The following is a 57,671-nucleotide window of genomic DNA, read 5'->3' on the forward strand; positions in this document are numbered from 1 at the left end:
CCGGCCAGCTGGCTACCTGGCTGATGGGCATGCTCATCTTTTTCGACGACTATTCCAACACCCTGCTGGTTGGCAACACCATGCGGCCCTTCACTGACAAGCTGAAAATCAGCCGGGAAAAGTTGGCCTACCTGGTGGATTCGACTGCCGCGCCCATCGCCAGCATCGCCCTGGCGTCCACGTGGATCGGCTTTGAGCTGGGCCTCCTCACCAGCAGCTTTGACGCTCTGGGTATCAGCGACAACCCCTACATGACGTTTATCGCCGCAATACCCTACAGTTTCTATTCGTTGATGGCGCTGCTCATGGTGGCGATGCTAGCCTTTTCGGGTCGCGATTTCGGACCCATGTATGAGGCGGAGCGTCGCAGCCTTGTCGAAGGTAAAGTGCTCCGCGATGGGGCCACCCCCTTACTGGACCGCGAACTGGCAAATCAGTTGCCGCCAGAGGGAACCCAAGGGCGCTGGCACACGGCCCTCATGCCCATTGCGACCATGATCCTCATACTGCTGGTAGGGCTCTATATCAGCGGTAAGGCGAACCTCGGTGAGGGTGATTACCGGGTGCGTGAAATCATCGGTGCGGCAGACTCTTTTGTGGTCCTGATCTGGGCGGCCTTCGGCGGGACTGTCGTAGCCGGGCTGCTTGCAATTGGCCACAGAATACTTTCAGTCGGTGCGACGATTGACGCCTTTCTGGTAGGCTTTAAGGCGATGGTCGTTGGGATTATTATTCTCACGCTCGCCCGTGGCCTGCAATACGTTACGGTCGATCTCCACACTGCCGATTACATTTTCTACGCTACCGAGGATATTCTCAACCCGCGCCTGTTGCCTGCGATTACGTTCGTGATCGCCGCCTTGACCAGTTTTTCCACCGGCACTTCGTGGGGCACCATGGCGATCCTGGTACCGCTGGTCGTTCCTCTGGCCTATACGATTCCCATGCAGTTGGAACTGCCGGAGGCCGTTGCGCAATCCATATTTTTAGGCAGTATCGGTGCGATCTTATCCGGTGCCATATTTGGCGACCACTGCTCGCCCATTTCCGATACGACCGTCATGTCGTCCATTGCTTCGGGGGCCGATCATATCGATCACGTGCGCACCCAGCTGCCCTACGGACTCGTGGTGGCAGGGGTGACCATTGCCGTGGGCTATATTCCTGCCGGCTTCGGCTTCAGCCCTTACCTGAGCAATCTGCTGGCACTTGGAATTTTGATGCTAGTGGTCTGGAAATTGGCGCGAAATCCTGAAGATCAGCTAACCGCCGCGAGCTGAGCCCTTGGTAATCAGGGGGTGGATGGCTACCTGTTCAATCTGGCTGGGGGACGAGCGTGTAATTGTCACTCGGCCGAAAGGTAGGTTGGTCCTTTCGCCTCTGTGTGGTATGCGGTCCAGAACGGTGGTAAGATAGCCCGCGATCGTTTCATAGTCCCCCTCGGGGATATTCAGCTGAAACTGGGCATTCAAGTCCCGGACCTTGCTCCTGCCGTCGGCAAGAACCGACCCATCCGGACGCCGCCTGGCCGCGCTGATCTGGGCATCAAATTCGTCCTCGAATTCGCCGAATAACTCCTCAAATAGGTCTTCAGGAGTCACCAGGCCAGCCGTGCCGCCGTACTCATCAAGCACAATGGCAATCGGGCGGTGGGTGCGCTGGAGGAGTTTCAGTACATCCATGGTTGTGTTGGAATCGGGCACCATCGTCATGGGATGTACAATGCTCGCCAGGTCCGGTGGATCCTTGAACAGGTCGTAGAGATAAACCACCCCAATCACCTGGTCCAGCGAGTCACGGTAAACGGGCAGTTTGGAGTATCCCGAATCGATGAACGCATGTACCACTGTTTCCATGCTCGATGATTCCGGGACGGCGCGCACCTCGGTGCGGGGTGTCATGGCGTGGGAGACGGATGTCTCGCCTAGATCAAAGACCTGGGTGATCAGTTCTTGTTCACTTTTCTGCAGTACCTGGGAGTCCCCCTGCCGGGTAAACAATAGTTTCAGATCATTCCGCTCCAGGTTCGATTGGCTTGTTGACCCCGACGCAGCCTGAGCATTTGATGCTCCTCTATCGCTGATCTTTCGTAGCGGCGATGCCAGTGGCGCAAACAGCAGCTGCCAGAGGCGGTGCAGGGGGGCCAGCAGCCGCAGCAGTTGGTTGGGGCGTTCGCCCGCGATGGTCTTCGGCAGCACCTCACCAAAAAGCAAGATGGTGGCCGTGATGCTGCTGAGGACCAAAAGCGGGTGCCAGCCGAAACGCATGAGATAGATGGTGGCAAAGCTGGTGGCCAGCACATTGGATAGCGTGGTTCCCACCAGCACGCTGACCATAAACTTGCTGGGGTTACTCAGCAGCTCGTTAGCACGTTGGGCCCCTCGGCGCCGCTTCTTGGCCCAGACCTCCATCTGGAGGGGGTTGGCCGTCAAAAAAGCTAGCTCCGAGCCTGAAAAAAAGGCTGAGAGTCCCAACCCTACGAGCGCCAAACTCAGCTCAAGCATTGCATCCCTGTTCCCAATCCAATTGGCAGGTTATTGTTTGCATCGGGGGGGGCTGCGCTGAGGGCAACAGGTCTCTGCTTGGGTTTCAACGTGGTTTGGGTCGCGACATATTGCTCAACGTGATCAGACTTGCATGATTAAATTGATATCCTGAATGACCGTCGGTCTACACGAAGTATAGCTTAACGGGGATGAAAAAGCAAGTGGAAGCGTCCAGTGTGCCCTTGGACGAATTGAGTCGCCGGGGCGATCTTATCACCGAGCACCGTAACGCGGCCTCAGAGAACCTGGACCTGATGCCGGTGGAGGAGGTGCTGCGCCTCATCAACTCCGAGGATGCAACCGTGCCGGAGGCGGTGGCCAGAGCTATTCCGCGCATCGCCGAGTTTGTCGATCGAGTGGTAGGGAGTTTCCGCTCAGGGGGTCGGCTGATTTATGCCGGCGCTGGAACCAGCGGTCGGCTGGGTGTGCTGGATGCCGCCGAGTGTCCCCCCACTTTTTCCGTGCCACCCGACATGGTGGCGGGAATCATCGCCGGAGGACCGCCTGCGCTGACCCGCCCTGTGGAAGGGGTAGAGGATTCGCCCGCGGCAGGGGCCGACGCTCTGAAGGAGCTAACTCCCACGGCCGCCGACTGTGTGCTGGGCATCGCCACCGGGGCCACCACACCTTTTGTTCATGGCGTACTGGACTACGCCCGCCAGGTGGGAGCCCATACCGGCTTCCTGGTGTGTACATCCGAGGATAATGTACACGGCCACGCCGACACCATTATTCCGGTCGTGGTGGGGCCGGAGGTGCTGACCGGGTCCACCCGCATGAAGGCTGGCACCGCCACTAAACTGGTGCTCAACATGATTACCACCACAGCCATGGTGCAGCTCCATAAGACCTACGGCAATCTGATGGTCGATTTGAAGGCGCTCAACGCCAAGTTGTGGGATCGGGGTACACGCATCATCGTGGCGGTTACCGGAAGGGAGTACGAGGCCGCATATGAGTTGCTCAGGCGGGCCGATGGCGAGGTCAAGACCGCCCTCGTCATGGGAACTCAGGATTGGTCGGCGACGAAGTCCCGGCGGCGCCTGGCAGAAAGCGGCGGCGCCCTGCGCCAGGTGCTGGAAAGCGAGGACTAATCTGTGGGGGTCGCGGCCCGGGAATGGACCGTTCTGGGCTTGATGTCGGGTACCTCCATGGATGGGGTGGACGCCTGCCTCGCCCGCATCGACCTGGCCGACGACGGGCTGGCTTTTGAGTGCCTGGATGCCGTTGCGATCGCCTTTGAATCGGATGACCAGGCCGCCATCAGGCGTTCCCTCACAGGCAATGCGGACGAGCTGGCGGGCCTGCACGCCCGGCTGGGAACCGTATATGCAGAGGTGGCAGAGCGCTTCCTGCGCGGGCGTAAACCGGACCTGGTGGGCTGCCACGGCCAGACCGTGGCCCACCGGGACGGGCAGTATACACTGCAGCTGGGTTCGACCGCGCTGTTGAGCCAAACGCTACAGGTTCCCGTGGTCTCCAACTTTCGGGACGCTGACTTGGCGGCAGGGGGCAACGGAGCGCCCCTGATGCCCTTTCTGGACTGGCTGTTGGCCAAGTCCCGCCCGACGCCCACGGTGCTGGTGAACATCGGTGGGGTGGCGAACATTTCCGCCATTTTTCCGGGCGCTGACCGGGACGCGGTGACAGGGTTCGACACAGGGCCGGGGATGGGTCTGATCGATGAGGCGGCCCAGTCGATATTCGGCGAGCCTTACGATCAGGACGGCCGCCTCAGCAGCCCCGGTGAAGCCCACGACGGGCTTCTCGCCCAGCTGATGGCGCACCCCTTTGTCATCCGCCAGCCGCCCAAGTCCACTGGGCGGGATGAGTTCGGCGGCCAGCTGGTGGCTCGCTTGAACGGCCAGTTTCAACTGCCGCCTGCGGACACGCTACGCACGCTGGTGAGGTTCACGGCCCGTTCGGTGGCAGCCAATATCCGGCAATTTGTGCCGGGGTACAAGCAGTTCGATACGCTGATTGTAAGCGGTGGGGGGGTGCACCACCCGCTGGTGATGGCCGACCTCCGGGCGGAATTTCCCACCACGAAAGTGGTGACTTCAAAAGCGTTAGGCATTGACCCCGACTACAAGGAAGCGCTGCTGGTAGCCGTGCTGGCGGTAGCGCACGCGCAGGGAATGGCTGGCAACATGCCGGGAGTTACCGGCGCTGGTAGGCAGGTAATTTTGGGACAAGTTACGTCGGTTCAGGAGATCTGAATGAACGAAAGCATCTTTCGCATGTACGATATCCGGGGCGTCGTGGAGCGCGACTTTTCCGAAGAGGTGGTCACCGATCTAGGTCGGGCGTTCGGCACTTTTGTACAGCGGCAGGGTGGCCGCAGTGTCGCCCTCAGCGGGGATATCCGGCTGAGTACGCCGGCCCTGAAGGGTTGGTTCGGTGAAGGGCTGCTGGAGACCGGGACTGAGATCATCGACATCGGCACCGTGCCGACCCCGGCCAACTACTTCAGCATGTACCATCTTGACGTGGATGGCGCCGTTCAGATTACGGGCAGCCACAACCCGCCCGAGTTCAACGGTTTCAAGTTGTCGTACCGACGGGCGGCCGTCTATGGGGAGCAGATTCAGGATTTGCTCGCCCTCATTCAAAAGGGCGATTTTGAACGCGGGGTTGGCAGCCGCCGCGAAGAGGATATCCTCACCCCTTATCTTGACATGCTGGCAGACAAGATCGAGCTGGAACGCCCTCTGAAAGTGGCCATGGACTGCGGCAACGCGGCGGGCGCCCTGACGGCTCCCGCCATTTTCAAGCGGTTAGGCGTGCAACTCACGGAGCTTTTCTGTGAGGTGGATGGCCGGTTCCCAAACCATCATCCGGATCCCACCGAAATCAAGAATCTGGCGCAACTGATTGCGGAGGTAAAGTCAGGGCAGTACGACTTCGGGGTGGCCTACGACGGTGACGCGGACCGGGTGGGGATCGTGGATGATCAGGGGGAGGTGGTCTGGGCCGACACGCTCATGGCCCTCTTCCTGGATGAAGTGGCCAAGCCGGGGGAAGCCATAATCTTCGATGTGAAGTGCTCACAGGCGCTGGAAGAGGAGATCGTCCGTCACGGCGCCAAGCCGGTGATGTGGAAGACCGGCCACAGCCTGATCAAGGAGAAGATGCGGGAGTTGCAGGTGGGTTTTGCGGGCGAGATGAGCGGCCACCTCTTTTTCGGTGACGAGTTTTACGGCTTCGATGATGCCGTCTACGTATCCCTGAGGCTGGCCCGGTTTCTATCCCGCCGCAAAGAGCGGCTGTCGGATCTGATTGCCAGGATCCCCAGCTATTACAGCACTCCTGAGATGCGCTTGGCGTGTCCAACCGACGAGGAAAAATTCCGTATCGCCCAGGCTGCGGAGACCTACTTCAAGGAACGCTACGAATGCATTGATATCGATGGCGTGCGCATACAGTTTGGCGATGGATGGGGTCTGGTGCGGGCCTCCAATACCCAGCCGGTCATCGTCTGCCGTTTCGAAGCGCGTACACCCCAGCGTCGCGATGAAATTCAGGCCGAGGTCCTGGGCAAGCTGGGCGACTTCGGCGAGATTGAGATGGTGGGTTGAACCTCGCTCCGGCAGAGCTGGACCGACTGCGGGGGCAGATCAATGACCGGCTGGGAGAGGTTTATCCCCAGGGGCCAGGTCTACTCAAGGAACCGGTGCACTACGCGCTGGCCGGCAAGGGCAAGCGGCTGCGTCCTATTCTCACATTGCTTGCCAACCAGTGCCTGGGGGGCACCGTGGAGGGCGCCCTGCATGCTGCCGTGGCGGTGGAAATGCTCCACAACTTCACCCTGGTTCACGACGATATCATGGACCGGGATGGGATGCGGCACGGTCAGGCCAGTGTGCATGCGCGTTGGGATGACGGCGTGGCCCTGCTCGCCGGGGATGCCATGCTGGTACTGGCCATTGCGGAGCTGCGCCTGTCACCCGCCCATGGGGATGCGCTGATGAGCAGCTTCACGCGGGGGGCGCTGGCGGTTTGCGAGGGGCAGGCACTGGACAAGGAGTACGAGGACCGGCCGATGGTATCGCTGGATGATTATCTGCGCATGATCGACCTGAAGACTGGCCATATGCTGGGGATGGCATCCGAGTTGGGCGCCATCGCTGCCGGTGCCAACGAAGAGCACATCAACAATTTGAGGCGCTTCGGACAACTCTTGGGGCGGGCCTTTCAGGTTCAGGATGATCTGCTGGAAATATTCTCTGACTCCCATACGATGGGTAAGAGTCTGGGCAGCGATATCCTGTCGGAGAAAAAGACTTACCTGATGGTCATGGCTTTGGAAGCATTCCCCGACCGGGTGCATCAGGCCACCGAAGCAGCCAGGACCGATATGGCGGCTGGCATGGAGGCTCTTCGCCGCCTCATTGACCACGAGGGCATTCGTAGTCAGGCCGAGGAGAGCATCGTCAGCACGGTCGCCCAGGCCAAGCGTCACCTCGAATCGGTGGGCCCTGGCAAACTGGTTCTGGCAGACTTTGCCGATATGGTCTTGGAACGCGACCGCTAGTAGCGACCTGTGCCTCTGATGTCAGACCGTCTCGACATCCTTAAGCGGATCAAGAAACTGGACCACCAGGACATGGGCGCTGCCATCCAGGACTGCCCCCAACAGATTGTCCGCCTGCTGGACGCCACCGGCGCCTGGAAGCCCCGCGCTACGGAGCAGGCACCCAAGCAGGTGCTGTACATGGGGATGGGAGGCTCGGCCATCGGTGGTGACATGGCGCGGGTCTGGGTGGAGCGCCAGTCGAAGGTGCCCATGTGGGTGCAGCGCGGCTACGATGTCCCGGAATGGGTGGGGCCAGGTACTCTGGCGGTGGCTTCGTCCTACTCGGGCAACACCGAAGAAACGCTGTCCGCCGTTGAGCAGGCTGCTGAGCGGGGCGCCAGTGTGATAGCGGTGGCCAGTGGAGGTGAGCTGCTTGAGCAGGCAGAAGGCCAGGGCTGGAAGGTTATCAAGCTGCCGGGCGGCCTGCAGCCCAGGGCCGCCATCGGCTATTCGTTGGCCGCCATTGGGCAAGTGCTCGTGGCCCACGATGTGCTGCCGGAGTCGACTCTGGATGAGCTGCGCGCCGGCGCCAGTCAGATGGCCGCAGAGGGTATGAGGTGGGCCGATCCCGGTGATGCGACGAATCAACCGCTGCAACTGGCCGGTCTAATCGGTGACCGGCTGCCGGTCATCTACGGTTCAAGTGGCAGCACCGAGGCGCTGGCCATCCGGCTGCGGGGTCAGCTGGCCGAAAACAGCAAACTGCTGGCCAGCCATCACCTGTTGCCCGAGCAAAACCATAACGAAATTGTGGGGGTGGCGGCACGCGTGAGGGAGCGGCACGACCTGTTGATCTTCTGGCTCACCGATACCGATGACCACCCCCGCGTGCAACTACGTCGTAGCCTAGCTGGTGGGCTCATGGGGATAGCCCCGTCGGATGCTGCGCAACCGCCCCAGCAAGTCACAATGAGTGGGACTGGGAGCAGCCTCATCCAGCGCAATTTGTCCCTGCTGCACCAGATCGACTGGCTGTCGTATTACGCCGCCCTGATCCGTGGCTGGGACCCGTCGGCTATCGACGTGCTGACAGAACTGAAGATTCAGCTGGGTACCCCCGGCCAAGAGTGACGGCGTCCTTGACATGGTTTCGGGTGGGGAGTATATTGTCCACCGATATGATCCAGCTGCTCGTGGAGAAGATTTCATTTTACCCGCCCAGCAAGGGATATGCCATATTACTGAAAGAAATGGCCGGGGAACGCTTTCTGCCCGTGATAGTGGGCAGTTTCGAGGCCCAGTCTATCGCCCTGGCCCTGGAAGACGTGCAGATGCCCCGTCCCATGACGCACGACCTGTTTTGCAATATTCTGGAGGACCTCAGCGTAGAGGTGAGCGAGGTTTTGATATCGGAGCTGCAGGAGGGTACGTTTTACTCAAAAATCAGTCTGATCAGTCAGGTGGGGACGGCCGATATTGATGCCCGCCCCAGCGATGCGATAGCCTTGGCCCTTAGAGTGGGAGCACCCATCTATGCCTCGGAAGCTGTCATGGATGAGGCTTCGGTGCATGATATTCTTGAGCAGACTGTCCCTCCTCCGTCGATATCACCCGCGGATGAAACAGAGCCGAAGCAACCTGAAGAACGTCTAAAGCGGTTGGAAATCCAACTTGAGCGTGCCGTAACCTCTGAAAACTATGAAAAGGCCGCCGAGCTGCGGGACAAGATTAAGAAGATCCAGACGGAGACAACCAAGCCGTGATTGCGTGGCGGGCAGCCTAGGCCTTTTCTTCCTCCAATACTGACATTGCCAGTTCAGCCGCTTCCTGCTCAGCGGCTTTTTTATTGTTTGCCTGAGCGCTTGCAAAAGTGCGGGTGCCGATGCGGACCTGAACCACAAAGTTCTTGTCGTGCTCCGGTCCTTTGGTGGCCAGCAGGTCAAACCGTGGTTTACCCAGCTGCTGATGATGACAGAGCTCGATCAAGCGGCCCTTGTGGTTAATGTAGGCTGCAGCCTCAGCCTCCCGGTTGAGCACCCTGTGCTTCACGAATTGCTCCGCCGCCGCCATGCCGCCGTCCAGGTAAATGGCTCCTAATAGTGACTCAACCGCATCACCCACCAGATTGCGCCGCACCTTCGCGTTGCTGAGCTTGACGCCACTGTCCACCTGCAGAAAGTGCTGCAAGCCCAAATCCTCACCAACACGCGCGAGGAAGCTCTTGCTGACGAAGGTTGACCGCCGCAGGGTGAGCTCGCCTTCTGAATCGCTGGGATAGCTGGTGTACAGGTGGGCGGAGACAACGTGGCTGATGATGGCATCGCCCAAAAATTCCAGCCGCTCAAAACTTTGGTCGGTGGCATCGCTCGCACTGCGATGGGTCAGGGCCAGGTGGAGCAGGGATATGTCCTTGAAATGGACGCCCAGCCGACGCTGAAGTTCGCCCAGCTTACCGTTCTGCCGCGGCGTCTTCTTCCTGAATAGCCTGCGGATGGAAACCACGAGGGTTGATTAGCCGCTGAACCGCTTCAGTAGCAGCACGGCGTTGTGACCCCCGAACCCGAAGGTGTTGCTGAGACCGTACTCGAACGAGTGTTTGGTGGGTTTGTTCGGCGAATAGTTGAGGTCGCAGTCGGGGTCGGGCGTAGTGTAGTGAATGGTGGGGGGAATTTCCTGCCGCTCCAGGGCGAGCAGACATGCTATGGCCTCCGCTCCGCCAGCCGCACCCAGCATGTGCCCCGTCATGGACTTGGTGGAGCTGACCAGCAGCCCGTTGGTGGCATGATCACCAAAGACCGACTTAATGGCGAAGGACTCGTTCTTGTCGTTGCGCGGGGTGGACGTACCGTGGGCATTGATATAGCCCACCTCATCGGGCTCAATACCGGCATTTCCGATGGCCAGTGCCATGGCCCTGGCGGCACCTTCACCTCCTTCAGCAGGGGCGGTCACATGGAAGGCATCGGCGGTAGCGCCGTAACCGACCAGTTCACCATGGATCGTGGCGCCCCGTCGCTCTGCGTGGCCCAGCTCTTCCAATATCACGAGGCCGGCCCCCTCGCTCATCACGAATCCGTCACGCTGGGCATCAAAGGGGCGGCAAGCTGTGGCCGGGTCGCTATTCCTGGACAGGGCCTTCATGTTGGTGAAGCCTGCCATCGATATGGGCGTGATGGGGGCTTCGCAGCCGCCGGCCACCATCACGTCGGCATCGTCATATGTTATCAGACGGAATGCGTCGCCAATCGCATTCGAGCCGGTGGCACACGCGGAAGTGATGCAGTAGTTGGGCCCTTTAAGTCCATACTTGATGGAGATTTGCCCGGCAGCAATGTCCGCGATAAGCCGGATAACCATGAAAGGGCTGATCCTCCGGGGGCCACGCTCCTTGAGGATTCCCGCCGATTCCTCAAGTGTCCAGATGCCACCGATACCCGTCCCCACGATCACACCCACGCGATTGGGGTCCGCGTGGCCCAGGAAGCCGGCCTGGGACACGGCTTGCTCGGCGGCCACCATGGCAAAGACGGTGAAGAGGTCCATCTTGCGGGCCAGGTAAGGATCCAGGTAGGCATCAGTGTCCAGGTTGCGCACCTCGCCAGCTATTTTGACGGCGAAATCTTCCGTGTCGAAACGGGTAATGGAATCAATGCCATTGCGACCTGAGAACAGAGCCGCCTCAAAATCGCTCACGGAATTGCCGAGGGGTGAGGTCACACCCATGCCGGTTATAACGACCCGACGCATGCTTGGCACTTCGACTCCCTACGGCCTAGGAAGCATTCTTTTCGATGTACTCCGCGACGCTCCCCACGGTGGTGAGTTTTTCGGCCTCTTCATCGGGGATTTCAATATTGAATTCATCTTCGAGTTGCATGATGAGTTCCACGGTATCCAGTGAGTCGGCACCCAGGTCCTCAACAAACTTGGCCTCGGGGGTGATCTTGGCTGGCTCGACCCCTAATTTGTCGGCAACAACCTCTGAAATCTTGTCGAATGTACTAGACATGCTGATCCTCCGCTACATTACCATCCCGCCATCAACCAGTAAGGTTTGCCCCGTGATGTAACTAGCTTCGTCGCTGGCCAGAAAGACCACCGCTGGCGCCACATCTTCGGGCTCGCCCAGGCGACCGAGTGGGATGCGCTCGGTCAATTTCTTTTTGACGCCCTTCCGCAAATTTGCCGTCAAGGCCGTGGTGACAAATCCGGGGGCTACGGCATTCACCGTGATTCCCCGGGATGCCAGTTCCCTGGCAGCCGACTTGGTGAGGCCGATAATGCCGGCCTTTGAGGCTGCGTAATTTGTCTGTCCGGCGTTGCCCATCACCCCCACCACAGACGTAATGCTGATGATGCGGCCATAACGCTGTCTGATCATCGGCCTCACAGAGGCCTTGATGCAGTTAAACGCCCCGGTGAGGTTGGTCAACAGTGGGGCCTCCCAATTTGCATCGCTCATGCGTATGATGAGGTTATCCTTGGTGATTCCGGCATTGTTGACCAAGACGTGGACGGTGCCATATTGAGCAATAATGTCCTTGAACGCGGCCGTCACCGCCTCCGACTCTCTGATATCACAGGCGTGGGCGCTGGCCCGCCCACCGCGAGATGCAATTTCTTCGCACACTTCCTTCAGGCTATCTGTTGACCGGCTGATGAGGGCCAGCGTGGCGCCCGATTCAGCCAGCGCCATCCCGATGGCCCGCCCGATCCCCCGGGAAGCTCCGGTAACGACTGCAATTCTATCCTGTAGCCGGAACACCCAGTTGCCTCACATCCTGCACTGTGCTCAGACTCAACGTGAACGCCTCAGGCAAGATTCTGCGATTCAGTCCCAGTAACACCTTGCCAGACCCCACCTCATAAAATTCCCTGAATCCCTCGGTCCACAGTTGGCGCATGGTCTCTTCCCAGCGCACCGGGCTCTCCAGCTGTTTCAAAAGATTGGCTTTGATCTCCTCGGCCGAACGGGACGCACGAGCGGTAACATTCTGGTATACAGGCACTTGTGGGTCGCGCAACGACATCTTGTCCAGGGCGGCCCCCAGGGCGGCTTTCGCCGCTGCCATGAGGGGCGAGTGGAATGCACCTGATACGTTAAGTGGGATGACCCGTCGCAAGCCCATTGTCCGGGCCGCCCGCGCGGCGTTGGCCACCGCCTCAGCGTCACCCGAGAGCACCACCTGCCCCGGCGCGTTAAGATTGGCCGGGACAACCACGCCACCTTCAGGCCCGTTCTGGCAAAGCGCCTGAATCTGCTCCTCCGAGGCCCCCAAAAGCGCTACCATCGCACCCGGGGCCTGCGCAGCGGCCCGGGACATTTCCAAGCCGCGCACCTTTACTACCTCAAGGGCCTCCGCAAAGTCCACCGCGCCCGCCGAAACCACCGCCGAGTACTCCCCCAAGCTATGTCCAGCCGTGGCTTCGGGCAGCATCCCCTGTTCCCTCAGCAGCGTACTCAGCGCCAGACTGTGGACGAACAGTGCTGGTTGGGTGACCTGAGTCTGGCGCAAACGTTCCTCCGGGCCTTCGAATGAGATTGCAGCCAGGTCGTAGCCCAAGGTGGCCTCAGCATGGTCGTAGAGCTCGCGGACTTCAGCATATTGGTCATAGAGGTCACGGCCCATGCCCACCGCCTGGCTCCCCTGCCCGGGGAAGAGATAGACCGCCATCCCTAAACCGCCTCACTCCAGCGTACATACATGCCACCCCATGTGAATCCGGCACCAAACGCGGCCAGAAGGACATTGTCGCCCGGCTTCAGCAATTTTTGGTCGACCGCGTCAGCGATGGCGAGCGGGATCGTTCCGGCAGTCGTGTTGGCGTAGCGCTCAATGTTGGACAGCACCTGGTCTTCATTCAGTCCCAGCCGCTGGGCACAGGCGTCGATGATCCGTTGGTTTGCCTGATGGGGAATAAACAGGCGGATGTCGCCGTTACTGAGCTGATTACGCCGGGCCACCTCAGCGGCCATCTCGGCCATCCATTTCACGGCGTATTTGTACACTGCTCGCCCATCCTGCTTCAGGTAGTGCTTACCCTTGGCCACGGTATCGGCAGTTGCGGGATACAGACTGCCGCCGCCCTCCAAATACAGGTAGTCGCCTCCTGAACCGTCACATCTTAGGATCGAGTCCATAATCCCTTCGCTCCCGTCCTCACTGGGCTCAAGAAGCACAGCACCGGCACCGTCGCCGAAAAGAATGCAGGTGGACCGGTCTGTATAGTCCATGATGGAACTCATGGTGTCGGCCCCTATAACCAGGATTTTGGAGTAGCTACCCGATTCGATCATCCGTGCACCGGCCTCCAGGCCGTAGAGAAACCCAGTGCAGGCGGCACTAAGATCGAAGCCCCAGGCCCGGTTGGCCCCCAAGTTGTTCTGGACCAGGCAGGCAGTGGCCGGGAGCAGCATATCGGGGGTCACGGTGGCTACGATAATGCAGTCGATTTCATTGGGATCCAAGTCCTTCTTGCGCAGGATTTCCTGAGCCGCATGGGTGGCCATGTGCGACGTGGCTTCCCCCTCAGCGACCAGATGCCGTTCGCGGATGCCCGTGCGGGAGACGATCCATTCGTCCGTGGTCTCCAGCATTTTTTCAAGGTCCTTGTTGGTGAGAATCCGCTCGGGCAGATATTTGCCGGTGGCGGTAATTTTGGCTGTTCTACGAAGTCGTGACGGCATGCCGTTCCTCAAATATGTCCATGTGGGCCTCAATACCCTCCCGGATTGTGTCGACCAGGTTTTCTGAAACACATTGGGCCGTGAGTTTCAGCGCATTCCTAATGGCTCTGGCACTGGACGTGCCATGGCACACTATCGAGACTCCATTGACCCCCAGGAGCGGCGAACCGCCGTGCTCTTCGTAATCCAGCTCCCGGCCAAGGTCCCTCAAGGCAGGGCGCATCAGGGGCAGTGCCAGCTGGAAGATGGGGTGCCGCTTTAGTCTGTCGCGGGCCCATTTGACGGCATGAACCACCATACCCTCTGCTGCCTTCAGCATGATGTTACCTACAAAGCCATCGCAGACGACCACGTCAGCCACCCCAGCGAAGATGTCACGCGCTTCAACATTGCCTACGAAATTGTCCACATGGAGTTGCAGCAGATCATAGGCACGCTGAGACAGTTCGTTTCCCTTGCCCGGTTCAGTCCCGATGTTCAACAAGCCGATCCGTGGCCGGGGATTGTCAAGTCTAAGGGTGGCGTAGGCCTTGGCCATCAGGGCGAATTGCAGCAGATGTATGGCACGCACGTCTACATTGGCACCCGCGTCGCACAGCAGGAAGCCGCCTTGGGCAGTGGGAATCATCGGGCAGATAGCCGGGCGGCGAACACCGGGAATTGGCCTGAGCAGAAAAAGGGAGGCTGTCAACACTGCGCCCGTATTGCCAGCGCTGACAACACCATCGGCTTCACCCCGTTGGACCAGCTCCACAGCGCGAACCAGCGAGGAGTTTCGCTTGGTCTTGATGATCCGTGCCGGCCGATCGTGCATGGTGACAACCTCGTCGGCGTGGATGATCTGCAGACGGGAGTGATCAAATGGATATTTGGCGACTTCCGATTCGAGCAAGTCGCGCTGTCCAACCAGGGTGACAGATATATCTCCGTCCCGCGTTTCGCGCAGGTATTCGAAGCTCCCCTTGACCATTTGCTCGGGGGCAAGGTCGCCACCCATGGCATCGAGAGCTAACCTCACGGTTGCCGCGAGTGGCTAGGATTGTTTGGGCGAAATAAGGGGTCGCCCACGATAATAGCCGCAATTCGCGCAAGCGCGATGGGGCATTTTCGGTTGCCCGCACTGTGAACAGGCGGACACTTGCGCGGGGGTCAGTTTCCAGTGAGTGCGCCGCTTGGCTGAGCGACTATGGGAGTGTCTCCGTTTCGGGTGAGCCATAATTCCTTGCTTACTGTTCCAATTGTTGTTTAATCGCGTGAAGTGCCAACCAGCGTTCGTCCGGTCCATGGCCAGCGCAGTCGCACGCCTGTTGATTCAAGTCTATGCCGCAGCTGGGACACAACCCCCGGCAGTCTTCCCGGCACAGCGCCTTCACGGCAGCCTCCAGGTAAATCACTTCAGCTGTGATGCCCCCGAGGTCCACTTCCGGGTGGGTCGCGGGAGTAACCGGAAGCGCAATGTCATCGGCGCGCAGCCCAGGTCGCCACTCCTGCGCCAGCAGTGCCCGAAACGATCCTGAGATTGACTGCCGCGCCGGCCCCAGGCACCGGTCACAGTCAAATTGGAGCTCTGCGGTCACCTGGCCATGGAGCACATAGTCTTTGCCCTGGGGCGACGCCACCAGTGTAACTAGGATGGGCGTATCGGAGGGGCCCAGATCGAAAATACCGATGTCGGCCAGGGACTCCCGGAACACCCGCTCATCTGCCACGTCCTGCAACTCATTGCGGTAGATTTTCATAAGCGCTTAAGTTAGAAATAGCCTATTTGCTGTACAATAAGCATTTGGGCCAGTGCTGCCTACGAAGCGAACGAGCAGCCGCCGTCCGGGTGCGCACAGGCTAATCATCGGAAGCTGGTGGATTATCCGCAGCAGCAGTGACATCATTGCCTTCCTCCAGTTTGCCCACCGGCTCACCGTCTTCCGTTTCTGCCGCCAGGTCCTCTTCATCTCGCCTCTCCAGCAGGTTATCGTCGTCGATTCTATACTTGAAGCTAAGAAAGGACAGGGTCTGGCCTACACTGATCACAGACAACGCGTAAGCAAACACTGATCCGTAAATGAACACCAGCACGACAGCGAGTAGGCTGCCAATGAGCGACTGCCAGCCGCTCAGGGTGGCGAGTTCGACACCGCTGGCCAGGGGTGATGCGGGAGCCAGCTGGCCAGGTATGTAGGCGAAGAAGCTACTGTACCCGGAGAAGACGATCGATTCGGCCTTGGCAATCAGAGGGGCTAGTTTGTCGCCCATGAGCCAGGGGGCTCCAAACACCCAGTTGATGAAGTGGTAGCCGGCGGTAAGAGCCCAGCCGTAGAGCGCGGCGCTCACAATCGCAAGCAGCCCTATCAGGGTTGAATACACCACCGTTCTCCAAGTCTGATTCCAGGTGATGCTGTAGGCCTGGAATGTGCTGCCCATAGCGTCCTCCTCCCAGAGAGCCACGATGGCTGGCAAGTAAAGGAGCATGACTGCCAGCACTACAACGCTGTAGAGTACGAAGATAGCCCCGGCAAAATAGAGCGGGTAGAGACCCACAAAAATCACCTCGCCCAGTACGGGAAGCCTGCCGATGAGCGCCATAACCCCGGCCATAAGCATGATGAATAGCAGCAGCAGGACCAGCGCTACCGGGGAGAAGACTACCGCCCGCCAGTGGTTGCGGGTATAGGCAAGCCCATCCCTGAAACTATAGAACAGCTCGCCCTTGAGTTCCTTGTAGGTTATGCGGGCAACGGCGGTGGCCGACAGCATGGCGATCAGCAGCCAGAGCACTGCGCCCAGGAGGTAAACGCCCCAAGCAAGGGTGCTGCCGAGCCAGCTGCCGTGTAAGTTGAAAAATGGATAAATACCGAACCGGTCCCATGCGGCAGATAGAGCGGTGCCATCCAACCACATGGCCGTGTAGGTGAGCAAAACGTAGACGGCATACCCCGCCGCCAGCCCCATCAGCTGGGCCCAGATCTTTTTCCCCTTGAACGCTCGGCGAGGGGCGCTCAGCAGGTCCAGAATGTTAAAGTGCAGCGTCTCAGGATCAAACACGGCCAGGCTTCTCCTTGCTATGGCTGGATAACAGTGGACTTCACTGCAGGCTACAACGTGGGATCGATATCTTCTTTGCGCAGATTATCAACCCAGGTCCCGGGATAGGTCGCAATAATCTCCTCCTGTAACATTTTGGCATCCTCCAGAGATGTGAAGTCGCCAACGCGAACCCGCCACCAAACCTCGTTCCTGTATTCCAGCCGAACCCGCTGGATATAGGCGTCGTAGCCGGTTTCCTGCGCCACCTGTTGCATCACCTTTTGGGCTTGCTGCGGAGTTTTCCAGCTGCTCACCTGGATGGTGAAATGTCCCGCGACGATATTGCCGCGATATTTCTTACGGGGGACTTTGGCGCGAGAGATGCTGGGAGCCGGTGGCGATTTGGCCGGTGTGGGAGCCGCCAGGGTTACCGATTCGGGTGCAGTGCCATCGGCAGTATCCTCAGGCTGAGTGTCCGGGGGAGCATCAGCCATGGGTTGCGCCCGCATGAAGGCGGTGGTGTCCTCCAGGGCAATGTAGCGGAACTCCTGATAGGACAACTCCTCACCGTCGGAAATCACCGTCACTGCGAAGGCGTAATCCCCGACGACATCCGCTGTGAAGGTCCAGGAATTGACAAAGGGGGAAAAATCAAGCTCAATCGTGCTCTCATCGGGGTAGTCCACGAGGTCCCAGCGATAGCTCACATCAAAAGCGTCTTCGGGCCCCTCTGCCAAAATGGTCTCTGGTTCGCCGACATAAATGGTTTGGACCTCCTTCTTCCCAAACGGCAGTTTGTCGCAACTGAATGCGAACAAGAGCATGAGCAGAATCAGAAACTTGGTGCGGTGTGACACAATAGAACCCCTTATGATCTTAGAGGTGACCTAAAATATCCTCTGGTGTGAAAAAGAATGCAACCTCTTTCTGGGCATCTTCATCGCTGTCTGAGCCGTGCACCGCATTCTCGCCTACGCTGGTTGCAAAGTCCTTGCGGAGGGTACCGGTATTCGCTTGGGCCGGATCGGTCGCTCCAATAAGGGTACGAAAGACTTCCACGGCCTCTTCCCTTTCCAGGGCCATGGGGAAGCACGGCCCGGACGACATGAACGTGGTGAGCTCGTCAAAAAACGGCTTGCCCCGGTGGATGGCATAGAATTCATCGGCCCGCGCCTTCGTCAGCCGCAACAGTCTAGCAGCGCGAATCTCGAGCCCCGCCTCCAGGATGCGATCAATAATCTTGCCCATCGTCCGGGCGCGAATGGCATCCGGCTTGATGATGGCCAGGGTACGGTTGCTGCCCATCAACCCAGGACCTGCTGCATGGTCTGGCCGATCATCGCCGGGCTCTCACACACATGGATGCCCGCGGCCTGCAGGGCCTCCATCTTACTTTGGGCGGTGCCCTGTCCGCCGGCAATGATGGCCCCGGCGTGTCCCATGCGACGGCCCGGCGGGGCCGTGCGGCCGGCAACAAACGCGACGATGGGCTTGCTGAAGCCGGTCTCCTGCACCCAATCGGCGGCCTCCTCCTCGGCGCTACCGCCGATCTCGCCAATGAGAACCAGTGCATCCGTCCCGTCATCCTCGGCAAAGAGCTTCAGAAGAGCAAGAAAGGTGGAGCCGATGATGGGGTCGCCGCCTACGCCGATGCACGTGGATTGCCCCAGGCCCAGTTCGGTCAACTGGAAGACAGCTTCGTAGGTGAGCGTCCCGCTGCGTGAAAGCACACCCACGCCTCCGGGCTGGTGAATAAAGCCGGGCATGATGCCGATCTTGCACCTTCCCGGACTGATGACGCCGGGGCAGTTGGGGCCGATGAGCGTCGTGCTGCTTTGGTCCAGGGCGGCCTTGACCCGCACCATATCAAAAGTGGGGATGCCTTCAGTGATACAGACCACGAGCTCCAGGTTGGCCGCGATGGCCTCCATGATGGCGTCCGAGGCAAAGGGTGGTGGCACAAAGATTACCGAGGCGTTGGCGCCGGTGGCGTCCTTGGCATCGGCCAGCGTATTGAAAATGGGGACGCCGTTAGCGTCCTGCCGGCCCCCTTTGCCAGGGGTGACGCCGGCCACAACTTGGGTGCCATACGCCACCATCTCCTCGGTATGAAACGAACCCTCACTCCCGGTGATGCCCTGCACGATGAGCCGGGTGTCGTTGCCTGCCAGTATGCTTATGCCCGGCCCCCTTTCGCGGCGCCCACGGCCAGCTCGGCCGCCTCCTCCAAGGTCTGGGCCACCAAGAACTCCAGGGGGGAGTCCGCCAGCAGTTTCCGCGCCTCGGGGGCCTTGGTGCCCTCCATGCGCACGATAATCGGGATGCTGACACTCACCTCGTTCAGGGCATCGATGACGCCCTGCGCAATGCGATCGCAGCGCACAATTCCGCCGAAGATATTGATGAGCACAGCGGTTACTTTTTCATCATTCACCAGGATGCGGAAGCCGTTGGCCACGGTCTCGGTATTAGCCACCCCGCCCACATCGAGGAAGTTGGCGGGTTCTCCGCCATGCAGCTTGATGATGTCCATGGTGGCCATGGCCAGCCCCGCGCCGTTGACCATGCAGCCCACGCTACCATCCAGCCGGATGTAGTTGAGGTGGTACTTGTCGGCCTCCACCTCCTGGGGGTCCTCCTCACTCAGGTCGCGCAACTCCGGCAGCGCCTTCTGGCGGTATAGGGCGTTGTCGTCAAAGTTGATTTTGGCGTCCAGCGCCATGACCAGGCCGTCCTCGGTCACAACCAGCGGATTGATCTCCATCAGAGAACAGTCGTTAGCCAAGAACGCGCGCCACAACGCCTGCAGCGTACTGGTGCCGTGCTTCACCTGGTCGCCGTCCAGTTTCAGGGCATAGGCCAGCTTCCGGGCCTGGTAGGGCTGCAGCCCCCCGGATGGATCGAGCCACTCCTTGACGATGAGTTCCGGCGTCTCGGCGGCTACCTTTTCGATTTCCATGCCTCCCTGGGTTGATACCATCATCACAAAGTGGCCACTGGACCGGTCCAGCACAATGCCGGCGTATAGTTCCCGGGCGATGGGGGTGGCCTTTTCGATGAGCAGACGACGCACCTCCTGACCGCCGGGCCCGGTCTGATGGGTTACCAGCTGCATACCCAGCATTTTTTCCGCCACCTGGCGTACCTCAGCCGGGCTATCCACTAGCTTGACCCCGCCGCCCTGGCCCCGTCCACCAGCATGAATCTGGGCTTTTACCACCACCCGGCCACCAATTTTCTTGGCGGCATCCACGGCCTCAGCCACTGAAAATGCGGGGTAACCCTCAGGAATGGGAACCCCGTATTCGCTGAAGATGGCCTTGGCCTGGTACTCGTGAATTTTCATTGCCTTATTCCTATGTCCACCGGGCGGACCTCCAAATGTTGACAGGAATAGTCAGTTTGTCTTTCTTTCCTACGCCAGGTTTAGCTGGGTTTTGAACCATGTGCATGGTAGGGTTCTCAGGTATGGATGAGATGACGCATACGTAATATGTCTCTTGAAATCTATCCGCTGCCTCGGTCTCATTCTCCGTTAGTTCAACATCAACATCAGAACTCTTACCTTTGACCTCTATTTGTACCTTCCTGCCATCTTTGGCTACTGCCTCAATGTCATAGCCAAAGTTTCTCTTATCAACAACTTCCACTTTCTGATATTTGGTTTTCAACGTTCCTTTAGCAAAGCTCATGGCAAACTCCTCTACACCATTATCTGGAGAATCTTTAACACCACCAGCCTTGAGGAATTCACGCCAAGTCCTCAATTGGTCAGAATCAGCTTTACCTTTGATGTATCTCGGACTTATGAAACTAAGGCCAGAGACGAACTGTTTGTTGGTTTCCCAGTCGTGTTCAGGCTGGAACTCTTTAGGAAATAACACTTCCTTGGATGCCTTCACGGATTTTTGTTTTGTGAGAATCCAAATTTCCAATTCCTCGTCTATTTCATTTCCGAGAATTTTCTGGCACAAAATTGTGTAGTCGAGAAGTTCCTTTTGTGAAGGCTTAGGAGCATCGACCAGAATCTTGGGAAGTATGGCCTCCTTGCAAACTTTCTTTTCATCTAGTACTTGCACCCCCGTTAGGCCGGTCAAGAAACCTCGAACCTCTTTTGATTCATCTTCATCAACCGCCCTCGATAGGATATCAGGATGTAGCATGGCTTTGGAACTTTTCAACTTGTTCGCCATCTCCATGAATATGGGGTCTACTAAGATTCTGACCATGAGGGAGACATCCCCTCCCCTAAGGAGTTTACCATCGCTTGTTAATATAAAATTATAGTTATGATATGCCATAGTGTTTCTTCTGATTCGTCTATAATAAGAATAAGGCTCTCCGTAAAACGGGTGACTATTGAGCCAGAGATAGAGTGATCTAAACCAATCACCCGCATCAGGTGTGTTGCTCTTATTTTCTAGGAACTTTTGGTCATGGAGTATATTCCAACGATCCACCTTCTTGATCGGCTTGGATTCGCAGTCAAGCACCTTGGGATGAACAAACTTAAGTTCTTGTCGTCCACCGAATGCTGAGGCCATCTCATCTTCCAAGAATAAACCCATATCGACAAGATCATCTATTGCCTCGTCATCCTCTGTCAATCGCACCACCTGTTCGGGTCTGGCCCACCCGTTATCTTTAGTCGGCACGCAATCATTCTCTTCCAAGAATTTTTCGATAGGTTCTATGAGCTTAGGCCCAAATAACTCATCATATGATTCTAGCCCCTCAGACTTCTTGAATTCGAACACTGGGAAAAATTGATATTTCCACCTATCATGATTCTTGAAGTACTCTATTGCCTCCTTGCAAAGATCAACCACTTCCCCCACCAACCAGTGGTTCCATTTGGTTTCATAGTTAATCGCATCTCTGCCCGGCTGAACGAGGAAGTCTGCCTGAATTGGGAACTTTGCTCCGCTCCTGGCCTCCCCCAATGGTAAGAAAGAATAAACTCCTCCATACATTGCTCCCGCTTCCGACGGCGCCAAGTTACCCTCCTCATCGAGCGCAAAAGCTATCGCTACTTCTCTCTTTGTAACATTAGCCCTATAATCTTGTGCTAACCGGTCTTGCTTCACCGAATTTGGCACCTTTACGGTCCGTCGAAAGAATTTGAACTTCACCTCCTCATTGTCATGCTTGAGGGTAGTGATCCCATCCTCGTCCTCCCCAATATTCTCGAGGGTCCATGATCGCCCAGAAACCTCATCTATTACTACTATTTTTCTTAACCAGCGTAGAAATAAATATAGCTCACTACTGAGTTTCTCCAGTTCTCCAACCAAACTTGAATAATACGCTTTTTCCCTGTAGGGAATAATGAAAGTTGTCAATTCGGCATCTATTTCCTTGGGTGGGTCATCAACCCAAATCGGTATGACCTGCCACGGATTCTTAGTGGGATCATCCCAGTAATTTTTATCGAACTTGAATTGAAATCCGTCGGAACAAATCACGGGACAATCAGAGATTTTGAAAACGGACTTAAACCCAATACCCAAATACCCCAATGTACCCTGTTCTGGCTTCTTGGAAGACCTGATGCTACAGATGGCGCTTACATCTTGTTTGCTGAAGGGACGTCCATTATGCGAAACTCTTACTCTGTCTTTGTTGACCCGTATTTCAAATGTCCCTGGACTGTTTAGGCCTAGACCAGCGTCTTCCGCATTCTGAATTAGTTCGAGAACAAAACCCGAGCTTCGAGTAAACACTACCTCGGATATCAACTTTAACGCGCTCACATTATCCTGCCACGTACGGGTTCCCGTTGAAACCTCTATATCACTCCGTATATCCTCAATTACGTTCTTCCTATTAACGTGGTTAGTCGTTGTATCTACCTCCAACTCTTCAATTGTTGAAAGCTCTCAATTACAGCTAGCCTCTTATCTGACAACGGTCGTTCCCGCCTCACCCGCTAATGCCTGCTCCATCGATTCGATATTCGTCACCACAACCTTCTCACCGCCGGCCTTGAGGAATTGCATCGCGGCCTCCATTTTGGGCCCCATGCTGCCACCGGGGAAGTGGCCTGCATCCAGATAATCCTGCGCCTGATGCAATGACAATTTTCGGATGGGCTGTTGGCGGTCGCTACCAAAATGCAGATAGACCTCCGGTACATCGGTGAGAATATACATCTCCTGAGCCCCAATATCCTCTGCCAGAACCGCCGCGGTCAAATCCTTGTCAACCACTGCATCCACCCCCTCGTAATGGCCATTTTCCATGACGAAGGCGGGGATGCCGCCGCCCCCCGAAGCGATAACGATGGAGCCTAGCTCGACCAAATGACGGATGGAGCGGCCGTTGACCAGGCGGACGGGTTTCGGGCTGGGCACCACCCGGCGCCAGACCCCCGCTTCCTGTTCGGCGATGGACCAGCCGAAACGCTCAGCCAGGTGTTCAGCCCGCTCTTGTGAATAGCGGTCGCCGATGAACTTTAGGGGGCGCTTGAGGGCCGGATCAGCCGGGTCTACCACTACCTGGGTGATGATGGTTACCACCTCCCGTGAAATCTGTTCATCCATGAGCGCGTTTTGCAGTGATTGCTCGATCATGTAGCCGATAGTCCCCTGGGTGGCGGCTACGCAGAGGCCCAGGGGCAGGGGCGGAACCCGATCGGCGGCCAGCTCCCCCCGCAGCAGTTCGTCTCCCACCTGGGGACCGTTACCGTGCACGATTGCCAGGCGGTGACCCCGTCTCAGGAAGGGGAGCGCCGCGTGCAGGGCGGCCCGGGTCTGGGCGAACTGCTGGGCGATGGTGCCGGTGGTAGCGTCCGGCGCCAAAGCGTTTCCGCCCAAGGCGAGCAGGACCGTGCTATTGGTAAGCAGTGTTGTGCCCATGAGAGGTTCGGGCGTGCCACCCAGGGCCAGGCGGGCCGGCTGCAACGCTTAAGATCGCGACGCCAGTTTGTCCGCGCACCTAGACCTTACTGGCTACTGATTTGGCTTGGAGAAACAACCCCAGATAATCTGGCCCGCCAGCCTTGGAGTCTGTGCCGGACATGTTAAACCCGCCGAAGGGGTGGACCCCCACCATAGCGCCGGTGCATTTGCGGTTGAGATAGAGGTTACCTACGTGAAAGGCGCGTTTGGCTTGCTCCAGGTGATCCCGGTTGCGGCTGTAGACCGCCCCGGTGAGGCCGTAGATGGTGTGGTTCGCAAAAGCGAGGGCCTCATCAAAGTCTTGGGCTTTGATCACCGCCAGCACCGGCCCGAAAACTTCCTCCTGGGCCAGCCTGGCATCGGGCTTGATGTCCGCGATGATGGTGGGCTGGTGGAAGTAGCCCTGGTCGCCGATGCGCTCGCCGCCCGTGAGCAGGTGGCCCTCCTGGCGGCCGATCTCGACGTAATCCTGGACCTTGTCCAGCGCCGCCTGGTTGATGACCGGGCCCATAAATTGGTGCCGGTCCTCCGGGGCACCAACGTTGATGGCCTCGGCCAAGGCAACGACCTTATTGATGAGCGGCTCGTAGATCTGCTCATGCACAATGAGCCGCGAGCAGGCAGAGCACTTCTGGCCCTGGTAGCCAAAGGCTGAGGCGACGATGCCCTCGGCGGCAGCATCCAGGTCGGCATCACTGTCCACCACGATGGCATCCTTGCCCCCCATTTCAACGATGACCCGCTTGATCCAGATTTGACCCGGCCGCGCCTTGGCCGCCCGCTCGTTAATGCCTAGGCCCACCTCCATGCTTCCGGTAAACGCGATGAATCGCACCTGCGGGTGCTCCACAATAAAATCGCCGATCTCCCCGCCACTGCCGGTCAGGTAAGTAAGGACCCCCGTGGGCAGGCCGGCCTCTGCGAAGGCCTCCGCCAGCAGCTGTCCCGTGAGAGGGGTCTCGCTGGCAGGCTTGAGTACCACCGTGTTGCCGGTAACAATCGCGGCTGCGGTCATGCCGGTGAGGATGGCAAGGGGAAAATTCCAGGGTGGTATGACGGCGCCCACGCCCAGAGGGATGTAGAAGAGGTCCAGCTCCTCACCATCAGTTGGGACTATCGGCTGGGGCTGGGCATAGCGCAGTGCCTCCCGGGCGTAGTATTCCAGGAAGTCGACAGCTTCGGCCAAGTCTGCGTCAGCCTCAATCCAGCTCTTTCCGGCCTCCAGGACCATGGTGGCAACGGCTTCATCCCGGCGTCGGCGCAGAATTTCGGCGGCCCGGAGCAGGATATCCGCCCGCCGCTGAGCGGGGGTCTCCTTCCAGGTTTTAAAAGTATGACTGGCAACTTCGATGGCTGCCTGGGCCTGGGCCTGGGTGGCTTTTTGGAATAGGGCCAGTACCTGATCGGGGTCGGCGGGATTGGTGCTACGCAGCTGGCTGCCATTGGTGAACGATTGCTCACCAATGATGAGGGGGTAGCTCTGGCCGGCTCTGGACTGCAGCCGCTTTAGTTCAGCCGCTACAGCGCCAATGTCCTTGTCCTGGTCGAAATGTCTGACGGGCAAATTCTTAAAGGGGGTCATATGACGCTCTTGTTCCTATTAGGGTTCGACATCGCGGTACCGGGCCATCACCGCCCCGTACCAGATCAATACCTCAGCCGCAAAAGTTAGACTCTGCCGTCAGTTTCAATCAAGGCAAATGGAGGGCGTGCCAGCGCAGTCAGCCTCCAACAGCGGGCATAAATATTGATCGGGCAGTGGCAATGCCTTGCAGGGCGGGGCCGCCTGGAAGTCCACGCGCCGGGTTGTTACCGGTAGCTGCAGGCCGGTTGCAAACTGATATCTGTTGCCCGCAATTTCGCAGCCTTATATTGCAGCATTGCGCAGGGCGGCATAACCAAACAGGCAGGATTAATGATGCATGACACGAAAACGATCCGTCGCTGGTGGCTGCTTTCATTGGCAATGGCTATGTTCGCCTGCGCCGCACCCGAACGGGGTACGGTCTCCAACCGGAAAGCCCCGGCAGCGAGCCAGTTCGATTTTTGGCTGGGCGAGTGGGAGCTCACCTGGGGAGATAGTGGCAGCGGGACCAATACGATCACGGCTATCCTGGACAGCATGGTGATTGCTGAAAATTTTGATGGCACGCCCTCCATGCCGCTCATTGGCAAGAGCTATTCGGTCTATGTTGAGCGCCAGGGTAAATGGAAACAGACTTGGGTGGACAATAGCGGGGGTTACCTGGACTTTGTGGGTGAATTTGTCGATGGCAAAATGATCTTTTCGCGGGATGCTGTCAGGCCAGATGGCACGCCGGTGATCCAGCGTATGGTGTGGCACAACATTGCGCAGGACGAATTGGACTGGAATTGGGAGGCGTCGACGGATGGTGGGATGAGCTGGAATGTGAACTGGAAAATTCATTATCGCAGAAAGTAGAGTAGGCTAATTGCCGGAGTTCAATGCACGGCGGCCACACAACTATAGTATTATTAGTTATAGTATATTAGGAGTGACGGGAGATGAGCTCCGCCGCTGACCACAAGTTTATGCGCCTGGCCCTTGAGGACTGCAGGCAGGCGTTTGTCCGGAACGAGGGTGGCCCTTTCGGTGCCTGCATTGTACGGGACGGCGAGGTGCTCGCCGTTGCGCACAACACCGTCCTGAAGGAGCGCGATCCTACAGCCCACGCCGAGATGAATGCCATCCGCGCAACCAGCCGAACTCTGGGCAGCCACGATTTGTCAGGCTGCGTCATTTATGCCACCTCCGAGCCGTGCCCCATGTGCTTCGCCGCTATACACTGGGCGCGCATGGGGCAGATATTTGCGGGCACCCGGATAGAAGATGTCAAGGCGCTGGGCTTCAACGAGCTGCCTATTCACAACCTGCTGCTCCGGGAGCTGGCCGGGCTGTCCATCAGCCTCGAAGCGGATATCCTGCGGGCTGAATGCCGCCAGCTGCTGGAGGACTGGAAGGCACAGACTTTGGCTGAAGTCTACTGATTCCTGGATGGGTGATCTAAGACCTCTCTGTCTGAATCTCCATAACGCTTCCATTATACTTTAGTCCGTTCGATATTTATGTGTAAAACTTTATTCTTCTGCGCGGAAATCTGGTGCTCTTGGGCCCCTTGCATGGGCCCCCAGACCCGGGGTGTTACTGTGACGGTTTGAGCGGGAATTTCACTGGAGAAACTAAAAAATGTCAGGGGAACACGGTTGCCTAATCATACTCTCGTTCCGATGAGAAATGTGCCTTCTAGAGCCGCGCAGATAGGATCAATGAAAGTCCGAAATGTGATACAGATCAACTTTTCCTTTGCCTCACCGTTTATTCAGTTGTATACTCGGTGTGGCTAGGCGACTTTGCCGATAAGAATAAGTTCACAGGGCGGTTAACTAAGTAAGTTCTCAATGGAGGAGAGTCTTAGTGAAGGTAGTGGGATTCGTGCCAAAAATGCTGGTAAAATTTAAAATTCAAACCGCATGCGGGGACCAGCTACCTGATTCGACCCTGATCCGGGCGGAGCAGGATGACGGACAACGGTCCGGCTTTAGCCTCCGCAAATATTTTCCAACCTTTCAATCATAAAGCCGCAGGAGCGACCATGAACCGAATACTGCAGATCGCTACCATATTTCTTGTCCCAATATTTCTGTACAGTCAGGAAGTGGGAAAAATTGCCGGGCAGGTAACCGACGAGTCCACGGGTAATCCCCTGGTTGGCGCCAATGTCCAGGTGGAAGGCACATCATTTGGTGCTGCCACGGACGCAGATGGTAAATACGTCATTTTGGGTATCGACCCGGGCGTTTATACGTTGGACGTGGGTTACATCGGCTATCAATCAATTCGCCTGACCGATTTGCGCGTTTTGAGTCGGTTGACGACGGAGACCGATGTGGCGCTGGCAGCGCAGGCCATACAGACTGAGGCTGTCAATGTGGTCGCTCAGCGGGCGCTCATCATCCGCAATGCCACCAGCGCGGTACGGAGCCTGGGTTCCGATCAGATTGCAAACTTCGCTACCCGCAACGTGAAGGACATATGGAACACGCAGGCAGGCGTGGTCCTCCAGAACGATATGCTGCACATCCGGGGCAGCCGTCCCGATGAGGTCGGTTACGAGATCGAAGGTGCGCCCGTGCGCTCCCTGTTTGTCGGCGGCGTGACCCAATTGGGCGGTCGCGGCAATAATGTCAATAATGGCGGCGGCAGCGCCTTTAATCTTGGCACTGCCATCCCGAATGCAATTGAAGAGGTTTCTCTGCAGATGGGTGGCTACTCTGCGGATATCGGCGGCGCGAATGCCGGAATCGTTCAGCAAAAGCTGAAAACAGGTGGCAGCAGTTTGAGCGGTTCGGTGCTGTTCGAAACGGAAGGCCTGGCGGAAGCCTTCAACGGTGTGCTGTCGGGTGGCGATACCTACGATTATGGCGGCCGTGAAACAACCGTCACTCTGGGCGGCCCCATAACTTCAAAAATTCGCTTTTTTGGCGCCTACCAGACCATTGGGACCGACGATTACGCGCCCCAGTTCTGGAATGGGGCGAATATCAGTGGATTGGACCTGTACCCAGATTCCGAAGGCGCTCTATTTGACCGGGTCCCCGGGGGACAACTGACGGAAGACAGTGTGTTTATCGCGTGGGATGGCGGCCTGGTTCAGGGACGCAGAAGCGACCGAACCACCATCAACAGTACGTTGTTGTTTGACTTTAATCCCCTGATTCTTCGGGTGTCGTTTAGCAACACGTCATCCGAAACCATTCTTAACAGCTTGCCAATCAGAAATCTGTTTAATGTGAATCGTCTTACGTTGCGAGATGAAGCCAGCACGTTGATCACCGGCAAGCTGACCTACTTCCTGTCGGCCAAGACGCTGATTAATCTGAATTTCAACAGTTTCGACTACACGCGCGAATTTTACGATCGCAATTTCGGCAAGCCCGAATCATTCATGGACGGGCAGGCATGGGGCGACTCGGCAAAGGTTGTTGCTATGGGTATGGATAAGTACGGCGAAGATTGGTCCGGCGCTTTCACTGGGCCATTCTCATTCGAGCGGCCCTACCTGATCGAGAACTTTGAGTTTGCCCGTGCCGGAGATCTGGCGACGCCCGGTTTTGCAAACTCGGGCCCCAGCAAGTTCGGTCAGAGCTACATCGGCTTTGGCCTCGGGCTGAACAGCCAGGTGGGTGCACATGAACTCAAGCTCGGCTTTGATGCGCGCACCTATACCATCCGCCGTTACCGGTTCCTCGGGGTTGAAACCATCAACGGACAGCTGGATCCTAAGATCGCGACGCTAACGGAAGCTGACATCGAGAATAAGACTGAAGCAGCCCGGGTTGCGATCCGCAGAGCGTTTGTCAAGAACATTGGTTACGACGAGTTTGGCGACGAGGTTGGCGACTCGGATATCGATGGTCCGCGGCATCCAACTACCACCTCGCTCTATATCAATGACAAGATCGAGATGAATGACATTGTCGTGAATGTGGGCGTGCGCTATGATATTCTGGACCTGAACGATTTTACGCACGTAGACCCGTTCAATCCCAAATTCAACAAGGGCAAATGGTACATTGACGAAGACGGCCTGGAAGATTCCGAGCCCATTGCCGTCGTGCAGCCACGGCTTGGTCTGGCTTTCCCGCTGTCGGACAAATCGGTCTTCCATCTCCAGTACGGGGTCTTTGCCCAGCTCCCGGATCTGGGGCTGCCGTACAAAGGTCGCGCGGATATGGCCACCTCTTTGAATGGCCAGAACTTCATCCGCGATCCGTTGGGCTTTGACCTTGAGCCGGTGATAACGACCCAATACGAAGTGGGCCTATCCTATCAGTTCGTCGACGATGCGGCCGTGGATGTCACCGCCTTCACCCGCAATACCACCGGCCAGCTCGTGTTGGCGAGGCTGGGTGACATAGGTGTCGACAAGGAGAACACGTACGGCGTCGATGCAACGTCAACGACCTACATAAATGGTGACTTTTCGGTGGCCACCGGCGTGGAGCTGTCCGTGACCACGCGGCGGATTGGCCGCCTTCAGGTGCTGGCCAATTACACCTTCACCGATGCCCGCGGCACCAACTCGTTCCCTAACTCTGCGGTTGGCAACCTGAGCAACACAGGTCTCTCGGCGCCGTCACTTATCTCGCCGTTGACCTTTCAGCAGCGCCACAAGGGGACGCTTAACCTGGATTACCGCTATGGCCCCGGTGAGGGCGGCCTGTTGGCCAGCAGCGCCATCAACCTGCTGTTCAACTTCAACAGCGGCCACCCCTACACCCGGGCAACGGGTAGTGGCGCACAGCGGGGGCCGGACGAGGGTGGCCTCTTGAACGAGAGTGACCCGCGCAGCAGGCAGCCCATAGAGCCCCTTGGGGCTTCGGTGACCCCCTGGGTCTTCCTGACGGACATGAGGGTGACCAAGGGTCTCAACTTCGGGGGCGTCAAACTTGATGCGTACCTGCTCATCAACAACCTGTTTAACCAGCAGAACATCATCAACGTGTACAACCGCACCGGTGATGCCTTCGACGATGGGTTCCTCACAACCCCAGCGCTGAGCGAAAAACTGCTGGCCAATAACAGTCCGGTCTATGAAGAGCTTTATCGCGTTGTTAATCTTGAGCATCGCGAGCACTTTGTTGCTGACATTGGCCTTGACCTCTTCGGAAGACCGCGCCAGATCAAGTTTGGCCTTGAGGTGTCATTCTAGGCTTGAATGGCAAGTTCGATCGGGCCAGGTGAAGAATCTGGCCCGACGAATTTGAACGCAAAAAAAAATGATTGTCCATAATCAATTTGGGATAAAGGTGGAGAGCAATAATGAAGACTAGCCGCTTGATTCTTACGACAGTTCTGGGTCTGGCTGTGGCTTTTCCGGCTCTGGCGAAGGAGACGGGCACGAACCGGTCGGATCGGTCGTCCAGGCTTTACAGGAGTATGGGACCCAACGGCCCCAATGCGAGCATCGTAAATATTAACAACTTGACCATCTGGTTGGACCGGGACGCGTTCTTCGACTGGACCCTCAGCGCCTCCGGGTCGGCTGGCGAGTACCCCAAGGGTACCGCTGGTCTCATATTCGCTGAAGGCATGCTGTGGGGTGTCAAGGTGGACGACGGCGAGATTCCGCGCCTACGGGTCAATGGCTCCACCTATGCTACCGGCTTGAAGGCGGGCAAAGTGCTATATGATGCCAATGGTGTCGTTACGGGGTCCGAAGATTTTACCACACGGCACCTCTGGCGCGTGCGGTCTGATTACGCCACGGCCGATCTCACCGCCGACGCCGCCAGCTTCTTCGTGAAAGCCATTGGGGGCGTTACGGATGCGGATGTTGCCGAAGTCTTTGACCAGTACGACTACGACTGGAACAACTGGCCCGTAGGCGATGGTGCACCCTTCGAGGACGTGGATGGTAACGGTGTCTATGATCCCACCGTGGATGTACCCGGCTTCCCGGGCGCATCGCAAACCGTCTGGACCGTGGTCAATGACCTGCCCATTTTGGACGAAGATGGATCCTTAAACAGTATCTCGGAGACTTCCTACGGCTCGCCGCCCATTGGTATGGAAATGCAGCTCACCATCTGGGAATACGATTTTGCCACCACCAATCCGTTAGGCAACATGATGTTCAAGGAGGCCAAAATCATCTACACCGGCCTCATCAATGGTCGAGTTGATGCCAAACTGGACACCGTCTACTTTACGCAATGGTCCGACCCCGACCTGGGAGATTTCGGTGACGACTTTGTCGGCTCCGACACGACCCTGTCCCTGGGCTACGTATACAACGGCAATGCTACCGACGGTGTCTTCTTAGGCCAATTTGGACTGCCGGTGCCTGCCGGTGGCTATGACTTCCTGCAGGGACCCATCGTGGATGGCGATACGCTGGGCATGACGGTTTTCAACTACTTCGCTGCCGGGTCCCCGATTAGCGACCCGGATCTGGCAAAATATGATGGAACTTTGCAGTGGTATAACTTGATGGAGGGCTTCCTGCCGCGGCCTGAGTATCCCACGCAGGAGGTGTGGGTTGACGATCAAGGCAATGCTACCAAGTTTACGTTGGCCGGCATTCCGGAGACGGGTACCGGCGACATTGACGGCGTGCTCCTCCCGCCTGGCGACCGGCGGCTCACCATGACCTCGGGCCCGTTCAGTATGGCTCTTGGCGATACGCAGACCGTGGTGATCGCTCTGGTTGCTGCTATGGGGAGCGACGCCCTGAGCTCGCTGGCAAAGCTGCGGGACGTTGACAAGTTTGCCCAGCTGGCATTTGACAACGATTTCGAACTCTGGGCCCCGCCTGCGGGACCGCAGGTGACCGGCTATGGCGGCGACGGTACCGTCAACCTCTATTGGGGACACAGCCTTGCCGCCGTTGCCCTGACTGAGGATGCCGTGTCCCGGGGGATGGTCTTTGAGGGCTATAATGTTTTCCAGCTGCCCTCTGCAAGCTCTACCCCGGATGAAGGTCTCAAGATTGCCTCCTTTGACGTAATAAACGGCATCAAAACGGTCCTTGAATTGATCCCCGGCCCGGAGCTGGGCATTGACCTGGAGATCGTCGCCCAGGAAGGCACCGACTCGGGCATCAGCCGCTCCCTGCTGTTGACTTTTGATGCCATACGCAACCGGCCGATGTCAAACGATATCCCCTATTTCTTTGGTGTCAGTGCATACTCCGTCTATGATACCCTCTCGGATGCGCCTGGAGCGGTAGTGCCGCCCTTCAAGCACCTGGAAGGGAGCCTGTCACGCGCGACCATTACCCCTCAGACGCCTGACCTTGGCATGGCACTGGGAGCCGATGTGGGTGCCAAACTGGCGGTGACCCACAAAGCCGGCGCCAGCGATGGTGTTGTCCAGGCTCTGGTCATTGATCCGTCGGCGCTGAACGACCATGACTATCAGGTGACCTTCGCAGTGGACGAGGACACCAATTCCACCACGTTTGGTGAGACCCTCTGGACCCTCACCGACCTCACCACCGGCAAGGTGAAGCTCGCAGATCAGTCGCAGGCCAAGGATCTAACTACCGATGTGTCGCAGCTGATCGTGGACGGCATACAGGTGGCGGTACAGGGGCCGCCCCCCGACTTCAAGAACTTCGAAATGGTGGCCAACGCTGCGGGAGTCATCGATCCACCCGAAGGGGCAGCCGCAGATTTTCAGGGCTTTCCCAGTCTTAGGCCAACCAGTGCGATCCCCCCCGAGACTGGCGGCCAACAGGTGGGCCTAGGCAAGTGGTTCTTCCATACTGGTGACAACTCATTGGGGATCGCAAGTGGGAGCAGGGGCAGCTATGCTTCCTTCCTGTCGCGGAGCATGCGGGGCGATAATTTCGACCGGGCGGTGCCCTTCGACTTCGAGATGCGCTTCACGGTGGAAGGCAGCTATGCCGTGCAGGCCTTTACCACGGGGAACGTGGTAACGGTGCCCTTCGAACTGTGGAATATCGGCCTGGCCACACCGGATGATGCCACCGATGACTACCGGATGATACCATGGTTCCTGGAACTGGACGCCGTGGGCAGTGACTGCTTGAATTGCAACGAATATACGTTGGAACCCAACGACCATTCGGCATCCGGTGGCGATAATGACCCCTTCACCCCCTGGATCTACTGGTTACGACCGGAAGACTTTTCCGCCGGTACGGCCGGGTATGATGCCTTTGTGGCGTCTCTCGACCTCGTTTCTGATCCTCCCACTGCTGAACCTCCCGGGGGTTCATACGCCTATGATGGTGCCGAGGTGATCGCCCGCTCGGTGCTCGTAAACTGGAATGGGGGATCGGTAGCCGATCCCGCCACCTTCAGGTCCACTGTCAATCAGCTGGTGCCTGAAGAGGGGTCCATCATCAGGATCACAACTACCAAGCCCAACGGGGTTAGCGATGTCTTCACCTTCACGGCCCCGGCGTCCTCCTCCAGGGACTCCCTGGTAGCGGTCGACTTGGATAAAATCAACGTCTTCCCGAATCCCTACTACGGCTTCCATATCCTGGAAACCAGCCGGGATCTGAAATGGGTGAAGTTCATCAACTTGCCAGCGAAGGCCACCATCCGGATTTTCAATCTGGGCGGCACCATGGTCAAGGTCTTGGAAAAGGATGACCCGACCCAATATATGGAGTGGAATTTGACGAACCAGGCCGACTTCCCCGTGGCAAGTGGAATCTACATTGCCCATATCGAGATGGACGAGGGCACCAAGATACTTAAGTTGGCCATCGTTCAGGAAGAGCAGATTCTGGTCAGGTATTAGGACCTAAAATTTAAACAGCCAAGTGAGGGAGATAACCATGGCTAAACTGAGAATTCATAGTCTGCTGGCGGTCTTAGCTTTGGCCGCCATCGCCACCGCGCAAGGGCCGCGCAATGGAACGACCGGGGCATCATACCTGCTGATACCGCAAGGCGGGCAATATCTCTCCGGGGGTGGTGCCACTGCCATCGGCAGCGGCGTGGATGGGGTGTATTGGAACCCCGCCGGCCTCGCCCGTGCTGAAGGAAACGTCACGGCCATTTTCTCACGGCGATCCTACATCGCCGACATCAGTACCAACTATATCGGCGCTGGTCTGAAACTGGGCGCGCTCGGTTCGTTGGCCTTGACAATTCGCACGTTCGACATTGGCGCTATCGACAAGACGGATGTGTTTAATCCGGAAGGGACCGGTGAGCAGTTTACCCCGACCGTATTTGTTCTCGGCACCACCTTTGCCCGGGCCATCAGCGACCGAACCAGCTTCGGCATCACTGCGAACTTTCTCAACGAGGGCTTCGCCGGCGTGAGCGCCTCGGGAGTTACCATCGATGCGGGCATTCAGTATGCCTCCTTCCTGGATATACCCGGACTGTCCATTGGGGTGACGCTAAAGAACTTCGGAACCCCCATGCGCTATGACGGGTCAGCGCTGTGGTATCAGGCGAATGCCAAAGACAGCGACAGACAGACTGAGTGGTACAAATCCAGCGCGGCAGCATTCGATATGCCGTTCAATATGGACATCGGCACCAACTACCGGCTGAACCTGGGTTCCAGCTCGTTGGACCTCGGGTTTACCTTTGAGAACAACAACGCCGCCCAAAACGAATACCGCATCTTTGGCCAGTACAATCTGGGCAGCTTGGCTTCGGTGAGATTTGCCAGCCTGACATCGGTTGCAGTGGAAGACGACGCGACGTCCCTGGACGTCGATGAGTCTCAGCTAGAGAATATCTTTGCCGGAATCTCGTATGGAGCGAGTCTGAATCTGGCATCCTTCACAGGAGTCAATCTGACCATCGACTACGCGTTTATTGCTACGAAGTTCTTCGCTGATAACCAGGTGTTCGCACTGCGGTTAGGTATTTGAGCGCATTCTAGACGCCGAGGTAATTTGACGAAAAATGCCTCACCCTCCAGGGTGGGGCATTTTTCTATTTGGCTCGTGGGGTGGCGACTCGATGTCATGCGATACACCCTCCCCTGAACCCCTTGCATAGCTGCATGAGCATTTCAGCAATTATTTGGGACTGGAACGGTACCCTGCTTGACGATGTCAATTATGCTATTGGGTGCATGAACCAGCTGCTTGCCAAGCGCAAAATGCCGATCCTGAACCGGGACCGATACCGGGAGATCTTTGGTTTTCCTGTGGAGTCCTATTACCGGCGGTTGGGCTTTGATTTCGAGGCAGAGGCATTCATTGCTCTCTCCCGGGAATTCATTAACTGCTACTATGGTAAACTGGCGGTACCAGAGCCGCATATCGGAGCCAGGCAACTGGTAGAAGATTTGTCGGGAGCCGGCGTGAGCCAGGCCATTCTTTCGGCGATGGAATTGGGCCCACTTCACGAGCAGCTAGCAGCCAATGACTTTCTAGACCTATTCGTACTCATTCACGGGCTGAACCACATCCACGCGAGCAGCAAGATTGATGAGGGTCGGCAGCTGCTCAATCGGCTAGGTCAGAAAGGGGAGGCGGTATTGTACATCGGTGACACAACCCACGACTTGGAAGTGGCTGAAGCCTTGAGCGTGAAATCCGTCATCCTGACGCATGGTCACCAGTCGGCGGACCAGTTTCAGGACGCCGGGAGTGAGTTGCTGGAGAGCTTTGACGAGTTGCGCGAGTATCTTCGTGTGCAACAGGGTATTCGGGTTTAGGTGAGGATAGCTGTGGGCTCAAGGGTGCCGCGAGGAGTCCCGGATTGTGGTGCGCTGCTATTCGTCGATTTGTCTTGGATTATCCCGCAAGCTGAGTATCACCAGGAGGGCGATGGAGCTTGCCGCTGCCGGGTAGATTGCCTCCAGACCAAAAGGGTTTACCCCATCGGCCAGCCGTTTGGCCAGCTCCCAGCCAATGGTAACCACCGTGCCGGCGAGGATTGAGGCGAAAGCTGCCCGTGCCGAGGCGCGCGGCCAGATGAAACTGGCCAGGAGTGCGGGGGTGATGCTGGCACCATAGATGGTATATGCGGCAAATGCAGCCTCCAGGATTGAAGGGAAAAATCTGATCATGCTAAAAGCCAGCAAACCCAGGGCCACAACGACAAGGCGGCTGACCAACAACAAATGCTCTCCTGAGGCGGCCCTATTGAAATAGCGGCCGTAAATGTCAGTCGCCAGATTGTTGGCCGGTACCAACAGAAACGAATCGGCCGTTGAAACAATAATGGATATGATGGCTGCCAACAGGAGGGCGCCAATCCAGAAGGGCACTGCCTGATGGGCAATCATAATTAGTATTCTTGCGGCATCGGGGCCAACCAGTCCCGGGAAGCGTATCGACCCCAGAAAGCCGAGGGTTACGATAAGCAGTTCAATCAGCACAACCCCAACTACCCATCCTACCACGGCCTTCTCGGCATGGTTGCCGTCCTTTGCCGCTAGCAGGCGCTGGTACATGTTGGCGTCGCCCATGAGCAGCAGTAGGGTTGGCAGGAACAGCGCGAACATGCTGAGGGCGCCACGGGTTCCAAAAAGCGTCCACTTGATGTCGGGAACATTCTGAGCAAACTGCTCCCAGCCACCTAATCCAGCCACCACGAACGGTATCGCAATCAGCACACCCAACAATGCCACAACGCCATTCAAAACGTCCGTGTATACCACCGACAACAGTCCTGCCAGGGTTGTGTAGATGATCGTAAACAGAGCCGTCACGATCATGCCGAGCAGAAGGTTGTCAATGCCGGGAATCATCTGCCCCGATCCGGCGATGATTTCAAAAACTCTGCCACCACCACGAAACTGATAGCTGACGATCGTTACGTAGGCGATGACGGTGGTGATGGATGCCAGGAGTCCGGTGCGGGCGTCGAAGCGGCGCTCGAGAATCTGGGGCACAGATGAGGCGCCCACCCCGCGAATGCGTTTGGCGATGAAATAGATGAGGATGATGCCGATCCAGGCGCCGCTTGAGGCCCACAGCGCCGCGAAGCCGTTTTCGTAGCCCAGCCGTCCGTTGTTAAATACCGAGCCTGAGCCTGTCCAAGTTGCAAGCAGAGTTCCCACCAAGATCGGCCATTTCAGATTGCGACCGGCGACGGCAAAATCTTCCGCTGTGCGCACACGGCGGCGCAGGATCAATCCTACGCCGATCAACAATGCCAGGTAACTGATGACAACGACCAGATAGCTCATGCTATGGCTCTATGCAGCCGCTGTTGTCATCGAGGGAGCAGGCGCCCCGTCGCTGAATTGATCGACTCTGACCAGGGTTGATTCCCCGCACTGGCAGGACACGGACCGGCCGGCTGAAAGGTAAAACGTATTCGACCGTATGGATCGCGATGGCATGTTATCTCCGACCCCCAATAGTATCAAGTTGGCAGCTCCACGCGCACACATGCTGGCGACATTATCACAGTTTCTTAATGCCGCGGGCCATGCGTTGCAGGGCGGTCTGTATGTTTTCTATGGAATTGGCAAAGGCCAGCCGTAAGTAGCCTTCCCCGTGGGCACCGAACGAAGTCCCCGCAAGGGTCGCAACTCCGTAGTTTTCGAGGAAGTATTCCTCCAAGGGTTTACTTCGCAGCGGCAGCTCCTTGACATTGGCGAAGGCGTAGAAGGAGCCAGCCGGAGAAAGGCAGGTAATCCCATCAAGGGCGTTAAGTCCTGATACGATAAAATCACGTCTGCGTCGGAACTCCTCCACCATTGCAAGCGCCTGGCTTTGGGGACCCTTGATAGCCTCCACACAGGCCATCTGAACGAAACTGTTCGTGCATGAGTTGCTGTTGGTCTGGAGGCGGGCGACCCAGACGGCCAACTCCTCATTCATCACGCCATAGCCCGCCCTCCAGCCGGTCATGGCGTAAGTCTTGGAAAAGCCGTCCAACAATATGACCCGGTCCTGCATCCCGGGAAACGACAGCAGCGATATGTGTTCATCACCATAGACAATGCGGGAGTAGATCTCATCGGCCAGGACTAAGATGTCGTGCCGCTCCACCAGCTCGGCAACGCGCGCCAGCTCATCGCGGGGAATCATTCCGCCGGTGGGATTACCCGGCGAGTTCAGGATTAAGAATCGAGTTTTAGGAGTGATCAGGTCGGCGAGTTCGTCCACATCCACGCTGAAGCCCCGTTCCTCGCGCATGGGGAGCGGAACGGCCTTTGCACCGATCCAGTCAATCACTGATGCGTAAATGGGGAAGCCCGGGTTGGGATAGATGACCTCATCACCGGGGTTAATGCAAGCCAGCAGTGAGAAGAAAATAATGGGCTTGGCACCTGGCGTAACCACCACGTTCTCAGCGGTCACGTCCACCCCCCGAGTACGGCTCACCTCCTCGGCAATTGCTGCCCGCAGCAGAGGCAGGCCGGCGGCCGGCCCATAGTGGGTGTAACCCTCGTCCAGAGCGGTCTTGGCTGCATCGCGAATGTTCTCCGGCGTATCAAAGTCGGGTTCGCCCAGCTCCAGGTGGATCACCTCGCGCCCTTCGGCCTCCAACTTCCGTGCCCGTACCAGGACGTCAAAGGCGGTTTCAGTCCCCAGACGGGCTAGGCTTGCTGCCAGGTTCACGATGGCCAGCGGCAGTATTTATGTGCTGCTAACGTCATCTGGCGTGCCATTGGCCGCACTCCGTCAGAGCAGCAACTTTCGCAGGTATTTAATGGGTGGGGAGCCGTGGGACAGGAGCTTTTCGTGGAATTTGCGCAGGTCAAAGTGGTCCCCCAGTGCAGCCTCCATATCGCTACGCAACGCCCACATGAGAGTAGTGCCTACAAAATATGTGGAGAGCTGCGCAGAAGTGAGCTGGGCCCTGACCCACTTCAGTTCCGCTTCGGATTGCTCCTGAAACGTTTCGTCCACCATCAACTGCATGGCCTCTTCCTGGCTCATGCCCTGTGCATGGATGCCTTGGTCCAGAATGGCATTGGCGATACCGCGCAGATACCACTTTTTCTGAACCAGCCGGTAGCGGGGATCGCCCCCGCCGTAACCGGCCTCAATCATCATCGTTTCACAGTAGTGCGCCCACCCCTCGACCATGACCCCGCTGCCGAATACCGCCCTCAGAACGGATGGGTAGCGGTTGGCGTAGTAGAGTTGCACGTAGTGGCCGGGCAAGGCCTCGTGAATGCTGAGGATTTTCACTGAAATGGAATTGTATTCCCTGAGAAAACTTTCCGCCCGCTCATCATCCCAGTCTTCGGGGATGGGGGACACGTTGTAGAAGGTTTTCAGCCCTTTTTCCAGAGGCCCCGGCGCTTCCAGGCTGGCGATGGAAACCCCCCGCTGAAATTCTGGTGTCGGGCGTATCTCCAGCGGATGCCGGGAATCGAGTGCGATGATATCATGCTCCCTGATAAATGCTTCCAGATCCACAATGGTGCCCGTGACGTTGTCGAGCACTTCACCTCGCCCCACATGGTCTTCGGCTATTTGGTCGAGTGCCCACTTGATTGCTTTCAGCGTGTCGGCGCGGTCCGTGGCACTGAACCCGGCCACCTCCTGCAGGTAGAGGGGCAGCGCCAACTCGAACATCTCATGCTGCGTCATGGCCAGCTCCGAACGGGCCCTGCGGAGAATCTCGTCGGGTGTGATGTCTTCACCCAGTGATAGCAGCAGCTTGCGCTCGTAGAGCTTAGCCCCCAGCCGAAAATCTTTGTCGGCTCTTGGCAGCAGATTGGATTCCAGCCACGAACTGAAGGCTTCCAAGGCCGCCGCCGCTGTGTCCGAGGCTTCACGAAGGGCCTGTTCCTGGTCCGTCGTAAGCGGTGACAATAGGGTGAAGAGTTCTTCTGAGACCAGGTTTACGGCCCCATTTACTTGCCGTATGGCGGTGCGGGTATGAACCTCGGGTGCAGTCTCCAATGCAGTCTGGGCCTCCTCCAAGACTCGGGGGATATCCTTCAAACGGTTCAAAATGTTTGCCAGCCGCTCAGCAAGGGGCGCAAAATCCTGGGAAGCCAGCAACATGATGCCGAAACCCACCTCTTGGGCAACTTGCATGGGGTTCCAGGTATGCTCGCGCAGATCGATCAGCCCAAATAGCACCAGGTCTAATGAATTCTGGAAAATGTGGTAGTCCACCTCCTCTTCCAGAGACAATGTTTCAGGGTCTATCTGGCCCAGGCGGATCTGGAACTGCCGCACCTGTTGGGCTGCTGCCTGCATGGATTCACTGGTATACCGACCGAACCGTCCATCATGATCGTGCATGCCAATCCATGTGGCCTCGACCGGCGATGACTGGAAGTGCCAGACGAGGTAATCATCCACCAAGGCATGGAAAGTTTGCCGTGAGGGATTACAAGCAAATTGCAGGAGCGCTAGAAGCAGGATGAGCTGCGGTTTCATGTATCTTCCTTCCCGGTTTGGCTGGCTTAAAAGTACCAAGTTTTGGGGCACGAATTCCATAGCCGTTCAGTGAGCGCCACGATATAAAAATTTAGACCCGCCACTGTGATCCGGGTTGCCCATGGGTCGCTTTTCCGGTAGATTCGAGGACTTTATCTAGCGGAGCAAAACGTATTGGGAGCGTTATGAAACTCAAACTTCATTGGCAGATTTTTATTGCCATGATATTGGGATTTCTCTTTGCCACCATTTTTCCTGACCAAGCTGATAAGGCCACCCCCTTGGGTGACATTTTCATGCGCCTGCTCAGAATGGTCATTGTGCCGTTGATATTCACATCCATCGTCTCCGGCGTGGCCGGCATTGGCGATTCCCGCAGCCTCGGCCGCCTCGGTGCGAAAACCTTTAGCTATTACATGGCCTCGAGCTTTCTGGCCATCTTGGTTGGATTGACCCTCACCAATGTAATCCAGCCCGGCGTCGGTGTGGAAGTGGCTCAAGAGGTGCGGATATCGCCCGAAGATTTAGATACGCCAGGTTCAATCGCAGACATTCTCATGCGCATTATCCCCGTGAATCCGGTGAGAGCTGCCGCCGAGGGTGACATCTTGGGTCTCATCTTCTTCGCTATCGTGTTCGGTTTTGCCATTACCCAGCTGCCGGAGAAGCAGCGTGGCGGATTCCTGGCATTTTTCGATTCGGGTTTTGAGGTGATGATGAAACTCACCCGCGCGGTTATCCGCCTCGCGCCTATTGGCGTCTTTGGATTAATTGCCCGCGCTGTGTCGCTGATGGGAGCTGATCTGTTTCAGGCTGTGGGCAAATACATGCTCACCATTACTCTCGGGTTGACGATCCATTTCCTGATTGTACTGCCCGCACTGTTCTTTCTGTTAACACGGAAAAGTCCTCTACTGCACTACCGGGCGATGGCATCAGCCATGGCGATGGCCTTCTCCGCCAGCTCCTCCTCGGCGACTTTGCCGCTAACCTTAGAGTCGATGCGGAAGAACGCCGGCGTATCCAATAAGGTGTCCAGTTTCGTCCTGCCCATGGGTGCCACCATCAATATGGATGGTACTGCATTGTATGAGTGCGCCGGGGTACTGTTTATTGCTCAAGCCCTGGGGATCGATCTGGATTTTGGGGCCCAGGTGCTGGTGGTGATAACGGCCCTGTTGGCATCCATTGGGGCGGCGGGGATACCATCGGCGGGCCTGGTCATGATCTTCATTGTGCTCCAGGCCGTGAATATCACCACCCCGGCGGCGTATGCCTTGGTGGGGCTTATGCTGGCGGTGGATCGCCCCCTGGACATGTACCGCACGGTGGTGAACATTACCAGCGACTCCATTGGTGCGGCGATAATCGCCCACTCTGAGGGTGAAGACCTCGCCTATCCCATGGCCATGGAGCAAGATAATGCCTAGTATCTCATATGCCGGGGGATCAGTGGTAATTCTTGCTGGGGGTCGCTAAAGCCCTTAATTTGAACTTGGCTCTTTGAAGATTTGCCCGTGAACTGATCTGTTACTCAGATCCGTCAATCTTACTCCATAGGGCGCCATATTCGGTTAATGCAGCGCAGGCCTTTTCCGGTTGAGCGGGATGAAGGAAGCCTGCCTTAATTGAGAGGCACCCACCGTTCATACAGAGCGGGATCTCGAGTGACTGTTAGTTCGCGGGCATGTTTTTTTTACCACCTGATAACATCCCCGCTGCCCTCCAAGCCGGCTGCCTAAATCAGCTGCGGATCTTGTCTCTGATGGCGTCGATGGTTGCCTTTGGCCCGCTTACCGTCAAAAGTGTCGTTTCATTATCAAATGATCGCTCTTCCACTGTCAGGGACTCGTATACGGCACTGATGAGTCGTGCCTGAACGGTGGGAATACGTAGCTGGCACTGTTCGAAATCGTGCCGGTATGCCTCGATGATGGCCTGCTCCAGTTGATCAAGGCGCAACCGTTGCTTCGCCGAGATCACGACAGCCTCCGGATAGCGCCGCTGCAGCTGTCCTAGTACAGCGGGGTCTGTAACGGCGTCTAACTTGTTGAATACAATCACCTCGTGTTTTTCTCCCGGAGCCAGTTCCTTCAGAACACCGGAAATTACTTCCAGATGCTCCTCAGCCAGGGAAGCCGAAACGTCAATTACTTTGATAAGTAAATCGGCGTTGGTTACTTCAGAGAGGGTTGAGCGAAAGGAGGCTACCAGATGGTGGGGTAGCTTGCGGATAAAGCCCACAGTGTCGCTGAGCAATATCCTGCTGGTCCCATCGAGGGATAACTGCCGTGTGGTGGTGTCGAGAGTGGCGAAGAGGCGGTCCTGCACGTGCACGTTGGCCTGGGTCAGAGCATTCATGATTGTGGATTTGCCGGAGTTGGTATAGCCGACCAGGGCCGCACGAAAAACATGTTGGCGTCGGGCACTTTGTGTCGAGCGCTCTGCACTAATGTGCTTCAGATCCTCTGTGAGTTTCCGGATGCGTTTCCGGATCAGCCGCCGGTCCACCTCAATTTGTGCCTCTCCAGGGCCACCCCGGGTGCCGATGCCGCCCATCTGGCGCTCGAGGTGAGTCCATTGGCGCGTTAACCGTGGGAGGAGGTACTGCAGCCGGGCCAGCTCGACCTGCGTCTTTGCCTCCCACGTGCGGGCATGCCGTGAAAAGATATCGATGATCAAACCGCTGCGGTCAATCACCTTGATATCATCGCCGGCCAGGCGCTGTAACGACTTTTGCTGAGAGGCCGAAAGGTCGTCATCGAACACAATGAGATTACAGGCTAGTTCGCTGGCCTGCTGCATGAGGGCCAGGGCTTTGCCCTTCCCAATGAAGGTGGCCGCATCTGGACGGTCCCGGTGTTGAATCACCTGCCCCGCCATTTCCCCGCCAGCGGTCTCCAGTAGCTGACAGAGTTCATGCAAGTGCTCTCCCACAATTGAGTGCCTGGCAGCACCCCACCGGACCCCGACCAGAATAGCGCGCTCTTTAGACAATTTCTGTCCTGACGGGATGTCGTGGCGTATGATAGATGTTGGCTAGAACCATCTCTGCAATGAGCAGGGCCAAAACGATATAAAGTAGTGGCCGCCAGAGCTCACGCCCAAAGCGTGCCTCCTGGATCCACTCCTGAATCGAGGCGTCCGCGGCCAGGACAGTAGCTCCAGAGGGGCCCGTCAGGTTGCGCAGCGCACTGTTGCCGAGGATACCACTGGTCAGCTCCTCATCAGCGATATTTACCCGAAACTGGATTTCATCCTGATCACGAGTCGTCAAGCCAGCTGGCTTCCTCTTCCTGCTGGATAGGACGTATATCCCTGGTCGGTCCAACTCCCTCAAGGTAGCCGTACGGGTGCGTATGTCCGGATTGATCAGGCTTCTCACACCATCCGGCGCAGTCAGGGTTATGGTTTGGGTGGCCTGCCGGGGTTTGATATCCAGTACCGGTGTATCGGCCACGCGAATATCCGCCAAGATAGGACTGGCGGCCCGCCAGTAAACCAGCCGGTGCCACAGGGGGATAAAGCTCCCCTTGAGGGGCATGTCGGTCCACATCAGGTGGAAGGGCATCGAGAATTGAAAAGCGGCACCGTTGGCAATATTCGAGCGCAGAAGAATGGGTTTGTTTCCTGCCGCCCACAGTACGACTTCAGCCGTTCCCCGCGGAGCAACCGGATAAAGTTGCGAGACCCCCGGCAGATCGTCCAGCTGCGCCTCCCTTTGATAGACCTCTCTCAGGATAGAACTTTTCAGGGCAACCCGGTCCAGCACAAGGGAGGCATCAAATTTTTGGGCGCTGAGCCCAAGTGCCGGGAGTCCAAATTGCTGCTCCAGGGAGGCCAAGGCCGCGGGGCCTGCCGGATCGGCGCTGGGGATCACGATGCAGGTCCCGCCAGCCTCAAAAAACGCTCTCATCTGTTGTCGCAGCAGGTTTGGTATGGCAGCCAGGCTGTTGAGGATGAGTACCTCGACCTCCTGAGGCATCCAGTTTAGATTATCAGGGGCTGCCACACGCAACTGGATGTGAGGCGAATTTTCCGCCAGCGAGCGGAGGGCAAGTCGCGTGAAAGAAGGCTCCAGATTGGGAGGTTCAACGAGCAGGACTCTCACCACTGGTGGGATAAAGGTGTGAAAGTAGTAGCGGTTGTCCCCGAGGCGTTCGTCCCGGACGAGCTCGGCGTACCCCTGCTGATGACCCCATTGAGATGGGGCTACTTGAAAATTGACCGATTTCTGCTCGCCGGGCCTCAGGTTCACAACCAGTTGTCCGGAGCGCACATCGTTCAGCACCACCTGGATGGGCACTTTGCTCCGCGGCTCGCTCCCGGTGTTGCGGAGGGTCACGGAGACATCCATGAGATCGCCCACCAGTGGGATGGCCGTCTCAATCTCAGCCCGAACTACCGCCACGTTGTTCTTTTGATGCGGTGCCGGCAGCAAAAACAGGTGCCAGTCGTTTAAGATTGTGGAATCCCGCCCGATTTCTCGGAGAGCCCGTTGTTGATGAATCTGGAAATCGCTCACGATGTACAGTTCCCGGTTGGCATACAGCCCGGCGGACTCCTGAAATGGAGCGCTCTTCAGCGTATCCAGAATAGCTGCCAGGTCGTCCTGGCGGAAGGAAGGTCTGTAGAGGTCAGCAAGCACGTCCTCTCCCGGGATATCGGCAACGGAGCCCTCATATATGATGCGGCCATCGGTGGCACGCATGATCAGCGCGTCGCCGTGACCGCTTTGGTTACTGAGTATCTCGTAGATGGCATGCAGCTGTTGGCTTGCCCGCCACCGCCCTACCGTTCCGTCACGACTCATCAGGGGTGGCTGCCCACTCATACTGAACGAATCGTCTACGATCACCACGGAGAGAGTGGAGGCCTCCGCACCTACCCAACCCCGGAAATAGCCTTTGATGACCGGCCGCGCCAGAAGTAGCACCAATAGCAGGAGCAGAAGGCTCCGAATCGCAAGTACCACCCACTGGTGCCATCGCAGGCGGCGTATGGATTCGTGTTCCAGCAGGTGAAGAAAGTGCAAGGTGCTGAACTCCACCGTTCGCATATTGGACTGACTGATGAGGTGAATGATCAAGGGAATAGCCGCCGCCGGCAGCGCCCAAAGGACCTGAGGGATGAGGAAACTCACAAGCCTGCCGCCACCAGCACGGTCATAATAGCGCCAGAGGCCACGGGCATGGCCACATTATCATTGATCAGTCTCAGTGGCAAGGCCTCCGCCAAGGTTGCGCCGGCCGCACCCGCCAGGCCCACCAGAGGAGGCAGGCTGGCTGGCAGCGCGATGAGTACACACACAGCCAGACATGCCAAAGTTCCTTCCACGGTCTTGTTGCCCAACGCTGTGTGGCCGTAACGCTGGCCGATGAATGAGGCCACAGGATCGCCGATGCTCATGAACAGCATGGCCAAGACTGCCGGGGCTGGCGGAAATAAGACAGCCGCCGCCAGATGGCCGACGAACACATAACTGCCCCCAGTGATGCGCCGCTCCTCCTCGGGGCGCGTAACCGGTCCCAGGATACGGGCATAGAGGGTCCGGCCAATCTCCGTATATATGCGGGCAAGTTCCAGCAATAGTATTGCCGCCGTTATCCCACCCAGGACGGGCACCATCGTATCCCTACCCAGGATCCAATATCCCAGGGGAATGACGCTTGATCCCAGGTGTATCAGCCTACGGCCGTTCTCCTTGCTGGCCCGCCGCACTTTAGCCCTGTAGCCGACGAAACCGGTCGGCGATATCAGCCGCACCGAAGAGCCCGGAGCCTACCACGGCAATATCGATGCCCGTTGCGAATACAGCATCGATGGTGCCTAGATTGACGCCACCGTCAACGGCGATCACGAAGGCATGACTCTTTCGTGCAGCCACAGCCTTGTGCATATTCTCGAGCGTTTTCTCCATGAACTGCTGGCCCCCAAAACCGGGATACACGGACATGATGAGGAGCTGATCAAACTCCGACAAGTAGGGCTGAAGTTCGTCAAAATCTGTGTCAGGGTTAATGGCTACGCCCGCCGAGGCCCCCAGCCTGCGAATCGTGGCCAGATCGCGATGCAGATCGGTGCTAGCTTCGATATGAACGGTCACCGTAGCGGATCCCGCAGCGACAAACTCTTCGAGGTAGCGGTGGGGCTTCTCTATCATGAGATGACTGTCAAGGGTGGCACTGGCTAGACGGCGAATGGCTTGGATGATGAATGGACCGAAGGTGATATTGGGGACAAAGTGGCCATCCATGATATCCAGATGCAGGCGAGTCGCACCGATGCCTTCCACCAGCTGGACCTGCTCCTCAAGTCGGGAAAAATCGGCGCTGAGAAGACTGGGAGATATGATGCGGATAACCTAACCCACCTCTTGTAAGGGATCGGCTCTGCGAACACTGAAATCGCCGAACATCACTGGTTTATCTCCTCGTAGGTGCTCACCGTCAGATTTATAGATCGCCTCACCTTCAGGACCGTCCCACCGGCAATACTTTGATCGATGATGGTGTTGGGCAACAGGTTGGGAGCGTAAAGATATTTCACCCTGCCGAGTTCCAGGCCCGCGTCCAGAATTTCCCGCCTGCCGGCCTGATACGCCATCCCTACAATTCCGGGAACATAAAAGGACTGGGGCGGCTCCCCCGAGCTGACCATAAGGGACATACCCGAACCCCGGCGGAGCAAATTCCCGCCACGCGGGGACTGCCACGTAACATTGCCCGCCTTAAAATCATCGCTGTAGGCGGTGAGGATGGTGTCAACGATCAGCCCGGCACGGGCAATTTCGATTTCGGCTGTACGTAACGATTTGGCCACCACATCGGGTACCGGCACCATCTTTTCGGCCGCGGTTACTGTCAGCTGGATGATGCGCCCTTTCTTAACCCTCGCGTACGCCGCCGGGTAGGTCTCGAAAATACGGTTAGGCAGATATTCTTGAGTATGTGCCACATGCGTTTTCTCCGCGCGGAAGCCAGCTTTCTTCAATATCTCTGCCGCTTCGGTGTGGGACAGACCCACCACGTTGGGCATATAGCGCACCTGCCCGTGGCGAACATAAAGTGGCATGATAATATGGTCCAACGCCACCACGGCTCCGATGCCCAAAAGCGATAGGGCCGCCAGGTACTGAATAACTGCTCTGAGGTTCAACTGGCAGCGTCTCCGCTGCTCATATCCTTTAGACGGACGGCGAACATTCCGTCCACCTCATGCTGCGGCGGAAATGAACACAGCGCGCCATTCCCATCCTGCCAACTTCGGGGTACGCCCTCCGGCAGGGGCAACAGGCCGAATTGGGGCTGCCTCCCCTGAAAAGTTTCAACCAGGTTCCAGTTTTCTTCCGGTTCCAGGGAGCATGTTGCGTAGACCAAAATACCCCCGGGCCTGAGCTGGCCAGCGGCATATGTGAGGAGCGACAGTTGGAGGGCAGCAAGTTCGGCCAGGTGCTCCGGCTGGCGCCGCCACCGCAAATCGGCGCGGCGCGACATCACTCCCGTTCCGGTACAGGGCGTATCTACCAGGATCTTGTCGGCAGGAGGCAACTCTCGCGCAGTGGCATCGCCGGGAAAAATATCTACATTATCCAGCCCCAAACGGTTGAGGGTGTCACGGAGCATGCCGATGCGCCGGTTATCTCGTTCATAGGCCAGTATACGCCCATGGGGTCCCACACTGTCGGCCAGGGCGGCGGTCTTGCCACCCGGCCCTGCGCACAGGTCGATAATCGTCTCTCCCGGCTGGGGATCCACAGCCTGCACCACGGCGCCCGAGGAGGGATCCTGAACGATAAACAGGCCCTCCTGCAAAACCTCTGGGATCAGCAGCGGCGCGGGCGAAGGAGTTGCGGTGACATAATTCGACAGCAGGGGGTGCGGTTGCAGAGTCGTGCCGCTCTCACCGGCCAGCTGGGCCAGGCGCTGCCGCTTCTGCAGGTTGGCACGCAGGCGCAGCCAGATGGTAGGAGGACGATTATTCCAGGCCATCAGGGACATGGCCTGCTCGCGGCCCAAACGCTCCTGCCAGCGTTCCACAAGCCACTCCGGGTGGCTGAAGGCGTCCGCCAGAGCCGAGGTGGACGCCGTCGCAGGCAACTTGCCGGGCGGAGGCTGTCGGGTGAGCTGCCTCAGGACCCCGTTGACGATTCCTGATGCCCTTGCCAACCGGACTGCTTGAGCTAGCTCCACCGTAGTATTCAGCGCCGCATGAGCCGGTACGCCGTCCATAAATAGCAATTGGTAGGCCCCCAGTCGCAACAACCGCTTCACCCCGCTCTCGATGCGGCCATAGCGTCCCCGGTAGCAGCGGGCCAGATCAGCGTCGAGTCGTCTACGCATGCGCGTCGTGCCCATGACCAGTTCGGTTACAAATCGCCGCTCGCGATCAGAGAGCTCTGCTCCTGAGAGTCCCTGGTAAAGGGCGTCATTGATCCGGTGGCCGGCGTCCGCCCGGGCAAGTACATGGTAGGCCGTTAGGCGCGCCGGATCGGCCACTGACGGTGCGGCGGGAGCCTGCTTAGCCAAGTGCCATCCCCGGTTGCAGATCCGCACCCCGCAGGAATGCCTCAATACTCATACGCCGCCGTCCTTCGATCTGAACCTCGGCCGCCTCGAGTCGGCCGTCGGCCGTTCCGATGACCAAGCGGCCCTGGCTTACGCCCTGTACGACCCCTGGTTCCCCCTCACCATCGGCGGCTTTGGCACCAAATAGTTTGAGGCGTTGCCCGTTCCAGAAGGTGGCGGCCCCGGGCTTTGGCGAAAATGCCCGGATCTGGTTGACGATAGCCTGGGCAGGTCGCTCCCATCGGATCAGCAGATCGTCTGGGGTAATCTTCGGAGCGCGGGGTTGATCTCCAGGGGAGACAGCGACCTGGGGGAGCGGTGTTAGCTCGCCTGATTCCATTTTGTCCAGTGTCTCGGTGAGCAGTTCGGCACCGAGCTGTGCCAGCTGCTGGGAAAGGGTTCCAAAATCATCGTCGCTACGGATGGGGTGCTGGCGCTGTAGCAGGATGCCGCCCGCGTCGATGTCCATGGTCATCATGGTGGTGCTGACTCCGGTAACGGTATCACCGGCCAGCAGGCAGTGCTGGATGGGTGCCGCCCCACGGTAGCGGGGCAACAAAGATGGGTGCAGGTTCACGGCGCCTCGCACCGGCACGGCAAGCACGCTGCGGGGTAGAATGCGGAACGCGACTACGACGAGCAGATCGATGGAGAGGTCTGCAAGTTGGGACTGGAAGGCCTCGTCTTTCAGCCGCTCAGGCTGAAGCACAGGATATCCCAGATCGACGGCTAGCTGCTCGATGGCGGGCTGGAATAGGATACGGCCTCGCGACCGGCCGCCGCGGCCCACGGGTTTGTCGTGGCCGGTAACGACGGCCACTACCTCATGGGAAGAATCGTGCAAGTGCTGGAGGGAAGGCCTGGCAAACTCGGGTGTTCCCATAAAGACGACGCGCATGGAAATCCCGCTAGTGCCTATAGGATGATGCCAGTTGACGGCGCTCCTGTTTCGGCGATTTCCGACAGTCGTTTGTCGAGGATAGCACGTTTGGCCGGGGTCAGGTGGTCGATGTAAAATACGCCCCTGAGATGATCCATCTCGTGCTGGATGACCCGTGCCAACAGCCCATCCAGCTCCTCCTCACGAGCGCTGCCGTTCTCGTCCTGATATCGTACCAGAACCTGTTCCGCCCTTGGAATGGTAGCACGTATCTCGGGAATACTGAGGCAGCCCTCTTCCATTTCATCGCTGCCGCTGGAGCTGAGAATTTCGGGATTGACGAAAACGCGGGGAAACTCATTTTCCTCCGCATGGCTGATATCGATCACGGCGAAATTGAGATTTTCACCGACCTGGTTGGCGGCCAGACCCATGCCAGCATCCTCATACATGGTCTCAAACATGTCCTCCAGCAGATCGATTACGGATTGGAGTTCGGTAACGGGCTTGGATTTGCGGCGCAGGATGGGCTCGCCATATTTTACGATGGGCATAACGGCCATCAGTTCGACGCCGGCGTCTCGGCCGTGTCGCTGGCCGGACCCACAATGTAGGCCCGCGCGACTGTCACCTTATTCCCTTTGCCGATATCTAACAGGATACGGCTGTCATCCTTGCCCTTGAAGGCCTCAATTTTCCCGTAGAGGCCGCCACGAGTGAGCACCTGATCACCCTTCTGAAGCTCACCCAGCATCGTGCGCTGCTGTTTTTGTCGCCGCATCTGGGGCCGAATAAGCAAAAAATAAATGACGGCGAACATGAGAATAAAGGGCAAGAAGTTGGCCAGGCCGCCACCTTGCCCACCACTTGGAGCCATCGCATTTAGTATGTCCAAATCGCCTCCTGAGTCTAGGTTATAAAATTTACGATAGGCTTACTAGAATCACAACGGCGGCCACGACGCCATCCGCTGCAAGGAACTAATCATCGGCGGGCAGTCGTCTCCCGGTGGGTTTTTCCGCAGCCGTGGGCTGCTCCTTCTTCTTGCGGCCCAGGCCCTGGACGGATCGCGACACAAGCGATTTGATACTGTCGTAAGTGGCCGCTGGTATCCGTCGCAGGCTGTCCTTGGCAGCGTCCCAGATAGCGCGCGATAGCACCCCGGAAGCGCGGGTTACCAGGCCGCTCAACAGCGCTAAGGATTCGCGGTTGGCATTCTGCAGTAGCGTGTTGGGTTCGGTGGGCTTTCCTGCGAGCAGTGCCTCAAAATAGAGCCGGGTCACTAATCCTGCCCGAAGAACCGTCAAGGCGTTGGCCGACCCCTGTATGACGGCGTCTGCAATGATGATGGACACCAGATTTGCCCCTGGAATAGCGCCCACGACGGATGCACCGATAATGGCCGGTCCTATCTGGGCGCCGGGATTGATTTCTTCACGGCTTCCGGGTCGCAGGACCGCGCCGGCCACGGCCAGATAGGTACGCGAGAGGATTCGTATGCCAGCATGGGGGTAGTAAAGCCGTGCGAGCTTGCGGACGATTCTGAACTGTTCCCCCAATCCCACCACAACATCCATGCGCCCAGACTGGGATATGGCAGTATGGAAAAAGATGGATTCCGCCGATTCGGTAGTCAGGGTTGCTGTCCTGGCCTCCAGTCGTTCATAGATGCTCCTTACCAGGGCGGGGCCATCGGCGGCTAGACCCGTCATCTCCGCCAAGGGAAAGCGGCGGTGCCGTTCGGCTAAGCGAGCCACGTAGCGCCGGTGCCGTCTGCTGCCTGCCAGCAGTGAGCCAGCTGGGCCAACGGCTGCCAGCAGGAAAAGGATTGCAGCGGCGGCGGTCGTGATTAACAGGGCGCCCAGGCTCACGCCCACGGCCCAGCCCGCCAATGGGTGTGCCTGCCCGGCCAGTGTGGCCATCAGATAGACCTGACTCGCCAGATATATGAATATGAGGAACCATGCCACCAGTCCTGAGTAGAGCAAGGTACGTCTCATGACCCGGCGGCATCCTCTGGGGCGTAGCGGCTCAGCAGTGTTCGCCGATGTGGCGGTGCAGGCATGGGAGTCTCACGCCGCGGCGAGCTCGGACTGTCCAGTCCCGGCAGCACTTGTGAGACTAGTCCCACAGACAAATCCGTTCAGCTCTTCCAACAAGGCTTCGATTTGCCCGGTGGAGTCACAAGCCATAAGCTGCTTGCGCCAGGTAGCCGCACCTGCGAAGCCCCGCAGGTACCAGCTGAAGTGCTTCTTGGTCAGATTCACGGCCAGCTGTTCAGATTTGTCGGCGAGCAGCAAATCGAAGTGATCGCGGCAGACTTGGGCAACTTCCGTCAAATCGGGTGGCGTTACGGGCCGTCCCGACAGCAGGGCGCTTATGTCACGAAAAATCCACGGCTTGCCGAGAGCGCCCCTGGCCACCATGACGCCGTCGCAGCCGGTTTCCGTGAGCATTCGTAGGGCATCATCGGCCGTCTGGATATCGCCATTGCCGATGACCGGGATACTTACCTGCTCCTTCACGGCTTTGATGAGGGACCAGTCTGCGTGGCCGCTGAACAGCTGCTTGCTGGTGCGTGGATGCAGAGTGATGGCAACCCCACCCGCCTGCTCGATGATGGCCGCCGCTTCCGTGGCCACGATACAGCTACTGTCCCAGCCGGCACGCATCTTCACCGTCACCGGCAGGTGGGGCACCGCCGCGACTGTGGCCTCCACCACGGCGTGCATGAGGCCCAAATCCCGCAGCATGGACGAGCCGGCCCCCTTTTTGGTCACCTTGGGGACTGGGCAGCCAAAGTTGAGGTCGATGAGGTCGGGCTTGACCTTCTCGGCCAAATAGGCTGCCGACCGGGCAATGATCTCCGGCGTCTCCCCGAAGAGCTGCACGCCTATGGGGCGTTCGTCCGGGGTGAATTTCACCAGGTCAAGGGTCTTCAGGTTCTCTCGGATGATACCATTGGCGCTGACGAACTCGGTGTAAACCAGCCCCACCCCGTAGCGGCGGCAGAGCACCCGGAAGGGGTGATCGGTAACGCCGGCCATGGGGGCCAGGAAGATGGGGTTGTCGACATGTAGGGGGCCGATCTGCATCGTGAAAACAGGCCAACTGGCTCTGGTTTATGAAACTTACGGCCTCCCGGCGCCGGACGCTAACGTGCGGAAGTAACCGTCCATGGCCTCCTGTGCCTCCTCCAGGGAGTGATACTCGGCCACCGTCACGTTGGGGTCGCCCGCGATCATGGCCGAGAGCCGGTGCCCCTTCCTGGGCTGCACAAGGGCCAAAACCGGCTTGTCCAGTCTGCCGGCTTCGGCCACCTCCACCCCGACGCCGAACGATGGCACCGTAGCTTCCGCCACCAACACATCGCACTGGGCAACAAGTTTCAAGTCCCGATGGTAAATGGCCTCGGGGGTCCGGGACTGCTCACCGAGCGTGGTCAAGGCAAGATCGGCCACAAACTCAGTGAGCACCTCGCCGTACTGCTTAAGATATGCGATGATCGGCGGATACAGATGGGCCTGATCACGCCCACCGCTCATGCTGCCCGAGAAATAGATCTTCATGACCTTGACAAGTTAACCCTAAGGCCTCTATTAGACGTCTGTCGTGCCGGCAACAAATAGCCCCAGCCATGATCGGCCGGGGCTATATGAATGCGATAACTGGGACGGGGACTAGAAGCCGGGAACCTTGGCGGACTTTTTGTAGAGCTGGGCCACCACCAGCCAGCCGACGATTATCACGGCAAACAGAATATAGCGGCTGCCGGCGCCAACTGATGTGGTGTGGAAATTGATCATGGCCCAGACCAGCGGGACTGACAAATAGGTGTTGTGCTTGGAGCGCATGCCTGCCATTGCCATCAGAGCGCCGTCAGGGGCTTCGCCGTTTTTCACCGCCGGGATGATCTTCTGCTGCGCGGGCCAGATGCGGAACCACACATTGTAGGCCATAATGGTGCCGAACATGGTGCCGGTGTGGATAACGTATCCCCGGTAGCCGAACTGTGCCCAGCGCTCAAAGAGGAAGATCACCAGCGAAATAAGGACCAGGCTGGTGATGGTGGCAACGATATCGTTTTTTTTCAAGACCGTTCGGTAGAGCAGGTCGTACGCAAACGCGCTCAAAAATACGACGGCGATCATCACATAGGCTGCCAGACCCCATTCCGTTTCTGCGTCTCCAAATAGCGCCCCGCCGTGGTAAAAGACAATGAGCAGGAGCAGCACACCGGTGACCCAGGTCCAGGCGGCCCCCCAGCGGAACCAGAATAGAGCGCGCGGGAACAGTTCAGGGGTGATTTTCTGCTTCGTTTCATTGTCTTGGGTCGCCGCGAAGGGAATATTGACAAAATTGAACCAGTAGAGTAGCCCAATCCACATGATCCCGGCGAGAATGTGAATCCAGCGGAATAGCGCGTCAAGGGACGGCATGAGTTCCATTACATTTCCTCACGATGGTTGAAGAGTGGCAGTGAATTCCTCGCGCAAAAGCTAATCATCTCGGAGCGAGGTTGCAAAGATTAACCCCCGGGGTGAAAATGTGTTCGGTGGGTGGATCACGCCGGCTTCAGGTCGCCGGCCAGCGCCGCTCGGACCTCCTCAGCCAGTACGGTCTCGAAGCGGTAGTCCCGGTGGTCGATGCAAAGTTTCACGTTGGGAGCGGGGTCATGCAGGCCCTCTCGAGCCGCCGGCGAGAGCGGGAAGCGCAGGTAGTGCACTGAGCTGATCTGGTCCTCCGCACTGCGTCCCTCCTCGAACCGGGCATAGGTGCGCTCGTCGCCTACCTGCAGCCAGAGGCTGTCGCCGTCGGTCAAGCCCAGGAATTGCTGCAGCCGTTCCTTGATGAGGGCGGCATCGGTAATCTCGATAAAGAGGGTGGCGCTGAGTTCACCCTCGTCGGGAAGCAGGCTATTGTAGACGTCGATCTCCTCCTGGATGGCCGCGTCGTCCACCATGCGCTCGGCCCGCATCATCTCTTGGATTTGGTAGATCACCGTGCGGCGGTCCTCAAAGGTCAGCGATATCTCAGGGCCCAGCGACACCCGGCGGTGGGCTTTGTGCTCCATGATGTCCCGACGAGATTCAGTCCGAACCTGCTCATATTCGGCAATGTTGAGCAGATCAGCCAGGGTCACCTTATCCATCAAAACGCCTCAAATGAGCGCGCTCTCATGCCCGGGCGTCCAGTCCGTAGGCGTGGTGGATCATCGTAATGGGATGCCGGGGCGCGATCGCACCGCCAGTCGCCTGTCGAACCTGCATGCCGGCGAGAGTGCAGTCGGAGCAGGTGGTGGGCGCAGGGTGCTGGTTCAGCGCCGACACGAGCTTGGCAGCCACTTTCATGGACTCGGTGAAATTCTCCGATTTCATGCCCCAGCCCCCATCCATGCCGGAGCATTTCTCCACCATGACGACCTTGGTACCGGGCACCAGCCGCAATAAGTCCCGGCTTTTGAAGCCAGCCTTTTGCGCCTTCAAATGGCATGACAAATGGTAATTGATCTCGCCTAGCTCATTGGCAAAGTCGGTCTTGAGTTTCCCCTCCTTGTGCAGTTGCATGAGATACTGGGAAATGTCCAGCGTATGGCCCGCCACCTTCGCGATCATCTCTGACATCCGGGGGTCGCCGTCGCTGAGATAGCTGTAATCCTGACGGAGGGTCAGCGAACAGGTGGGAGGACCGGTCACAACGATCTGGTAGCCGCGATCCACCCACCCAGCCAGCTCCTCCACATTGGGGAGTGCCTGTGCGCGGAAGGCGTCGAAGTCGCCGGGCGACAGATGCGGTGCTCCGCAGCAGCGCTGGGACGCTACCTGCACCTCCACGTCGTTGTGTTCCAGCACCTCAACAGCTGCCCGGCCAACGCCCGGATCGTTGGCATTGGTGTAGCAGGTGGCAAAGACCACCACCCTGCCGGCAGGCTCGGGATTGGGGCGCACATTCTTGGCATGCTTCCTGTACCACTTGGCGAAGGTCCGGCGGTGGAAGGTGGGCAGCACCCGGTGCCGACTGATCCCCACCAGCTTGTCCAGCAGGAACCGGAACGGGCCCACGCGGTTGGCGAGATTTGACAGAGGAGCCAGAGCGGTGCCCACCCTGCCGGTGGCATCGGGATTGCCCAGAAAGACATCGCTGCGCTGCTTGCCCCGGGACCGGGTACGCTGCGCCTGAGCCCTGAGCATGAGGCGGGGGAAGTCCAACAGAAATTCGTGGCCCTGGTCGGGCGTGTAGGGGCAACGGGCCTCGCACAGCTTGCACTGGTAGCAAAGATCAACCACCCGCCACCGTTCTGACTCCGTCAGGGCGGTCACATCCGCACCCAGTTGGCCCCCTTCTCCGAGCGCATCGGATTGCGCGTCAAGCGCACCAAACAGCGCCGGAAATGAGGGACACAAGTTCCAGCACAGGCGGCATCCCGCACAGATATCGTAGACCCGATCAAGCTCCCGATCCAACGACGTGGCATCCCAGTAACCGGTTCGCCTGATATCGTAATGGGTGTGCGTAGTATCGGATTGATTGAACATGGTCGGCAGTCGCGGCAGGTTAGGTATGCCGTCCCCCAGGGGTGGCAGCCACGGCACAACTTTGTTATACCGTGGCCACAGCTTCCTTGGTTGGACTAGAGTGCGGTGAGGGTCGCCTGAAACTTCCCGGCATGGGACTTTTCAGCCCGGGCGAGGGTCTCAAACCACTCGGCCACCTCTCCAAAACCTTCTTCGCGAGCCGTCTTGGCGAACCCGGGGTACATCTCGGTGTACTCATAGGTTTCGCCGGCTACGGCGGCTTTCAGGTTTTCAGCGGTATCGCCAATGGGAAGACCCGTGGCGGGGTCGCCTATTTCCTTAAGAAAGTCCAGATGTCCGAAGGCGTGCCCCGTTTCGCCGTCGGCGGTGTTCTTAAACACGCCCGCGGCGTCGGGCAATCCTTCAATGTCTGCCTGGCGTGCAAAGAATAGATACCGCCGGTTGGCCATGGATTCTCCGGCAAAAGCCGATTTCAGGTTCTCCTCGGTCTTGGTTCCTTTTAGTGCCATGTTGACTCCTTGATCGTCTTAAACGGTTGATTCGAATCGTTGGTTACGAAGAGTTAAATATTGTCAATAGCCTTGAAAATGTCGTCCATCGTGGGCGTGTCGTTGCCAGGAGTTTCCTCCACATTCATCCAGCGGATAATCCCCTCCTTGTCAACAAGAAATTCGGCGCGATTGTTAGCGCCGCTGCTAAGACTGATGCCGTAGTCGCCGGCAATTTTCAGGTCCAGATCGCTCAGGACGGGATAATCGATCCCACCCAAGGAATCGCAGAAGGCCTTATGGCTCCAACCACTGTCCCGGCTAATGGCGATGACCTGTGTGTCGCGGCTGGCAAAACCGTCCAGCTCTTTGTGGTAGTTTGTCAGCTGTGTTGAACACACCGGGGAAAAATCGGCAAAATAGAATACCACAAAGACATTCTTCCGGCCGCGGAAGTCGCTGAGGGATACCACCTTGTCATCCACATTTTTGCCCGAAAAACCGGGCGCTACAGCACCAATTTCTATAGACATGGATTAGTCCTCCTTAGTTGTTGCCCGGCATTGCAGGCATACACCGGTGAGCTCCAGGGAATAGGCTGTCACATCGAACTGGTAATCTCGCTTCGCTGACTGGACCACACCGTCTACCGGAATGTGCACATCATAAATGCGCTGGCAACGGTCGCAGCGGAAATG

General features: G+C 57.8%; 53 protein-coding genes (1 of these 53 running past the window's edge). 14 read left to right on the plus strand and 39 right to left on the minus strand.

Annotated elements, in window-relative coordinates:
* On the plus strand, positions 1-1,280 hold a 1,280-nt coding region (locus IH971_00830; GenBank protein ID MCH7496381.1), incomplete at its 5' end, for a Na+/H+ antiporter NhaC family protein.
* Here the strand turns inward: IH971_00830 and IH971_00835 are convergent.
* A complete protein-coding gene (locus IH971_00835; GenBank protein ID MCH7496382.1) occupies positions 1,263-2,504 on the minus strand; it encodes an HlyC/CorC family transporter in 1,242 nt (413 codons plus the stop codon). The genes IH971_00830 and IH971_00835 overlap by 18 nt on opposite strands.
* Before the next feature lie 191 nt (positions 2,505-2,695).
* On the opposite strand from IH971_00835, the gene murQ reads away from it, so the two are divergent.
* From murQ to IH971_00865, 6 genes are read left to right on the plus strand one after another with little or no spacing between them, the layout of a single operon-like run.
* A complete protein-coding gene (gene murQ / locus IH971_00840; protein MCH7496383.1) occupies positions 2,696-3,640 on the plus strand; it encodes an N-acetylmuramic acid 6-phosphate etherase in 945 nt (314 codons plus the stop codon).
* A gap of 3 nt (positions 3,641-3,643) precedes the next feature.
* Positions 3,644-4,765: an anhydro-N-acetylmuramic acid kinase gene (locus IH971_00845; protein MCH7496384.1), complete on the plus strand. Its 1,122-nt coding sequence runs from the start codon at positions 3,644-3,646 to the stop codon at positions 4,763-4,765.
* Positions 4,766-6,124 (plus strand): phosphomannomutase/phosphoglucomutase, encoded by a 1,359-nt coding sequence (locus IH971_00850; protein ID MCH7496385.1) that lies wholly within the window; start codon positions 4,766-4,768, stop codon positions 6,122-6,124. It abuts the gene before it with no gap.
* Positions 6,121-7,080 (plus strand): polyprenyl synthetase family protein, encoded by a 960-nt coding sequence (locus IH971_00855; protein MCH7496386.1) that lies wholly within the window; start codon positions 6,121-6,123, stop codon positions 7,078-7,080. Before IH971_00850 ends, IH971_00855 begins: the two co-directional genes overlap by 4 nt.
* Before the next feature lie 9 nt (positions 7,081-7,089).
* Entirely contained in the window at positions 7,090-8,193 is a 1,104-nt protein-coding gene (locus IH971_00860; GenBank protein MCH7496387.1) for a bifunctional phosphoglucose/phosphomannose isomerase, read from the plus strand.
* 47 nt (positions 8,194-8,240) lie between these two features.
* Positions 8,241-8,825 carry a bifunctional nuclease family protein gene (locus IH971_00865; GenBank protein MCH7496388.1) on the plus strand — a complete coding sequence of 195 codons (585 nt, stop codon included), beginning with the start codon at positions 8,241-8,243 and terminating at the stop codon, positions 8,823-8,825.
* 16 nt (positions 8,826-8,841) lie between these two features.
* Here the strand turns inward: IH971_00865 and rnc are convergent, their stop codons facing one another.
* From rnc to pruA, 17 genes are all read right to left on the minus strand, one after another.
* The gene (gene rnc / locus IH971_00870; protein ID MCH7496389.1) at positions 8,842-9,564 is read right to left on the minus strand and encodes a ribonuclease III; all 723 of its coding nucleotides are present in this window, start codon (positions 9,562-9,564) and stop codon (positions 8,842-8,844) included.
* A gap of 9 nt (positions 9,565-9,573) precedes the next feature.
* A complete protein-coding gene (fabF, locus tag IH971_00875; protein MCH7496390.1) occupies positions 9,574-10,809 on the minus strand; it encodes a beta-ketoacyl-ACP synthase II in 1,236 nt (411 codons plus the stop codon).
* Positions 10,810-10,834: 25 nt separating this feature from the next.
* Positions 10,835-11,071: an acyl carrier protein gene (acpP, locus tag IH971_00880; protein MCH7496391.1), complete on the minus strand. Its 237-nt coding sequence runs from the start codon at positions 11,069-11,071 to the stop codon at positions 10,835-10,837.
* Between the two features lie 12 nt (positions 11,072-11,083).
* Positions 11,084-11,827: a 3-oxoacyl-[acyl-carrier-protein] reductase gene (gene fabG / locus IH971_00885; protein MCH7496392.1), complete on the minus strand. Its 744-nt coding sequence runs from the start codon at positions 11,825-11,827 to the stop codon at positions 11,084-11,086.
* The gene (gene fabD / locus IH971_00890; GenBank protein MCH7496393.1) at positions 11,808-12,737 is read right to left on the minus strand and encodes an ACP S-malonyltransferase; all 930 of its coding nucleotides are present in this window, start codon (positions 12,735-12,737) and stop codon (positions 11,808-11,810) included. The genes fabG and fabD overlap by 20 nt, the downstream gene beginning before the upstream one ends.
* 2 nt (positions 12,738-12,739) lie before the next feature.
* Entirely contained in the window at positions 12,740-13,750 is a 1,011-nt protein-coding gene (locus tag IH971_00895) for a ketoacyl-ACP synthase III (GenBank protein ID MCH7496394.1), read from the minus strand.
* A complete protein-coding gene (plsX, locus tag IH971_00900) occupies positions 13,731-14,768 on the minus strand; it encodes a phosphate acyltransferase PlsX (protein ID MCH7496395.1) in 1,038 nt (345 codons plus the stop codon). Before plsX ends, IH971_00895 begins: the two co-directional genes overlap by 20 nt.
* Positions 14,769-14,783: 15 nt before the next feature.
* The gene (rpmF, locus tag IH971_00905; protein MCH7496396.1) at positions 14,784-14,966 is read right to left on the minus strand and encodes a 50S ribosomal protein L32; all 183 of its coding nucleotides are present in this window, start codon (positions 14,964-14,966) and stop codon (positions 14,784-14,786) included.
* A gap of 10 nt (positions 14,967-14,976) precedes the next feature.
* Positions 14,977-15,489, minus strand: a complete 513-nt coding sequence (locus tag IH971_00910; protein ID MCH7496397.1) for a DUF177 domain-containing protein — start codon at positions 15,487-15,489, stop codon at positions 14,977-14,979.
* A gap of 100 nt (positions 15,490-15,589) precedes the next feature.
* Positions 15,590-16,789 (minus strand): hypothetical protein, encoded by a 1,200-nt coding sequence (locus tag IH971_00915; protein MCH7496398.1) that lies wholly within the window; start codon positions 16,787-16,789, stop codon positions 15,590-15,592.
* Positions 16,790-16,839: 50 nt separating this feature from the next.
* On the minus strand, positions 16,840-17,628 hold the full coding sequence (locus IH971_00920; protein MCH7496399.1) for an SPOR domain-containing protein: 789 nt from the start codon (positions 17,626-17,628) through the stop codon (positions 16,840-16,842).
* 19 nt (positions 17,629-17,647) lie between these two features.
* Positions 17,648-18,076, minus strand: coding sequence for a nucleoside-diphosphate kinase (gene ndk, locus IH971_00925; protein ID MCH7496400.1), 429 nt, complete (start codon positions 18,074-18,076; stop codon positions 17,648-17,650).
* On the minus strand, positions 18,076-18,951 hold the full coding sequence (sucD, locus tag IH971_00930) for a succinate--CoA ligase subunit alpha (protein MCH7496401.1): 876 nt from the start codon (positions 18,949-18,951) through the stop codon (positions 18,076-18,078). Before sucD ends, ndk begins: the two co-directional genes overlap by 1 nt.
* Positions 18,948-20,117 carry an ADP-forming succinate--CoA ligase subunit beta gene (gene sucC, locus IH971_00935; GenBank protein MCH7496402.1) on the minus strand — a complete coding sequence of 390 codons (1,170 nt, stop codon included), beginning with the start codon at positions 20,115-20,117 and terminating at the stop codon, positions 18,948-18,950. Before sucC ends, sucD begins: the two co-directional genes overlap by 4 nt.
* A 10-nt stretch (positions 20,118-20,127) precedes the next feature.
* Complete coding sequence (locus IH971_00940; protein ID MCH7496403.1) at positions 20,128-22,629, minus strand: DUF3883 domain-containing protein; 2,502 nt, start codon at positions 22,627-22,629, stop codon at positions 20,128-20,130.
* A gap of 39 nt (positions 22,630-22,668) precedes the next feature.
* Positions 22,669-23,628: a carbamate kinase gene (locus IH971_00945; protein MCH7496404.1), complete on the minus strand. Its 960-nt coding sequence runs from the start codon at positions 23,626-23,628 to the stop codon at positions 22,669-22,671.
* 79 nt (positions 23,629-23,707) lie between these two features.
* Positions 23,708-25,252, minus strand: coding sequence for an L-glutamate gamma-semialdehyde dehydrogenase (pruA, locus tag IH971_00950; GenBank protein ID MCH7496405.1), 1,545 nt, complete (start codon positions 25,250-25,252; stop codon positions 23,708-23,710).
* Positions 25,253-25,588: 336 nt separating this feature from the next.
* Here pruA and IH971_00955 point away from each other — a divergent pair, with 336 nt between their 5' ends.
* The 6 genes from IH971_00955 (at position 25,589) to IH971_00980 (ending at position 35,857) form a co-directional block, all read left to right on the plus strand.
* Positions 25,589-26,113 (plus strand): hypothetical protein, encoded by a 525-nt coding sequence (locus IH971_00955; protein MCH7496406.1) that lies wholly within the window; start codon positions 25,589-25,591, stop codon positions 26,111-26,113.
* An 83-nt stretch (positions 26,114-26,196) separates the two neighbouring features.
* Positions 26,197-26,679, plus strand: a complete 483-nt coding sequence (locus tag IH971_00960) for a nucleoside deaminase (protein ID MCH7496407.1) — start codon at positions 26,197-26,199, stop codon at positions 26,677-26,679.
* 605 nt (positions 26,680-27,284) lie between these two features.
* Positions 27,285-30,404: a TonB-dependent receptor gene (locus IH971_00965; GenBank protein MCH7496408.1), complete on the plus strand. Its 3,120-nt coding sequence runs from the start codon at positions 27,285-27,287 to the stop codon at positions 30,402-30,404.
* A 110-nt stretch (positions 30,405-30,514) separates the two neighbouring features.
* Positions 30,515-33,970, plus strand: a complete 3,456-nt coding sequence (locus IH971_00970; protein ID MCH7496409.1) for a T9SS type A sorting domain-containing protein — start codon at positions 30,515-30,517, stop codon at positions 33,968-33,970.
* 37 nt (positions 33,971-34,007) lie between these two features.
* Positions 34,008-35,063, plus strand: a complete 1,056-nt coding sequence (locus IH971_00975; GenBank protein ID MCH7496410.1) for a PorV/PorQ family protein — start codon at positions 34,008-34,010, stop codon at positions 35,061-35,063.
* A 134-nt stretch (positions 35,064-35,197) separates the two neighbouring features.
* Entirely contained in the window at positions 35,198-35,857 is a 660-nt protein-coding gene (locus tag IH971_00980) for an HAD family hydrolase (protein ID MCH7496411.1), read from the plus strand.
* 57 nt (positions 35,858-35,914) lie between these two features.
* On the opposite strand, the gene IH971_00985 is transcribed toward IH971_00980, so the two are convergent.
* The 3 genes from IH971_00985 to IH971_00995 all read right to left on the minus strand — a co-directional run bounded on the left by IH971_00985 (position 35,915) and on the right by IH971_00995 (position 40,502).
* Positions 35,915-37,336, minus strand: coding sequence for a sodium:solute symporter family protein (locus IH971_00985; GenBank protein ID MCH7496412.1), 1,422 nt, complete (start codon positions 37,334-37,336; stop codon positions 35,915-35,917).
* 220 nt (positions 37,337-37,556) lie between these two features.
* A complete protein-coding gene (locus IH971_00990) occupies positions 37,557-38,720 on the minus strand; it encodes a pyridoxal phosphate-dependent aminotransferase (GenBank protein ID MCH7496413.1) in 1,164 nt (387 codons plus the stop codon).
* 63 nt (positions 38,721-38,783) lie between these two features.
* A complete protein-coding gene (locus IH971_00995; GenBank protein ID MCH7496414.1) occupies positions 38,784-40,502 on the minus strand; it encodes a DUF885 domain-containing protein in 1,719 nt (572 codons plus the stop codon).
* A gap of 185 nt (positions 40,503-40,687) precedes the next feature.
* On the opposite strand from IH971_00995, the gene IH971_01000 reads away from it, so the two are divergent.
* Entirely contained in the window at positions 40,688-41,932 is a 1,245-nt protein-coding gene (locus IH971_01000; protein ID MCH7496415.1) for a dicarboxylate/amino acid:cation symporter, read from the plus strand.
* Positions 41,933-42,245: 313 nt separating this feature from the next.
* Here IH971_01000 and hflX read toward each other — a convergent pair whose 3' ends face one another.
* From hflX to IH971_01090, 18 genes are all read right to left on the minus strand, one after another.
* Positions 42,246-43,499: a GTPase HflX gene (gene hflX, locus IH971_01005; protein MCH7496416.1), complete on the minus strand. Its 1,254-nt coding sequence runs from the start codon at positions 43,497-43,499 to the stop codon at positions 42,246-42,248.
* Entirely contained in the window at positions 43,492-45,645 is a 2,154-nt protein-coding gene (locus IH971_01010) for a BatA domain-containing protein (GenBank protein ID MCH7496417.1), read from the minus strand. Before IH971_01010 ends, hflX begins: the two co-directional genes overlap by 8 nt.
* Positions 45,642-46,223 (minus strand): hypothetical protein, encoded by a 582-nt coding sequence (locus IH971_01015; GenBank protein MCH7496418.1) that lies wholly within the window; start codon positions 46,221-46,223, stop codon positions 45,642-45,644. The genes IH971_01010 and IH971_01015 overlap by 4 nt, the downstream gene beginning before the upstream one ends.
* A 1-nt stretch (position 46,224) precedes the next feature.
* Entirely contained in the window at positions 46,225-46,863 is a 639-nt protein-coding gene (rpe, locus tag IH971_01020; GenBank protein MCH7496419.1) for a ribulose-phosphate 3-epimerase, read from the minus strand.
* Positions 46,864-46,919: 56 nt separating this feature from the next.
* The gene (locus IH971_01025) at positions 46,920-47,660 is read right to left on the minus strand and encodes a PASTA domain-containing protein (GenBank protein ID MCH7496420.1); all 741 of its coding nucleotides are present in this window, start codon (positions 47,658-47,660) and stop codon (positions 46,920-46,922) included.
* Positions 47,657-49,030 (minus strand): 16S rRNA (cytosine(967)-C(5))-methyltransferase RsmB, encoded by a 1,374-nt coding sequence (gene rsmB / locus IH971_01030; protein ID MCH7496421.1) that lies wholly within the window; start codon positions 49,028-49,030, stop codon positions 47,657-47,659. The genes IH971_01025 and rsmB overlap by 4 nt, the downstream gene beginning before the upstream one ends.
* On the minus strand, positions 49,023-49,967 hold the full coding sequence (locus IH971_01035; GenBank protein MCH7496422.1) for a methionyl-tRNA formyltransferase: 945 nt from the start codon (positions 49,965-49,967) through the stop codon (positions 49,023-49,025). The genes rsmB and IH971_01035 overlap by 8 nt, the downstream gene beginning before the upstream one ends.
* Positions 49,968-49,984: 17 nt before the next feature.
* Positions 49,985-50,512 carry a peptide deformylase gene (gene def / locus IH971_01040; GenBank protein MCH7496423.1) on the minus strand — a complete coding sequence of 176 codons (528 nt, stop codon included), beginning with the start codon at positions 50,510-50,512 and terminating at the stop codon, positions 49,985-49,987.
* Positions 50,512-50,826, minus strand: a complete 315-nt coding sequence (yajC, locus tag IH971_01045) for a preprotein translocase subunit YajC (GenBank protein MCH7496424.1) — start codon at positions 50,824-50,826, stop codon at positions 50,512-50,514. Before yajC ends, def begins: the two co-directional genes overlap by 1 nt.
* A gap of 103 nt (positions 50,827-50,929) precedes the next feature.
* The gene (locus IH971_01050; protein ID MCH7496425.1) at positions 50,930-51,949 is read right to left on the minus strand and encodes a hypothetical protein; all 1,020 of its coding nucleotides are present in this window, start codon (positions 51,947-51,949) and stop codon (positions 50,930-50,932) included.
* Positions 51,950-52,021: 72 nt separating this feature from the next.
* On the minus strand, positions 52,022-53,044 hold the full coding sequence (dusB, locus tag IH971_01055; protein MCH7496426.1) for a tRNA dihydrouridine synthase DusB: 1,023 nt from the start codon (positions 53,042-53,044) through the stop codon (positions 52,022-52,024).
* A gap of 36 nt (positions 53,045-53,080) precedes the next feature.
* The gene (locus IH971_01060) at positions 53,081-53,518 is read right to left on the minus strand and encodes a nucleoside 2-deoxyribosyltransferase (protein MCH7496427.1); all 438 of its coding nucleotides are present in this window, start codon (positions 53,516-53,518) and stop codon (positions 53,081-53,083) included.
* Positions 53,519-53,629: 111 nt separating this feature from the next.
* Positions 53,630-54,397 carry a urate hydroxylase PuuD gene (locus IH971_01065; protein ID MCH7496428.1) on the minus strand — a complete coding sequence of 256 codons (768 nt, stop codon included), beginning with the start codon at positions 54,395-54,397 and terminating at the stop codon, positions 53,630-53,632.
* A gap of 116 nt (positions 54,398-54,513) precedes the next feature.
* On the minus strand, positions 54,514-55,101 hold the full coding sequence (locus IH971_01070; GenBank protein ID MCH7496429.1) for a DUF3501 family protein: 588 nt from the start codon (positions 55,099-55,101) through the stop codon (positions 54,514-54,516).
* A gap of 25 nt (positions 55,102-55,126) precedes the next feature.
* Positions 55,127-56,485 carry a 4Fe-4S dicluster domain-containing protein gene (locus IH971_01075; protein MCH7496430.1) on the minus strand — a complete coding sequence of 453 codons (1,359 nt, stop codon included), beginning with the start codon at positions 56,483-56,485 and terminating at the stop codon, positions 55,127-55,129.
* 95 nt (positions 56,486-56,580) lie between these two features.
* Positions 56,581-56,994, minus strand: a complete 414-nt coding sequence (locus tag IH971_01080) for a rubrerythrin (protein MCH7496431.1) — start codon at positions 56,992-56,994, stop codon at positions 56,581-56,583.
* Positions 56,995-57,047: 53 nt separating this feature from the next.
* Positions 57,048-57,506: a redoxin domain-containing protein gene (locus tag IH971_01085; GenBank protein ID MCH7496432.1), complete on the minus strand. Its 459-nt coding sequence runs from the start codon at positions 57,504-57,506 to the stop codon at positions 57,048-57,050.
* A 3-nt stretch (positions 57,507-57,509) separates the two neighbouring features.
* Positions 57,510-57,671, minus strand: partial view of a transcriptional repressor gene (locus IH971_01090; GenBank protein ID MCH7496433.1) — the 3' portion only. 222 nt of this gene lie beyond the right edge of the window; 162 of the gene's 384 nt are visible here — the last part of the coding sequence; its start codon lies beyond the right edge, outside the window; it ends in the stop codon at positions 57,510-57,512.

This window comes from Candidatus Neomarinimicrobiota bacterium, assembly GCA_022560655.1.
Taxonomy (GTDB): Bacteria; Fidelibacterota; Marinisomatia; order SCGC-AAA003-L08; family TS1B11; genus JADFSS01.

What these genes read in the sequence shown, in the direction of transcription:
- IH971_00835 (MCH7496382.1), bottom strand. Translation starts at nt 2,504, where the DNA reads ATGCTTGAGCTGAGTTTGGCGCTCGTAGGGTTGGGACTCTCAGCCTTT.
- murQ (MCH7496383.1), top strand. Translation starts at nt 2,696, where the DNA reads ATGAAAAAGCAAGTGGAAGCGTCCAGTGTGCCCTTGGACGAATTGAGT.
- IH971_00850 (MCH7496385.1), top strand. Translation starts at nt 4,766, where the DNA reads ATGAACGAAAGCATCTTTCGCATGTACGATATCCGGGGCGTCGTGGAG.
- IH971_00865 (MCH7496388.1), top strand. Translation starts at nt 8,241, where the DNA reads ATGATCCAGCTGCTCGTGGAGAAGATTTCATTTTACCCGCCCAGCAAG.
- fabF (MCH7496390.1), bottom strand. Translation starts at nt 10,809, where the DNA reads ATGCGTCGGGTCGTTATAACCGGCATGGGTGTGACCTCACCCCTCGGC.
- acpP (MCH7496391.1), bottom strand. Translation starts at nt 11,071, where the DNA reads ATGTCTAGTACATTCGACAAGATTTCAGAGGTTGTTGCCGACAAATTA.
- fabD (MCH7496393.1), bottom strand. Translation starts at nt 12,737, where the DNA reads ATGGCGGTCTATCTCTTCCCCGGGCAGGGGAGCCAGGCGGTGGGCATG.
- IH971_00895 (MCH7496394.1), bottom strand. Translation starts at nt 13,750, where the DNA reads ATGCCGTCACGACTTCGTAGAACAGCCAAAATTACCGCCACCGGCAAA.
- rpmF (MCH7496396.1), bottom strand. Translation starts at nt 14,966, where the DNA reads ATGGCTCACCCGAAACGGAGACACTCCCATAGTCGCTCAGCCAAGCGG.
- IH971_00910 (MCH7496397.1), bottom strand. Translation starts at nt 15,489, where the DNA reads ATGAAAATCTACCGCAATGAGTTGCAGGACGTGGCAGATGAGCGGGTG.
- ndk (MCH7496400.1), bottom strand. Translation starts at nt 18,076, where the DNA reads ATGGGCAGCAACCGTACCCTGGCCATCATCAAGCCGGATGCCATTCGC.
- sucC (MCH7496402.1), bottom strand. Translation starts at nt 20,117, where the DNA reads ATGAAAATTCACGAGTACCAGGCCAAGGCCATCTTCAGCGAATACGGG.
- IH971_00945 (MCH7496404.1), bottom strand. Translation starts at nt 23,628, where the DNA reads ATGGGCACAACACTGCTTACCAATAGCACGGTCCTGCTCGCCTTGGGC.
- pruA (MCH7496405.1), bottom strand. Translation starts at nt 25,252, where the DNA reads ATGACCCCCTTTAAGAATTTGCCCGTCAGACATTTCGACCAGGACAAG.
- IH971_00955 (MCH7496406.1), top strand. Translation starts at nt 25,589, where the DNA reads ATGCATGACACGAAAACGATCCGTCGCTGGTGGCTGCTTTCATTGGCA.
- IH971_00960 (MCH7496407.1), top strand. Translation starts at nt 26,197, where the DNA reads ATGAGCTCCGCCGCTGACCACAAGTTTATGCGCCTGGCCCTTGAGGAC.
- IH971_00965 (MCH7496408.1), top strand. Translation starts at nt 27,285, where the DNA reads ATGAACCGAATACTGCAGATCGCTACCATATTTCTTGTCCCAATATTT.
- IH971_00970 (MCH7496409.1), top strand. Translation starts at nt 30,515, where the DNA reads ATGAAGACTAGCCGCTTGATTCTTACGACAGTTCTGGGTCTGGCTGTG.
- IH971_00975 (MCH7496410.1), top strand. Translation starts at nt 34,008, where the DNA reads ATGGCTAAACTGAGAATTCATAGTCTGCTGGCGGTCTTAGCTTTGGCC.
- IH971_00980 (MCH7496411.1), top strand. Translation starts at nt 35,198, where the DNA reads ATGAGCATTTCAGCAATTATTTGGGACTGGAACGGTACCCTGCTTGAC.
- IH971_00985 (MCH7496412.1), bottom strand. Translation starts at nt 37,336, where the DNA reads ATGAGCTATCTGGTCGTTGTCATCAGTTACCTGGCATTGTTGATCGGC.
- IH971_00995 (MCH7496414.1), bottom strand. Translation starts at nt 40,502, where the DNA reads ATGAAACCGCAGCTCATCCTGCTTCTAGCGCTCCTGCAATTTGCTTGT.
- IH971_01000 (MCH7496415.1), top strand. Translation starts at nt 40,688, where the DNA reads ATGAAACTCAAACTTCATTGGCAGATTTTTATTGCCATGATATTGGGA.
- IH971_01035 (MCH7496422.1), bottom strand. Translation starts at nt 49,967, where the DNA reads ATGCGCGTCGTCTTTATGGGAACACCCGAGTTTGCCAGGCCTTCCCTC.
- def (MCH7496423.1), bottom strand. Translation starts at nt 50,512, where the DNA reads ATGGCCGTTATGCCCATCGTAAAATATGGCGAGCCCATCCTGCGCCGC.
- yajC (MCH7496424.1), bottom strand. Translation starts at nt 50,826, where the DNA reads ATGGCTCCAAGTGGTGGGCAAGGTGGCGGCCTGGCCAACTTCTTGCCC.
- IH971_01050 (MCH7496425.1), bottom strand. Translation starts at nt 51,949, where the DNA reads ATGAGACGTACCTTGCTCTACTCAGGACTGGTGGCATGGTTCCTCATA.
- dusB (MCH7496426.1), bottom strand. Translation starts at nt 53,044, where the DNA reads ATGCAGATCGGCCCCCTACATGTCGACAACCCCATCTTCCTGGCCCCC.
- IH971_01060 (MCH7496427.1), bottom strand. Translation starts at nt 53,518, where the DNA reads ATGAAGATCTATTTCTCGGGCAGCATGAGCGGTGGGCGTGATCAGGCC.
- IH971_01065 (MCH7496428.1), bottom strand. Translation starts at nt 54,397, where the DNA reads ATGGAACTCATGCCGTCCCTTGACGCGCTATTCCGCTGGATTCACATT.
- IH971_01070 (MCH7496429.1), bottom strand. Translation starts at nt 55,101, where the DNA reads ATGGATAAGGTGACCCTGGCTGATCTGCTCAACATTGCCGAATATGAG.
- IH971_01075 (MCH7496430.1), bottom strand. Translation starts at nt 56,485, where the DNA reads ATGTTCAATCAATCCGATACTACGCACACCCATTACGATATCAGGCGA.
- IH971_01080 (MCH7496431.1), bottom strand. Translation starts at nt 56,994, where the DNA reads ATGGCACTAAAAGGAACCAAGACCGAGGAGAACCTGAAATCGGCTTTT.
- IH971_01085 (MCH7496432.1), bottom strand. Translation starts at nt 57,506, where the DNA reads ATGTCTATAGAAATTGGTGCTGTAGCGCCCGGTTTTTCGGGCAAAAAT.